Source organism: Paenibacillus sp. EKM301P (genome assembly GCF_011800295.1).
In the GTDB taxonomy this organism is placed as follows: Bacteria; Bacillota; Bacilli; order Paenibacillales; family Paenibacillaceae; genus Paenibacillus; species Paenibacillus polymyxa.
On record NZ_JAALFM010000020.1, the window covers coordinates 1 to 54007 of the forward strand.

Sequence of the window (54007 nt, forward strand, 5' to 3'; positions counted from 1 at the left end):
GATCCTCCAGCAAAATACGCCAAGACACGCCGTCGACCACCAAATGGTGGATCGCTACCAACAAATGGTCTCCATCGGTGCAACGGAACAGACCCAGCTTCACCAGCGGTCCTTCATGTAGATGGATGCTACTTTGAATTTCGCTAGCTTTGCTCTCCAGCAAATGGGCAAAGTCAGACTCCTGGGTATAATCCACCACTTCGAGGTTATACAGCTCTCCTTCTTGCACGCCACGGTTCCATGCTTCATAACCACCCTCTGCATTTTGGCGGAATACGATGCGCAAAGCATCATGATGCTCGACAATGCGTTGCAAGGTTTGATGAAGCGCCGTTTCGTCCAAACGATCCTCACGGTGCAGCATCAGAGCCTGGTTATAGTGCTCAGGATTAGATGGCTGCTGTTCAATAAACCAGTGCTGAATCGGTGTCAAGGCCACGTTTCCTCTGACTTCTCCTTGATCGGACACGCGGGTCACCCGCTGCACCCGTCCATTCAGCTCAGCAATCGTTGGATACTGGAACAGTTCTCTCATTTCCAGCTTGTAACCATTTTGCAGCAATCTCGAAGACACCTGGATGGCCTTAATCGAGTCGCCTCCCAAATGGAAGAAGTTATCCAGTACACCAATTTGTTCGATACCCAGTACAGATTGCCATACCGATACCAATATCCGCTCTACCTCATTACGGGCGGCTACATAATCCTCGCCGGAATCCACGCTTCCCTCCGGCTGTGGCAACGCCCGCCGATCCACCTTGCCATTCGGTGTCAACGGCAATTGCTCCATCTGTACAAAATACGACGGCACCATGTAACCTGGCAATTCCTGGCTCAAGGCGCTTCGTAGCTCACTTGCCGTAATATCCGCAAGGGTGACCACATATGCGCAAAGCTGTTTTTGTCCCTGCTCATCCTCACGTGCAATGACGACGGCTTCTTGCACCGCCTCCAGCTTCAACAGCTGCGCTTCCACCTCGCCCAATTCAATCCGGTAGCCACGGATTTTCACTTGCGCGTCGATCCGTCCTTTGTATTCCAACGTCCCGTCCTCATTCCAGCGAACCAAATCGCCTGTACGGTAGCAACGCTCTCCACTGCGGAACGGACTATCTATGAACTTTTCAGCTGTTAAATCAGGACGATTCCGGTAGCCACGTGCCACCCCGTCGCCGCCGACGATCAGTTCACCCCATGCCCCCACAGGCTGAAGTTGCATGGAACGGTCTACGACATACGCTGTGGAGTTGTGGATCGGACGCCCGATCGGCACTGCTTCCGATTGCACGCCAGCAATCGCATGAGTTGTAGAAAAAGTTGTATTTTCCGTCGGGCCATAGCCATTGATAATCCGTAGGGACGGATGAGCCTCAAGCACCCGGTTAATGTGCGGTACGGACAGCACATCACCGCCGACCAACAGTTCTTGTACCCCCTCAAACAACTCCAGATCCTGCTGGGATAGCTGGTTAAAGAGTGGCGCAGTCAGCCACATTGTTGTAATACCATGGCTGCGGACAGCTTCCTTGAGCTTCGGAGCGTCCAAAATAACATCCTGACTTACCAGTACAAGCTGTCCTCCATTCAGCAACGAACCCCAAATTTCGAAGGTGGACGCGTCAAAGACAACGGCGCCGGTTTGCAAAATGCAAGTGTCAGCACCCAATTGCGCATAGTTTGTATTTTTCACCAAGCGCACAACATTGCGGTGTTCTACCATAACCCCTTTAGGCTGTCCGGTCGTACCCGAAGTGTACATAAGATAGGCAAGTCGATTACCAAATGGATGTGCTCCAGTAGTACTGTCTACGACAGACGAAGAAGATTCCTTTAAAAGGTCATTTTTCAGATTTGAATAATAGGTAAAATCTGCATGACTAGCTTCGTTTTGTTCCCCATGTATGTTATTTGCATCTTGATTATTCTCTGCCCCGTACACAGCGGCATCGCTCAGATCCAGCACAATTCCGGTGTAATCCTCCGGTTGCTGTTTCGCATGCTGCACCAGCAGCAACTCCGCTCCCGAATCTTCCAATAGGTAGCGCACACGTTCAGCCGGATAATCAGGGTCAATCGGCACATATGCGCCGCCCGCTTTGAGAATCGCCAGCATGCCGACGATCATATCTACGGAACGCTCAGCAACGATACCTACAGTTCGCTCAACGGTAACACCGTTCCCGCGCAGCGTGTGAGCCAGCCGATTGGCTTTTACATTCAATTCGCCATAAGTTAAATGAGCGTTCCCAGACACAACTGCTGTCTGATTCGGTGTACGTGCCGCCTGTTCCTCAAACAGCTCATGAATGCCTGCTTCGTATGGGTATTCCACTGCTGTAGCATTGAATACGTCGACGATTTCCGCACGTTCTTCCTCACTGATCAGCGACAATTCCTGTATCCGCTTGTGTGGACCCTGTACCATATGCTCCGCCACACTCAAAAATTGTTGAATAATTCGAGCAATTTCCTGCTCACTAAACAGCTCGATACGATAATCCAGGTATAATACGAGTCTATCGTCATCCAGCATTTCAACCATGTGAATATCGAAGTCATTCACTGTATCTCCGCAGAAATCGTTATCCACCTGCTGAATCGCTTCATCAAAACGGGAGAAACTCAAGGTACGGTACTGAATAGATGCCCCAAATAGACGCTGGATGTCCAGACTGCTTTGCTGTTCGCGTAAATCTTGAATAATTTTGTTGTACGGGTAACGCTGATGCCGCAAAATGGACGCCTGCTCCTTCCCTACACCCTGCAAGAAGGCCAGCAGTTCGGATTCCGGTTCGACCAACAGACGAGTAGCCACGGTGCTGACGAACATGCCGATGGTATCCTTTTCTTTCTTAGACGTACGGTTGGCATAGAGAGTCCCTACGGTTAAGTCCTGCTCACCCGTCACTTTATGCAAATAAATATACAGAGCCGCCAGGAAGAACGTGAAAATACTGATTTTATGTTCCTCGCAAAAAGCCGTAACACCACGATACAATTCATGCTTCATTATAAAACTCTCCCGGCGTGCAGCTGTGCTCAGTGTCAGCGGGTTATATGATTTTAAGCCTGTGGTCTCTGGCAAATCAGCAAACTTTTCCGTCCAATACGTCTTGTCCTTTTGATAGCGATCAGATTGCTCATAGCTTTGCTCTACCTGAATAAACTCTAGATAAGGATTGCCTTTGGTCGGTGCATCCTGACCTGTACCATGCACAATATCCATATAATGTCCAGTGATTTCATTAATGGCCTGATTCATGGACACGCCGTCCGAAATAATATGATGCATTTTAAAATTGAACCAGGTTTCTTCTGCCCCTAGCTGTAAAATAACAAATCGGTACAGCTGCGAATCCAACAATGAGAACGGTTGTGGATTATGGCGCTTTAACCATTCATTCGCTTCTTCCGGGGTTACTTGAAGCGTTTCAATATTTTCCGCTGTAAACGGCTCTACATATTGATATGGGATTCCATCCTGAGCAGTGATTTTGATACGGAAAGAATCGTTTTGGGCAATCACTCGGTTCATTGCTTGCTGCAATGCATCTATACGAACAGTTCCTCTGATTTTTACAGTACCGATAATGGTTGAAGTGTTCCGATGAGGATACAAAAGCTCCGTATACCAAATACGTTGCTGTGGCTGGCTTAAGGAAAACAATTGAACATCTTGCTGTGTCATCCGTCTCTCTCCTCGCAAAATAGATATTTGGTAAAAAGAAAATTCGCATATTTATGCGGTTTGTTCCTCTGGATGCTTTCGAAACTGAAGCTCATACAGCTCCGCATAATGACCACCCTCAGCAAGGAGCTGGTCATGAGTTCCCTGTTCTTTGAGCTCGCCATCGGCAAGAACACAGATCGTATCCGCCCTCTCAATCGTAGACAATCGATGGGCAATAACTAATGTCGTACGATCCTTCATCAGCTCATCTAAGCCCTGCTGAACTTCATATTCCGACTCTGCATCCAGGGCCGAGGTGGCTTCATCCAGCAGCAAAATCGGCGCATTTTTGAGCAGAGCACGGGCAATCGCGATTCGCTGTCTTTGACCCCCGGACAAATTGGCTCCGCGTTCACCGACAATCGTGTCATAACCCTCCGGAAGCTCAGCTATGAAGCCGCTGGCATAGGCTGTTTTGGCCGCAACCTCTACTTCCTCATCCGTGGCATCCGGTGAGCCGAAGCGGATATTGTCTGCTACTGTACCGTGGAACAGTGTAGCCTCCTGTGGTACATAGGCCATTAAATCCCTGACCTCATCCAACCGAAATTCTTCTGCCAAGCGGCCGCGAACCCGCAGCACACCTTCATCCGGTGGGTAAAATCCCAGCAACAACTTCATCACAGTGCTTTTCCCACCACCACTCGGACCGACAATCGCGGTTACCTGCCCTTCTGGCACGACCAAGTTCAATCTTCGCAGCGTTGGACAGTCTGGCTGATAGCCAAAGGTGATATTGTGTAGCTCCAGCGCAGCAGCAGTCTGTTCAATAGAGAGGTCTGAATCCACAGTCTCGACACCGTCATAGGATTCCTTAGGTTCACGGGCTGATGAAGCTGACACCTCTGGATCGATAAGCCCGGTTACTGATCCCTTCTGTTTCGCCGCGGGGAACTGTTCCTCTTCCTTCGACTCATTCAAGATTTCGCGGATACGCGCCAAGCCTGCCAAAGAGTTTTGTAACAGGGATACAGCTGCCCCCAGCTCCAAAAATACCGTTGAAATACCCGTTTGCAGCTGCACAATCTGTCCCAAAACTCCGAGCTCCATTTGCTTCTGCGAAACCAAGATCAATCCAGCAACAAGCACACCGCCCAGCGTAATAAATTCAATAACAAAATTACACATATCCTGCAGTCCCATATGACGTCCCTGTCGGATACTGATGCGATTTATGTCCTCGCTTGCATCGTTGCAAAGTCCACCCACTTTTGTCCTTAACCCAAATAACTTCACCGTCTGTAAACCAGAAAGCAAATCACTCAATCGTTCCGTGAACCTGCTCATCCGTCCCTGTAATTCTTCACTCGTCTGTCGCATTTTCTTCGCAAAATGAGCATTTATCCAGGCTGAAGCTAGTCCTAGTAGAACCGCCATAATCCCAAATCGCCAATCCAGCACCATCAGAATGACTAATGAGCCTAAGAAAAGCGAAGTTTCCAGTATAATCGAGCGAATATGAACGGTGTAAGCCTGCTCCAGCGTTTGGACATCGTTTGTCATGCGGGAAACAAGATTACCCGAATGGTGTTTTTCAGCTTTTTCATACGATAGCTTGACAACATGACCGAATAGTTTCATTCGTACATCGGCAATTGCGAGCTTGACACATCGTTTATACATATAGCTGCACACTGGGGAAATAAGACTTAACGCCAAAAATGTGCCGCTGACCAAATAGACCGCTCGGTACAGCTCCTGTACATCGCCATTAACCGCAAAATTCAGCAAATAATGCACCACAAAAGAAAGCAAAATTGTGATGCTGGCATTGGTCAGACTGTTGCCAACCAACCCCGTAAAATACCATTTTCGATGCGGCTTCATCAGGGACATCAATTGCTTAGATTCATAAAACCCCTGCTTGAAGGTCACGACGCTCACTCCTTTCCTCAGGCAGTGAATACCCGTTTTCCTCCGTTTGCTGTCCTTCAAAATTTTGCAAATACAGCTTTCGGTACACACCATCACGGCCTAGTAATTCCTCATGTGTACCCGATTCCACAATGCTCCCCTGATCAAGTACGATAATGCGGTTCGCCTGGCGTACAGTTGACAGTCGATGAGCTATGACCAGTACCGTCCGGTTTTGCATTGCTGCATTCATTGCAATCTGTACCTGAGCCTCCGACTGGCTATCGAGTGCTGAAGTCGGCTCGTCCAGTAGAAGCAGCGGAGCATTTTTCAGCAATGCTCTTGCTATAGAAATACGCTGCTTTTGTCCTCCAGACAATCCGCCTCCCCGTTCGCTCAACAGAGTTTCATAGCCCTCGGGTAGCTGAACAATAAAGTCATGCGCATGTGCCGCTTTCGCCGCCTCGACAATTTCTTTCCGGGTCGCCTCCAGACGTCCATATCCGATATTTTCTGCAATAGTGGCCGGAAAAAGCGACGGTTCCTGAGATACCATCGAAATATGGCTACGCAGGCTTGTTAGGTTCCAATCTGTTAAATTCTTACCAAACAATTGAACGGTTCCGGCATGCTCTCCAGGTTCATTAAATCCGCAAAGCAGCTTGAAGATTGTGCTTTTACCGCCACCGCTGGCCCCAACAATCGCTACCGTTTCTCCTTGTCCTACCTGGAAGCTAATCTCCTTCAGCACCGTGTTCCCTTCGTTGTAGCCAAAGGTTAAATGCTCAAAGCTGACTACAGGAATGTCGTCCTTGCTTTCTGCATCGTCTTCCTTGAGATCTTGGCTTATTGAAGTGATTTTCCCGTCTTGCCGCTCATCTGGCCAATCCAGCACCTCAAACAAATGCTTCGCTGCTCCCCCCGCTTCCTTCATTTGCGAAATGATCGTCGGCAGCATGGCAACAGGCTGCAATATGAACGAAATAAGATATAAAAAAAGGACAATGCCACCAGCATTCAACTCACCTTGTTGAATCAAATATCCACCGTACACAATGACCAAAATAATCGGTGTTGCCAGCATCATCACACCTACTGGAGTTATGAACGCATAGCGTTTTTCTAGCCGCAATCCGCGCTTGATGACCTCCTCCGTAATCACCATATACTTCTTCAACAGCACAGCCTGCATATTAAATGCCTTGACGATAGGAATTCCTCCGATCGCATCCTGTCCCACCGCGTTCAAATGAGCAATTTTCTCCTGAAGCTCCTTGGAGTATTTCTCAATTGGCTTGCTCATCAGTGAGGTTATGATCATTCCTACAGGCATAAGCGCAAGACTTGCCAAAACCAGTTTCCAGCTTGTCAGTAAAAGCAACGTTAAGGATGCCGTAAACACAAGTGGCAAATAAAACAGATTAGCAAACTGCTGGATAAAAAAGTTCTGCAACAGCGCCGTATTGTTTGTTAGACGGGATACCAAATCTCCGGTGAACTTGCTCTCCACGCTGGAAACAGGTAAATCATAAAACTTATGTACGAGATCGCCTCTCAAGTCGCGCAGGGCACTAACACTAAAACGTGCCGAAGCGTACCTCATCACAAACTTACAAGGCATTCCAATTACCGTCATACCAACAACTAGATAGATCATGTTCTGGGTGGAGGAGAATGTTCCCTGTGCCATTTGCTCTATGGCCTTACCCAAAATAATGTCAATAGCTGCCAAACACAAGGAGGAAATCACGGCTATAAAAACCCAAAGATTATAAGGCTTTATATAACGTGTGAGTCTCCGAAAAGCAGAATTTGATCGAAACAAAGGCATCCCTCTTTTTCATTGCCACACTTTAGCAGTGCGAACTTTTTAGATTGGCGATGGACGTCATTGAAGTAAACTCTGTGTCTGAAATGATGAGGGCCTGTACAGAAAAATTGGATTTTAATCTACGCTGGAAAATGCATCATGGTGGGTGGTTTTATCGGTTATTGCTGAGATGGTGATAACGAAGTGTATCGTGATGTGTGGGACATTCAACTCTGCCTGAATCGTGGTTGTGGAGTGCTTGTGTTGTAAGTTGTATGAGCTGCCGCAGCGTGGGCCATCGGCGAGGATGCGGAGAGAATGTCCTCGACTGCGCTCATAACCTCTTGCTCTTGTTCATGGATGAAAAAGTGATTGCCTTCGAACATCCGGACATCCATAGGTGACATCGTATGCTGCTGCCAGGCACGAAGTGAATCTGTGCTAACCTCAAAATCCCTCGTTCCCCCTAAAACCGTCATCGGGCATGCCAGTGGATCTCCCGGCTGATAAACATAAGTTTCACATACCTTAAAATCTGCACGCAGACGAGGCATAATAATTTGCATCAATTCTGCATTTTGCAGCACCTCTTCGGGGGTGCCCTGCATCAAACGAAGCTCTTCGGTGAAAGAATCGTCTGCTAAATTATGGAGCCGTTTCTTGGAGTATGGAAGTTGAGGAGCGGATTTACCAGATACGATGATATGCACAGGTAGTTTTCCAGCTTTGCTGTATAACTGCCGCGCTGTTTCAAATGCGATCAGTGCCCCCATACTGTGCCCAAAAAAGGCAAATGGCTTATGTATGTATGGAGCCATAGCGGGAACCAACGATTGGACGATGTCTTGAAGGGTTTCCATTGGAGCTTCAGTGGAGCGGCTCTCACGTCCTGGGAGTTGTATTGGCAACACAGTAATATCAGGCGCGAGCCTGGACTTCCAAGAGTTAAATATGTAAGCACCACCACCGGCGTAGGGGAAGCAGAATAGTTGGAGCTTCGCAGTCGGTTGGGCCTCTGTTTTAGCGAACCAAGATTGTGATCGAGTCGTCATATGAATTCCTCCATCCTCTATGCAGTTCATAATTTTACAGTAAATCCTTATATCTCTTTTTTTCTTCCAACACTTTCTAGCTTTTTTAAATATACAAACTTTAAAACGGCTTGACACGGGACAAAAGGGCTAAATTACTAGACTTCATAAAAATAAAACAAAATCCATATTATGCTATTTGTTTCCAAACTACAAAAACAACAATTTGACTTTTTCGCTCATTATCTGCCCATCATGATCTGTAAATCTAGCCTAAAACATAATTTCACATTTTCACGAACATTGTAAAACTAAAATCATTATGATTTACAATTACGCCCAAACCCCTTATCCTATAACAATTTTATCTTTACATGCCATTAACATAAATGTAACAAATTCAACCTGATATCATCCGACAAATTCCGCCTTTTTCCGCGCCCACCTTCAACCTCCTATATAATGGAACTAATTTAAAAAAAACACACACAAACCAAAATTAATAACTCTTTAAATTTTTAATAAACCGGGTTTTTAAGTAGTTCTAAAGAACTATATTATGCATAATTTTTTTTGACTCTTCGTCTAAAAAAAATTAGTTCGAATTGATTTTTTCGCTTCCAAAGCTATGTTTTTTTCTTTTCAAGCCTAATAGAAACTTTTCAATTTTACTTCATAAGTACCTGTTTTTTAGAAATTTATATCCTTGATTTTACTCTTTCATCCCCCAAAAACAGTAACAGCAAACAGCAAGTCTCCCTTTAGTCAGAGACTTGCTGTTTTATAAGTTTATTATGATTGAATTCACCAGCGAGGGAAGTCTTGACTTCAAATTTCAAGAGGATGCCGCTGCCGCGAGCGTACCGGAAGAATCAGCAGTATGATGAATACTTCGCACGAAACGAATCGTTTTTGTATCTGAATGCATTACAACTGAATGGGTTTCAGCTCTGTGACCAGGCAGAGAACGAACCCCCTGCAACCACTCACCAGGCGTCACGCCTGTAGCGACAAACATCACGCCTTGGCGTCCGACCATGTCCTCCATCGACAGCAACGCCCCTGGATCAGTAATACCCATGCGTTTGCAACGTGCAATCTCTTCTTCTCCATGAGGCAGCAAGCGGCCCTGTATTTCTCCGCCCATGCATTTCAGCGCGGCCGCTGCCAATACACCCTCAGGAGCGCCGCCAGAGCCGATATGCAAATCTACACCGCTGTCCAGGCAGGTTTCAATTGCACCCATCACATCCCCATGACCAAGCAGCTTGATCCGAACGCCGCTTTCCCGCAGAAGCTGAATGATCCCGGCATGCCGTGCACGATCCAGAATGGACACCGTAAGATCGGACAAGGATTTCCCCAGTATGCGCGCTGCTTTTGACAATGTAGTCGGGATCGTGTCCTCTAGTGACAGCTTTCCAGCCAATGCCGGACCAACAGCTAATTTTTGCATGTACATATCCGGAGCGTGTAGTAGACTACCACGAGGTGCAGCAGCAATGACCGACAGTGCGTTATTCAAACCGTTCGCCACCGTTTCCGTCCCTTCGAGAGGATCAACAGCTATGTCCATGGCTGGCCCTCTGCGATTGCCTACTCTCTCCCCGATATACAGCATGGGAGCCTCATCCATTTCGCCTTCGCCAATCACGACCGTGCCGTCCATGGATACCGCATTAAAATGAGTACGAATGGCTACTGTTGCCGCCTCGTCCGCGCTATTCTTATCTCCACGCCCTGTCCATTGTGCCGATTGCAGTGCCGCTGCCTCTGTTACCCGAACGAATTCCAATGCCATTTGACTCTCCATACCTATCCCTCCACCTCTCCTAAAAATGATATTACCTACTGGCAAATAAATATTTTCAGGGCAGCTTTGCTGCCATTTTATTTATATTTTTATATAATCTCCTATATCCTACGGCCGATCCTTATCTTTAGAGCAGCTTTGCTGCCTTTTATATTTACACTCCTGTATCCCGTAATTATATTTTCTTTATAAGCGCTGCTTCTAAGTTGTTTCGCTTCTATAACATTCTGATAATCAAGCCTGCTGTCTCTTCAATGGCTTTATCTGTAACATCAATGACCGGACAATTCAGCTCTTTAAACAAAGACTGCGCATACGCGATTTCCTCTTCCACCCTTGTCGCTGTGGCATATTGCACATTATTAGGAAGCCCCATAACCTTTAGTCGTTCACTGCGTATTTTCAACAGCAGCTCCGGCTGGATCGTCAATCCGAATACTCGGCCATGCTGAACATCCTTCAACTGAACAGGCGGTGTAAGCTCCGGTACAACCGGAATGTTGACTGTTTTATAACCTTTATGTGCGAGAAACATGGATAAAGGAGTTTTGGAAATACGTGATACTCCAAGCAATACTATATCTGCTTTGAGAATGGCGCTCACATCTTTGCCATCATCGTATTGAACTGCAAAATCCAGTGCCTCTACACGCCGAAAATAGTTGTCGTCCAGTCGGTGCAGTAGACCAGGCTTCTCTTTGGGATCGTTATGAAACGTATCGGCAAACGCCTGCATCATCGGTCCCATAATATCGACAGCCCGCACATTCAGCCGGACAGCCTCTTCTTTCATCGCCTCTCTCAATTCCGGCTGTACCAGCGTATAAGCTACAAAGCCTTTACGCTCGGCAACTTCCTCCATTACCCGACTCAGCTCGTCTTCATCCCTCACGTTCATAAATCTTTTGATCTCTGTGTCTGGTAACTCAAATTGGCGCATGGTCGCCTGTACGACAGCTTCTGCCGTCTCGCCAATCGAGTCTGAACAGATCGCTATAAAATGACTGCTCGCCTGAACCATTCGATTCCTCCCATTAATCCTCTGCTACCATATCGAGCAACATTTTAATAATATTTGTTTTTGTAATACGTCCCACGACTTTCCAGTGCTCTCCTGGTTTGTCAGAATCCGAAGGGACGACGACAGGCAGGCTGTCGATTTGACGAGCAATAATTTTGCGTGCTGCCTCTAGTACGGTATCCTCTGGGGAAACAGTGACCACATTCGCCTGCCGGGTCATCACAAGACTGACAGGAATGGTTGCTGCATTGGGATTGCCTAACGTTACCTTGAGTAAATCCTTGCGGGAAGCCACCCCTGCCAAATCTCCGTCTTCATCGGTGACGATCAAATTGCTCACATTTTCCAAAAATAGAGCTACGACAGCTTCCTGAATTGTGGTTGTTTCACGTACGATGACTGGAACCCCGTGAAGATCACCGACTTTCATTTGCAAAAGCCGGAATTTTTCCTCCCGGTTCGGCGTGCCCCGCTTTCCAACAAAATAACCGACCTTGGGCTTAGCATCTATGTAATTCAGAATGCCCAATTTGGATAGGTCGGTCCGAATGGTCGCCTTACTGAGATTAAGCATTTCCGCAATCTGGTCACCCGTTATCGGGGCATGCTTTTGTACGATGTTTAAAATTTCTACTTGTCTTGCCGTAAGGTCGATGATGAACGCCCCTCCTTTTTTTGCTTGCGATCTGATATTGAATATAATACGTCATATATAATAATAAATCAACCTAAAAAAAGCATATAAAACATCACATATATAAAATTAAAGTGGTTATTCATGTTTTTTTATCATTTAAAACACTTATTCCATACAAAAAACGGGTGCTTTATCCCCCCTCTTTCGAGTAAGGCAAAGCACCCGCTTTCCTATTCGTATCTTAAAGCATCAATCGGACGCAGCTTCGAAGCCTTGCGCGCCGGATATACTCCAAACAGTACGCCGACTCCCATGCAGCACAGAAAAGAGTACAACACTGGCTCTATCGAATACACAATCGGCATTTGGACGAATTTCTCAAGCAGCTTTGCACCCCCAAGACCCACCATTACACCGACTAGTCCACCCATTAGACTAAGAAAAACAGCCTCAGCCACAAACTGCAGCATAATATCACTGCGCTGCGCACCAATCGCTTTGCGAATTCCGATCTCCCTTGTACGCTCCGTGACGGACACCAGCATAATATTCATAATACCAACACCGCCAACACCGAGCGCAATTGCAGCTACACCGATCAGCAGCATATTCATAACCCGGTCAACCCCAGACACTGTTTTTAAGATTTCCGTCTGGGTCATGATTTGAAAATCATCGCCCTCTGATGGCTTTAGCTCATGTCTGGCACGCAGCACCTGACGGATTTCAGCACTTGCCTGATCAATCCTGTCCTCCGTTGTTGCAGAGGCATTCACCTGCTGAATGCTCATATTGCCCAGCCGTTCCATTCCAGTTGTAATCGGTACATATACCTGCTGCCCGCTGTTGCTCATATTGGAATTGGAATTGGTCAGCACACCAACCACCTTAAAAGGCAACTGCTTGATCATGATGGTCTCACCGACTGCCCTGGAGGCATCCGGGCCAAAAATATTACGGGCTGCATCACTCCCCAGCACAGCCACATTCATCCGTTTATCCACTTCATAGTGAGTAAACGACCTGCCCTGAGCTAGCGACAGCTTTCTCACATGGACAAATGCCAGCGAAGTCCCCTCAATTTGCCCGCTGACCTTATTGCGACTCCACGTAATATCTGCACTGGTCATCGCACTTGGTGCTACCTCTGCGACTGCTTTTTGCTGCTCTAGCGCCTCGATATCCTCCAGAGATATTCCTTTCGTCTGATTAAACGACATGGAGCTGGACCCATCATATGGAGCATAAGGATAGATCATCAGCAGATTATTTCCCATACTATTGATCTGCGATGTAATTGTAGCGGTTGATCCTTTACCGATGGCTACAATCGCAATCACGGCGGCCACTCCGATAATAATGCCCACCATGGTCAGCAAGGATCGCAGCATATTGGTTCGCAAACTATTGAGTGATACACGAATAATTTCCTGAAATTTCATGCCTTCACTTCCTCTGCCGCCATTCTTCGTTTCTCAACAGGCTGATCCTTTTCAATCCGCCCATCTCGAAAATGAATCAGACGCTTGGCGTATTCCGCAACCTCCTGATCATGAGTAACCAGTACAACCGTTTTCCCCTGATCGTTCAGACGCTGAAAAATCCCCATGATTTCCACACTTGTTTTGGAGTCCAAAGCTCCTGTCGGTTCATCCGCCAAGAGAATAACCGGATTGTTCACAAGTGCCCGTGCAATGGATACCCGTTGCTGCTGACCGCCTGACAATTCGTTTGGCCTGTTGTTCATCCGGTCGCCTAGACCTACGCTAGTGAGGGCATCCATGGCTCGCAAACGACGCTCCTTGGCAGAAACCCCCGCATAGATCATAGGCAGTTCCACATTCTCCAAAGCTGTTGATCGCGGAAGCAAATGGAATTTTTGAAATACAAATCCGATTTTCTGATTACGTATAATAGCCAGTTCATCCTCGCGGGCATCTAAGATCGAATATCCATCCAAATAAAATTGTCCTGACGTAGGTAAATCCAGACAGCCGATAACATTCATCATCGTGGACTTGCCTGAACCAGACGGTCCCATAATCGCAACAAAATCACCGTCAGCAATATCAAGTTGAACCTCACGCAGAGCATGAATTTCCTGATCTCCGACATGGTACACTTTTTTCAAACCCTCAATCTGAATAACATATCTCATGCCCGTTTAAAAGCCCCCCTGCATGCCGCCCATTGCGGAAGGATCTGGCGGAGGTTCAGGAGCAGGCACAACAATCGTGTCCCCCTCCTTTACACCGGATTTAAGCTCTACTCGGTCTGGCGTGTAAAATCCGAGTTCTACGGGCTTAAATGTGCGTGCCCCGGGATTCGCAGCGTTAGCAGAAACATACACGCCATCCTGGCCTCCTTCGGATCTCAGTGCAGTCGCAGGAACGAACAGTACATTTTTGTGTACTCCCAAAATAACGGCCACATTCATAATCATGCCTGTTTTTAGCTTACCTTTCGGGTCATGTACAGACATCTCCATCAAATACGTCGTCATCCCTTCATCCGTAGAGGCTTCCGGTGAGACAAATTGCACCTTGCCTGGAAACGATTCACCCGGATATGCATTGGTCGTCAACACAGCCGTAAGCCCCTTTTTGACCTTGACAATGTCGGTCTGACTTACCTTCACAACTACCTTAAGGTCGTTGGAATCCGAGTTATTCATTACAATAAATGGAGCCGTCGGACTGGTCCCTACATCCCCGTTCACCTTTAAAATCACTCCGTCCCACGGCGCCGTGACCTGAAGCTTGTTTAACTCATTTTTTTTCTGCTCCAACTCAGTTGCCAGTCTTCGAACCTCTATCCGTGAGGATTGAATACTCGATGCATCAGCCGGAACCTGAGTCTTGTGAAGCTCAGCCATTGCAGCACGGTAGCCAATTTCAGCCTCTGAAATGGTGCGACGTTTTTGCGACATAATTTTGCGGAACTGTAAATCTAGATTATCATAGTCCGTTTGTGCTTTATCCAATGCTTGCTCAGCCTGCTCCAATTCACTATTGGATACTGCCCCGGCATCGTGTAAAAACTTTTGGTCTTCATATGCCTTCCGTGCCTGCTCCAACTGCTTTTTGGAAGCTTTCTTCTGACTTTCGGCTTCTTCCAGCTCAAATGATTCTTGCGCTGTATCGACAGCCATTTTGGCCCGAAGTACATTTGTTTTCTGAATTTCAATATCCTCCGCCTTCGGACCCTTCTCCAATTCAGCCAGTTTGGATTTGGATATTTCCAAAGAATCAGACGCACTTTGTATTTGCATTTTAATTTCTGAACTGTCCAGAAGCGCCAGCACTTGCCCTTTTTTGACCTTGTCCCCGGCTTTCACGTTCACCGCAGCCAGCTTGTTATCGCCTGCACTCGTAAAGTTCAGCTTCACTTCCTTGGATGCTTGCACGGTGCCGGACGTGTCCAGCTTCTCGCTCACATCGCCGCGCTCTACTTTAAACGTCTCGTCCTGAACTACAGGTGCTGCCTGCTCTTTGGGCATATTCAGATATACTGCTGCTCCGCCTCCGCCTACAACCAGCAAAAAAATCGCAGTCCAGATCCACTTTTTTCTCCGTTTTCTCCGTAGCTTGATTAAAGCATCATTTAAAACCGTTTCTGCCAACGCCTTTTCCTCCCTATGTGCTCCATGGCTTGTTCAACGTATACTCATTTTGATCCAACTCGATCGCCAGCTCTTCCATTTGCCGTTCAATCTGGTTTACTTTCAACTGGTTGTTTTTCAATTCCATCTCAATAATTAGACCTCTGGCCCACTTTTTGTGTGATAACTCCAAGGCTTCTTTTGCTGTACGCAAGCTTTCTTCCAGTTGTACGTATTTCTTTTGGTTTTCCTTAACCGTGGCATACAAATTGCGGAGTGATTCAGCAAAATCCTTTTGACCTTTGGCGAGCTCCTCCTTAGCTGTATCAACATCCATTTTAGCTAGATCGTAAGCACCTGCACCGTTATTAAAATCAAAATATCTCACATTGAGTTCCGAAGTTTTGATACTATCCTCCAGCTTCCATAAATTCGGATTCATGTCTGTCAGCTGTTGTATATGTAATTCAATATCCAGCTTCTTCGGTTCCTTGTACACGGGTCGATCCACCATTTCATAGGCTGTTCCGTTAGGCTGTCCCATGAGGAAGTTCAGAGCATCCCTGGATTTTTGCAACGCAATTTTTCCCTGCTCGACTGCTTGCTCCGCCTGGACTCTGGCCTGTATACTCTCGTTTTTCGCATATTCAGACAACTTGCCTCGCGCAAATTTGGCAAGTGCAATCTTTTCCTCCGCTTGGGCGATTTCAAGCGCCTCCAGATCATTTTTCACCTGATTCTCTGCTACAAACACACTTTGGTAGCTTTTCATTACATTAAAATAAATCTGGTCTTTGGCATATTGCGCCTGCTTTTTGCTGGCTAGATAGGATAGTGTCGAGGAACTGTAATTCCTCCAGGACGTTTCATTATCAACATACTCATTGTCTATATAATCGATAGGTGAATTACCCAGCTCCTTTTCGGCATTTTTCAGTTCAAGTCTACGGCGCTCTACATCCCGCTCGGCGGTACGCGTATTGTAGCTGTTCGTCTGTGCCCATTCCACTGCCTGCTTAAGCGTTAATGGAGGTAGAGCCTGTCCCGTTACGGATGATGTCTTTGACGTAGCCGTAGCAGATGAATTAACTGACATATTTGCTGACATGCTTCCTGATGGACTGTCAGCCTGTACAGTGGTGACCAAGCCTGTAGAAAAGGACAATACAAGCAGCACGGCAGCCGCTTTTTGCTTCATAAATGAATTTCTCCCCTTTCGGTGCATCTTCGAATCTTTTCCATTCTTTTCGACATAAATTTCCACGAATTCTTCGCAATCTAATTGTACTTTTAGGTTTATGTTGGTACAAGGTGTCAAAACAATACATTTTTGTAACCTTTGCTGCCAGATTACTCGTTGTAAACTACTTTACACCCCACCAGACATAGATTTAATCTGTTTTTACCTGAACTTTACCTAAATTTCAGCTAATTTTAAGGAAACTAACAGCATCTATTAAGGTTTGGAACATATACTAGAGAAAGAATAACAGCCGCTCACTAGGAGGGTTAATAGATGATAAAAGAATCTCGCATGACAACTACTAACGAACCGTCTGATTTATGGATGACTCGCTTTCTACGCGAATCAGATCAAAAAAAGAAACAACTCATTCGGGAAGCCCGAAAAAATAATGATATACCGCTAATGAACAGTATTTCTTTTCACCTTGCCCAGCGTGACCAGCAGCATCTGATTGGATAAGCTTAACTGGGAAATCTAGTGCTATATATGAATACCCCCCTTCGTTAATCTACATGATACGCCAGTTTAAAAAGAGACGGGACAAATCAAAACTATGATTTGTCCCGTCTCTTTTTGGCGAGGATTCAGACTAGTGTTGTATTGTGTCTCAAAAACAATGCCACCTTTGCTCGTTCCTCGCCTATTCTTCCATCTCCGTCTGCGGATGATATAGATATTGATCCAGCGGGATACGTCCGTTTGCATTAAACTGTATGCCCTCCTCTTCCAAGTACAGGCGCTGCAGGGATGCGGACTCATCCTCCTGCAAAGCAATCTCTCCCAAGCGGTTGACTACTCTATGCCATGGAAGTCGATGTTTTTGGCTCAGTGTATGCAAAATTCGCACCACCTGTCTAGCACCTCTTGGGCTTCCGGCCTCTGCCGCAATTTGACCATAAGTCATTACTTTTCCCTCAGGGATCAGCAATATAATCTGAAGCACTCGGGCAGTGAAAGGCTGCATGTTCTAATTCCTCCGCATTACTATTGCTTTTTTCCATTATTATAGCACCCTGAACAGAGGCCAAAAACCCCTGCTCCTACAATTGTAAGAAGCAGGGGTAAAACCATCATTGAAATTTAGAATCCACTCAGACCCTGCTTCTTCAAATCCTGTGCTACTAATCGCGCCAGTTCCCTTGCACCCGCAAAGTTTGGATGTAGTGTATCACCGTTCATATACAAAGCCAGCGTAGCATCTTTGCCAATAGAGGTGAAATAAGCTGAACTAAGAACATTCAGATCGACTAAAGGCGTTTGTTCCTCTTGAGCCAGTGCCAAAATAGCGCTTCTATACCATCTGTTTTCAGCGTTGTGTACATTGTTAGCATTAAAGTCAGTGGCTCGGCCTTGCGGTGTTGACAGAATTACCGTCGCCCCCTTAGCCTTCACCTGCCGAATCATATCCCGCATCCAATCCTTAAACTCCGCTTCGCTTTCGTTATGCTTTGGATTGGTGTCATTAATGCCTAATTGGAGAATAAAATAATCCCCTGGCTTGATATATTGAACGATCGCCTCTAACTGACCATCGTGATGGAAGCCTCTAGCAATCTGGCCCCCTGACGCCATATTGCGAATTTGAAAAGTATTCGTGTTTACAAACTCTGGCAGCAGTTGACCCCATCCTGCCTGCACACTGCTATCTAGCGGATAATAGTTACATACCGTAGAATCCCCGCCGATATAAATCGTGCGATTCGTTACTGGATTGCTAGACAATTGCCTGATTTCCAGTGCACTGAGTGTGAAGACTGCGCCCTCTTTGCCTTCAGTAACTAGCAGATTTAATTGTCCGTCTGTCACTGGAATTTGAAAACGATCCTTGGCCCCATTTCCCGTCATATTTATGACCTGATACACCCCTTCGGCCGCAACACTCGAACGAGAAGTATTTCCTAAAGTAACCGACACCTCATACAAACCTGGAGGAAGATCGACGTCGAAAGTATTCTCGCTTTTCGTACCTGTAGCCAAGAATTGTACCGCATCACTTGCCACTCCAGTTCCCGATGCACTGACATTACGCATATTCTCAGGGGTACGAAAGCCATAGCCACGTGCAGAGTCATAGGACAGCGAAGCGCTCACTCCGGTATACCCCGTTTCGACCGTACCCCCGCCAAAATCAAACTTGTACTCGCCAGTTGATGCATGTGCCGGGGTAGCTATACCCAGCCCCGGCGCACCACATAAAAAGGCTGCTAAAAGCATACCAGTCAATCCTTTTTTCCACTTCATTCTTCATTCCTCCTCCAGATTTTTAATTGCATGAAGCAAAGATTTTTTTGTAAGCGCATACATAAAATTCTACCCATGGTTGCAGGGTTGTACCTATGTCATTCTTATGCAATTGAAAAATAGCTTATTCGTTAAGCTGAACTTGTACTTGTCAGCCTGCATAGTGAGTATGATCCAGTATATTATATGCCTGTACACAAAAAAGCTTCGCAGATCCAACTGCGAAGCTCCCTGAAGCAAAATTCTGTTAGTTCAAAACTACTGCATTAATCCGAAACCAAAATCCCGTCGAAGCTCTCTGGACCTACTCGTATTGTACCCAGCAGGTTAGCTGATACAAAGGCTGTATACACCAATTGTGGCGTAATCGGTGGGTTAAAATCATCTGCTGAGAACGCAATAACCTGTGGAGCTAATAAACTTAAATTAAAAGTTGACGTAGCCGAATAAACAACAGGGTCTGTTATCTGCGTACCTCTCACAATAGTAATTGTAATCCCTACTAAAGCAAGTGGAATTTGGAGAGATATAGTTCCTTTAAGCAGAACCCGTGGTGTACCTGTAGCTCCTTGGGTGTTTAATCCGATCTGTCCGAACAATTGCGGCGTATTTAAAAGAGTGATTGGGATGGCAATAGAGTTGGCTGTCGAAGCATTTTGGGATGTTCTTCCATCAATAAATGTTCCCATAGTTTCTCCTCCTCTCTCTATCAGATACTCATAGTCTATGAAAAAATCAGTTTTGTGCTTGGACTGAATAACTTGTAAAACACACAACTTCTGATGAATAGGCGAATGTACAGCCCCTTCTCTGATCCTGTGAATACACTAAACCAACACTGGGAAAGGAGGGACGTAATGTCCAATAAGTTTAGAGCCACGTTGAGGGGGGCTAATGAAGTGCCTCCTGTCAGAACGAATGCGACAGGAACTGCGGAATTTCGTTACCGTCCAGCGAGCCAGCAATTAAGCTTTGAGCTGACGGTTCGCAATATTTCACGGGTAACTGAAGCGCACATTCATCTGGGACGAAGAGGAGAAAATGGTCCTGTTGTTGCTACACTGTTTGGCCCTTCGAAGTTTGGGATTACCGTAAGAAGAGGTGTCGTTACCGGCGTGCTGCGTGCAATTGATCTTACCGGTCCACTCAGAGGCAGAACCATTAATGATTTGGTATGCCAAATTAGAGAGGGCAATGCCTACGTCAACGTCCACACGATCCGTCATCCGAACGGTGCCATTCGTGGGCAAATCAGACGCGCACCTATCAAACGTTGCAAATAACGAATGAACATGAGTACTAAAAAGAACTTCCATGCTGCTCATTTTGAGCCTATGGAAGTTCTTTTTTTTAATTCTTAACAAAAGTTAAGAAGTTCATAAGCGATTCTTAAGCCGCTCCCTTTCAGGTTGTTAAGAACTTTATCTTTTAATAGAAAGAGTTCAACAAGATACAGTTCACTACTGAAAGGAAATGAAGCTTATGAAGCCTACGACCAAAGAAAAAATTCCTGAATTACAGTTGGTCAGAGCCATGGCGATTTTAGCCGTCTTAATGGTACATGCCACTTCCTATGCAACGGTCCAACTTACAAATTCCAGCCTTTATGTTGTATATAATGCGCTCAATGTGTTGATGAAGTACGGTACCCCTGTATTTATCGCGCTTAGCAGTATGGTGCTGTTCTATAACTATAAGGATCGTCCGCTGGGACGACAGCTCTTGAGGCGCTTTTATAAGCAGAGATTGCTATACATCCTCTTACCTTATGTCATGTTTTCTCTGTTTTATTTCATCCTGTCCCTTATGGCTGGCAGTACCGAACCATGGAGTATAACTACACTTGCGGAAAACTTTGCTCTGAAACTGGTTACGGGCAAAGCGTACACCCATTTATATTATATTTTTATCATGATGCAATTTTATCTTGCATTTCCATGCATACTGTGGCTATTCCAGCGTTATCAGCAATTTCCGCAATGGTCTATTGTCATTGGGCTGCTGCTACAGTGGTCATTTATAATTAGCAACAAATTTCTCTTTCAGGTTCAAAATAAAGGCAGCTGGGCGCTGTCCTATGTGGCCTGCTACATGCTGGGCGCAGCTCTCGGCTATTACTATCCCCAGCTTCGAACTTGGTTTCTGATACGTAAGGAGGAACGAAGTTTTACAAGCGTACTGACATGGATCGCAATTTGGGCTTTATGGCTGATTTCAGCCACCATTCATGTCTATATGTGGTACGAAAATAGATTGTACGGAACCTCGTACAATTCGCTAGTTTTTGAACTTATGTATAACATGTACAGCCTGTCTAGTCCGCTGGTATTACTACAGATTTCCTTCTTAATGTATAGAAGACAACATTCCTTTGTCATTCGCAAGCTGGAACGTCTGGGCACACTGTCCTTTGGTGTGTATCTCATACATCCATTTTTCCTACTCTTGTATCGGCAGTTTTCACCACACATTGGCTCACCGCAGCTTATTCATGTGTGGTACGCTGGAGGTTTTTTCTGTGCACTTCTTTGTTCTTGGCTCGTCGTGTCGGTCATCGCCCGCTTCCTGCCATGTGCTTGGATTTTGTTCGGTCAGCTACCGGGTACAGGAAAAAGGAACTTCAAGCAAGAAGAGCGCATGTCTTCGCCCGAAACGCTACTATTCAAAGGCCGATGATACCCAACAAACGACCTGAGAAGAGTGTCCATAGCCTCCATCGCCAAAAAGGTATATAATACGCCCATATTGTATACTGCTGGAAAGAACAGAAAGGGTGCACAACCATGCATAACATGCATAACGGAACCATTTTATTAGTAGACGATGAACCTGAAATTATTAAGCTCATGCAAATATATTTAGAAAATGAAGGATATCGCTTGCTCATGGCACGGGACGGACTGGAAGCGCTGGAGCAGGTTAATCGGGAACAGATAGATGTAATGGTGCTGGATGTGATGATGCCCAACATGGACGGGATTGAAGCCTGCATGAAAATCAGGGAAACCGAGCATTTTCCGATCATTATGTTGTCTGCGAAGGGACAAGATATGGACAAAATTACAGGGCTTAGCGTTGGGGCCGATGATTATGTCACCAAGCCGTTCAGCCCGCTGGAGCTAGTGGCACGCATCAAATCCCAGCTACGTAGAGTACGGAAATATACCCACTCCTCTCCTATATTGGAGCATGAAATGGTACTGGATGAACTCTCCATTAACACTGTTACACATGAGGTCACTCTCGCTGGAGAATCCGTTAAGCTGACTCCGCGTGAATTCGCTATTGTTGAGCTTTTGGCTCGACACCGGGGTCAAGTGCTGAGCATGGAGCAGATTTATGAGAAGGTCTGGAAGGAACAATATCTGGAATCCAACAACACGCTAATGGTTCATGTGCGTAAAATTCGCGAGAAAATTGAGACTGATCCAAGAAAGCCCAAATACCTGAAAACGGTGTGGGGCATCGGCTATAAAATGGAAAAATTCGATTAATGGAGGACTTGCGTCTTGAAGGCAAAACGATACGATACGCTGGGATGGAAGCTGGCAGCCCTTAGCCTTGCCGCCTTCACTTTAACTGGACTAATTTTAATGGTGTTTTATTATGGAGCGTCTTTGCTGTTATGGCTGAATCCCTCGCGTTCTTTTTTTGGCACTCGGCTGATCCGCTGGACCGTCAATCACATTGGTTCCTCACTGATCTTGCTGGTGTGTGGGCTGCCTTTATATATTTATTTCTTTTTCCTTTTTACCAAAAATACGATTGGCTATCTACGCGAGATTACGACAGGGATGCAGAATTTCGCGGACGGAAATTTATCCTATTCGATCCCGGTATCTTCCGCAGATGAACTGGCAACCTTGGCAAAAAATATGAACACCATGGCAGACAAGCTCCGTCTTTCAATAGAAGAAGAACGGGCTTCCGCCAAAGCGAAAAACGACCTGATCACTGGTGTATCCCACGATCTTCGCACCCCGCTAACATCGGTGATTGGCTTTTTGGAGTATATTGAAACCGACCGTTACCGGGATGAAATTGAGCTACGCTATTATGTAAACATTGCTTATGAAAAATCGCTGACGCTTAAAAAGCTGATCGACGAGTTATTTGAATACACGCGTGTGAGTGGTGGTAGCCTGCCACTGGAGCTGGAGCCTGTAGACCTCGGCAAATTGCTCACTCAACTTGCTGAGGAATTTGTACCCTCACTGGAACAGGCGGACATGTCCTATCGTGTCCGAATCGTTGAGCCTGTTCGGATTTTGGCCGACACGGACGAGCTGGTGCGCCTGTATGAAAATTTATTTTCCAATGCGATTCGATACGGAAAGGATGGTAAGCGTCTCGATATCACGATAGGACGTGAAAGCGATGAAGCGATAGTGATCTGCACCAACTACGGCACCCCGATTCCACCGGAAGATGTCCCACATCTCTTTGAACGGTTTTACAGAGTGGACAAATCACGCTCCAAGGAAACCGGAGGTACCGGGCTGGGCCTTGCTATTACCAAGAGCATTACCGAGCTACACAATGGCCGCATTTCGGTTAGGAGTAATCGCAAACAAACAGATTTTGAAACCCGTTTTCCGATCTATCGCGCCCGTTAGACGGGCAGTATAACGCTAACCAATCAACAATGTATAAACGATACCTGGTCCGTGTACACCGATCGTCAAATCATTTTCGATATCCGACGAGCGGCTCGGTCCAGTAATAAAATGAATGCCTGCGGGCAATTGCTCGCGCCTTGCTACGTCAAAACCGCTTAAAATCTCGCCCAGTCGTGTTCGCAGACGTTCCACGGGCAGGAGAATGATCAGCACGGTCGGCAGCAGACTGACCGAGCGCCCCTTCTCCGGCGAGGATAGCACTGCTACCGAGCCGGTGTAGGCGGCGGCCTCATCGGCCATGACGATGCCGATATCGGCCTCCGCGGCGCGTGCCTTCCAGTCTTCGGCTGGATCGGTGTTCCACACCGACAGTCGGACTTCCGGCAGCGCTGCTTCCAACTGGAGCGCATCCAGGTCCGGCTCATTCTGCCGGACGATATAGGCTGCTCCCAGCTCGCGCGCCTTGTGCGCGATCCAGTCTGCCGCCTTCTTCAGATCCGGCAGACGCACCACATGTCCGCCAACACTTGTAAAGTTGGCGGTGAACTCCTCAATGCGCTGCTGCGCACTCCATTCGAATTTGTGCCAAAACGCAGGTGCGCCGCGAAACGGCTGCATCGGTGGCTCCGTCTGTCGCGGACGCTTGAGCCGCGCCGCAATGCCTTCCATAAAGCGCGCCTGCTTGACACGGGATTCTGCTTGCATTTGATGAAGCCATGCTTCATGCTCCGCTTTTGCTTGCGCAGAAGGATTACGCTGTTCACTCATGCTGCATCCCACCTTTTCTTCTACCCGCCAAGATCGTCTCCATTCGGCTGAGAATGTCCGGATGCATGACCTTGCGTTCCTGCTCCAGCTCACGCGCTAGTGTGTTCCAGTGCTGACGGAAGGATTTATTCGCCAGACTAGGAGCCACACGGTACGTATTCCAGCCTTTTAAGGGGCCAAGCTTAAGGGTAATTTCTCCCTTACGAACCACCGCTTTCTGTGCGATCTGCCCGAGACTGATCGCCGCAGCGAATCGCTTCGAGCTGGAAACTACCGCCGCAAAACCTTTCATCCCGATCGTCTCCAGCTTATCCCCTTGTCCTGCCTCCACCTTGCGTCTACGCAAATAAACCAGCATATCATGCAGTGGTATTTTGACCGGACAGGCTTCATAACACGCTCCACACAGACTGGACGCACTCGCAATATCGTTCCACTCTTCAATGTTGCCATGAAGGGCAGGCGTAAGCACTGCACCGATAGGACCGCTATATGTCCCGCCATACGCGTGCCCCCCAATGTGTCGGTACACCGGACAAGCGTTCAGGCAAGCGCCGCAGCGGATGCAATTTAACAGCTCTTGAAACTCAGGATTGCCTAGCTGAAGCGAACGCCCGTTATCTACGATGATAATGTGCATTTCCTCCGGTCCATCGGCATCCTGGCTGCGCCGGGGTCCTGAAATACCGGACATATACATCGTCAGCTTTTGTCCGGTAGCGGAGCGTGGCAGCAATGTAGCCATCACCTCCAAATCTGTCCAGGATGGAATAATTCGCTCCATACCCATCAGTGTGATTTGCGTTTTGGGCAGAGTAGAAACCATGCGAGCGTTGCCTTCATTTTCAAACAAAACCATGGAACCCGTCTCGGCAATGGCAAAATTGCAGCCTGTCATGCCAATATCCGCATCTAAAAACTTTTCACGCAGCTTTTTGCGGACAAAGCCCGCCAATATCGTCGTATCTGCGGACAGCTCCTCTCCCGCTTCTTTGGATAGCAGCTCGGCAATCTGATAACGATTTTTGTGAATCGCAGGGATCACGATATGAGATGGTGCCTCTCCCGCCAGTTGAATAATATACTCACCGAGGTCACTTTCAATCGTCTCGATATCCGCACCTTCCAGCGCCTGATTCAAATGCAGTTCCTCCGACACCATCGACTTGGATTTGACGACAAAACGGGCTTGATTATGCGCGGCAATGTCCAGTGTAATGCGCACGGCATCCACTGCGGTGTCGGCAAAATGGATATGCACCCCGTTGGCACGGGCATTTTCTACAAACAGATTTAGGTAATAGTCCAGATGGGCAATGGTATGAAGCCGAATTTTACGCCCCCGCTCACGCCATTCCTCCCAATTTCCATGCTGCTCTGAAGCTGTCCGCTTGCCGTTGCGCAGTCGCTCGGTAGTGAAACGAACTGCATTCCGCAAAAAATCATCATTCAGAGCCAGCTCTGCACGTTTTTTGACCTTTTGATTCATAGAGTGCGTATGTACAGCGGTCATGCGTGCTTCACCCCTTCGTATAACAGCTCTGCCAGATGCATCACCCGAACTGGCTCTTTCCGATATCTGAGATTACCGGCGATATTCATCAAACAGGCCATGTCCAGTCCGACCAGTACCTCGGCTTCCGTCTCCCTGATATGGTCCACTTTTTCAGTCACCATCGCACCCGAAATATCGGGCATTTTCACCGCAAAAGTACCACCAAACCCACAGCAGTCCTCCGCAAAAGGAAGCGGCACTAATTGCAAACCCTTTACGCTGCCAAGCAGCTTCATCGGTTCCTCCTTTACGCCGAGCAAACGTGTTCCATGACAAGACGGATGATAGGTTACCGTATGCGGAAAAGACGCACCCACATCGGTCACGCCAAGCACCTGCACCATAAATTGTGTAAACTCATACGTCTTTTGCTCCAGCCTCCGTGCCGACTCCAGCCACTCAGGCTCATCCTTGAACAACTCCGGGTAATGATGAATCATATATGTGCAGGAACCGGAAGGAGCTACGACAAAATCACTGTTATTAAACGCTTTCAAAATCGTTTTTGCCGCTGCCCTTGTTTCATCCCAATAGCCGCTGTTATAGGACGGCTGCCCGCAGCATGTCTGCACCTTGGGAAATTCTAGCTCGACACCATATCTGGCAAGCAAGCGGACCATCGCTTCCCCTACCTTGGGATACATCGCATCACTTAGACAGGTAATAAATAAAGATACCTTCAAACGGCACACCCCTTCCGTCCATTTTCCAAAGGAAAACTTTCATCATAAGCATAAGCTTGCAGTGGGATTCTCACCTATGTTGATCTTACTCATCAGAGAATCCCGCTGCAACAGCGATCGTAAATCAAATGAACCGCAGAGCGACCTCACGCCGGAAACTACCTGCTTACACAATCGTAACCGGAATGGACAACTCTGCGAGCTGACTGCGAATCGGGTCCGACAGCCGCGAATCTGTAATAATTTCGGACACTTGCGTCAAGTTCACGACATGGGTAAACGCCTGCTGCCCGAATTTGCTCGCATCTGCCAGTAAAATTACCCGATCCGCAATGCTGACCATTTTCTGCTTCAAACGAGCTTGCAGCTCATTTGATTCACTAATGCCGCGATCCAGATGAACTCCCTGACTGGAAAAAAACAGCTTATCCACATAATAGGTTTCTAATGAACGCTCTGCAAGCGGGCCCACGAATGACAGTGAACGTTGAAGCAGCTGTCCTCCCGTCGAAATGACCTCGATTTTTTCCTTACCTGCCAGCTCTGTAGCTACCCGAATCGAATTCGTTAGTATCGTTAAAGGAATATCCGGCAGACTGGACGCCATATACCAGGCAGTCGTACTGGCATCCAGCAAAATGCGATCGTGCGGCTGAATCTGCTTGACCGCTTCCTCAGCAATCCGACGCTTTTCCTCCGCGTTCATAATTTCCCGTACCGCATAGGGCGTTTCAGGCTGCTCGTTTTTGACACTAACCGCTCCCCCATGAGAACGGCGCAGTCGTCCCGCCTGCTCCAGACGATCGAGATCGCGGCGAATCGTTTCTTCCGTTACTTTACACAGCTCACTCAATTCGGACACCCGTATGCTTCCTCTTTCATTTACGAGCTGCACTATCATCTCATATCTTTCTGCGACCAGCATGGCAATCTCACTCCACATCTTTAATGTACAAAAAGTCCTGTCACCCGCCGGAACCGCCCGTAGGCATCCTCCCACGCTTCTGACTCGGCAGGTTCATATTCCTCTACGGTAATAGAATCCGCAATGACCCGGCGTGCTTCCCATATATCGGCGAACTTTCCCTGTGTCATCCATTGTACCGCAAGATTGCCGATTGCGCTCGCTTCTGCGGGTCCTGCCCATACGGGTTTTTGAATCGAATTGGCCGTCCATTGGCACAGAAAGCGATTTTGAATCCCTCCGCCGACCATATGCAAACCATTAAAACGCTGTCCTGACACCCGTTCTGTAAGCTCCAAAATGTAGCGATACTTTAACGCCAGACTTTCCAGAATGCAGCGCGTAATCTCTCCCGGCGTCTCCGGCATTAGCTGCCCGGTATTGCGGCAGTATTGGCGTATGCGTGTTCTCATATCCCCGGCATGCAGAAACAGTTCATCATCCGGGTCAATCAAACAAGTGAACGCTGGAGCCTGTTCCGCCATATGAACCAATTCAGGAAAAGAATAGGAGTTTCCCTGCCGTTCCCACTCTCTGCGCGCCTCCTGTAGAATCCACAGTCCCATGATATTTTTTAGCAGCCTGTAGGTTCGGCCTACGCCGCCTTCATTTGTAAAATTAAATCGAAGCGTATCATCATTAATTACTGGCTGTGCGGTCTCCGTTCCCATCAGGGACCATGTTCCGCAGCTCAAGTACGCAAAGGACCGCTCCAGCGCTGGTACGGCAGCCACTGCTGATCCTGTGTCATGCTCTGCTACTGCAATCACAGGAATCGCTCCAATACCCAGATCCGTCATGACCGATGAACGGATTGTACCTGCAACACTTCCCGGCTCCAGTACCTCTCCAAACCAAGAGCGGGGAATGTTGATTCCAGACAAAAGCTCATCATCCCATTTTTGCTGTAACGGATGATATAACTGCGTGCTGGTTGCATTAGAAAACTCATGATACATTTCACCTGTCAGAAAATACCGCAGCAAATCAGGGATCATCAGGAAATGTTCTGCCTGCTCCAGCAAGGGTGATCTTGCATTTTGCATAGCGGCTAGCTGATAAATCGTATTAAACGTCAAAAACTGAATGCCTGTGCGCTGAAAAATAAAATCTTTTCCCAGCCGTTCCTGTACTTCTTCCATTACTCCATGGGTGTGCCAATCCCGATAATGATAAGGGTTGCCCAGCAATTCGCCGGTTTCTCCAATCAGTCCAAAATCGACCGCCCAGGAGTCAATCGCCAGGCTGGATGGGTTCACTCTCATATGCTTGGCTTTGAGCAATCCTTGCTGAACCTCGTGATAGAGACGCAATATATCCCAGTGCAGGCGCTCCCCAACCTTGACCGGATCATTGGAAAAGCGATGGATTTCCTCCACCACGATACGTGAATCGGTTAATTTTCCGAGTAGAACCCTGCCGCTGCTTGCCCCCAAATCATAAGCGAGGATGCTCACCAGCTCGCACCACCCTTGCCTCTTTTCAAAATCTGCGTACCATACTCAGACGCCAAATAGGCTTTCATTGGATCTGCAGGTAATCCTTGCTCTTCACGGATTGCTTTGAGCAACGGGGCCACATCAAACTCAAATGCTTGGCGTACGGCATCCTCCGCACCCAGCACATCCTGACGGCTCACCGCTTCCTCTACCTCTGCATGATTGATCAAAAGTGCCTTCGCATATTGAGTCTGCACATTTAGGACCGAGCGAATCATGGCCGGAATTTTGGGTTCGATATTGTGCGACTGATCGATTAAATAAGCAATTTTATCGACAGTATGACGGATATCTGCATCGACATCCTGAGCTGCGTTCAAAATCTGATAAAAGATTAAAAACAGCTCATACGGATTGGAGGAACCCACGATCAGATCATCATCCGCATATTTATAACTGTTAAAATGAAAGCCACCCAGTCGCTTCTCATCCATTAAAAACGCAACAATGTGCTCCACGTTGGCTCCCGGCAGATGATGCCCTGTATCCACCAGCACCTGTGCCTGCGGCCCCAACTTGGTCGCGTAATGGTACGCCATGCCCCAATCGGCAATATCCGTATGGTAAAAAGCCGGCTCAAACGCCTTGTATTCAATCAGCATGCGCATATCCGGCGTAAGCGCCTTATACATTTCATGGAGCGCCTCCAGCATCCAATTTTTGCGTTTGCGAATGTCCCCCTGACCGGGATAATTCGTTCCGTCCGCAAACCATAGGCTAAAGTCGTTGGAGCCTGTTTCCTTTGCAATATCCACGCATTCCAGCAAATGGTTGATAGCCTTGCGACGGATTGCCGGGTCTACATTAGTTACGCTACCGAGCATGTAGTCCTCGTCTTGAAAGAGATTGGGATTTACCGCCCCAATTTGCAGGCCAAGACTTTCGGCATGACTGCGAAGCTTGCCGTAATTGTCAACTTTATCCCACGGGATGTGAATGGCAACGGACGGACATAAGCCTGTCAAGGCATGAACCTGTGCTGCATCCTCCAGCTTTTCGAACGGATCACGCGGCACACCCGTTTTCTGAAAGACTTTAAAACGTGTACCTGAGTCGTCATATCCCCAGGAAGGTGTTTCTATGCTAAGCGCTCTCAGTTTGGTCTTTACTTGCTCTAGGTCAATGTCTCGTTGTTGCTGCTGATCCTCGAATAAGGCGTACGCTTTGTCACTCATCGTGGTTCCTCCTTGGAAAATGAAGTGAGTTATGGGAGGCCGCTTCGCTGCTGACCACCCATAAAGTCACTTCTATTTTAAAGTGTTGATGTATATATAAAAGGATGAAAACACGCAAATAAGTGTTGTTGCTTATTTACGTGTTTCCCAGAGTATTTTTACATCCCTTCGGAACTATGGGCTTGTGCCCTCGATTAATGAAATGGATTAGTGAAATAGAAATGAGTCTATCGCTTACAGAGGTTCATTTGAATTAGGCTAGCGTGTAAAGGCTGCTGGGACGCCGCCGTCGATGGTCAGCATACAGCCTGTCGTTTTCTCTGCCTTGGATGAGGCGAAAAAGGCAATACCTTCTGCGATATCCTGCGGGTAAATGTTGACCAGCAGTGTCGTTCGCTTGCGGTAATGCTCCTCCAACTGGTCTGGCTCGATGCCGTAGGCAGCGGCGCGTTCATTGCGCCAATTGGAGTTCCAGATTGCCGAGCCTTGCAAAATCGCATCCGGCAAAATAGTGTTTACGCGGATACCGTATTCCCCGCCTTCTGCGGCAATACAGCGAGCCAGATGCGCTTCCAGCGCCTTGACCGAGCTGTAGGCCGTTACATTTTTGCCTGCGTAGATCGAGTTTTTGGAACCGACGAACACCATACTGCCGCCAAGTGTCTGTTCCTTCATCAGCTTGAACGCTTCACGCGCGACTAAAAAATAGCCTGTTCCCAGCACGTTTACATTTAAATTCCATTCCTTTAATGATGTCTCATCGAACGGACTGGATGTAGCAAGCCCTGCGTTGTTAACGATGACATCTACACCACCATAGATCAGCGCCGTCTCGGCATAGGCCGTCTGGATTTGCTCCTCCTGCGTCACATCCATTTTCACGGCAATTGCACGGTTTTCACCGTAACTGCTATTGATGTCTGCAGCTACCTTTTGCGCACCTTCCAGATTGAGATCTGCCAATACAACATGCGCACCTTCATCTACTAAACGCCGTGCGGTTGCACTGCCGATTCCGCCTGCACCACCCGTAATGAATGCAATTTTGCGTGAAAATTCTGCTTCTGCCGGCGCAAGTGACAGCTTATAAAGCTCCAGCGGCCAGTATTCCACGTTGTAAGATTCATTTTCACTAAGCGAAACAAATTCTCCTAACGCCGTTGCTCCTCGCATGACAGCAATGGCACGATGATATAAGGCGCCGCTCACCTGCGCATTGCTCCAGCTTTTGCCTGTGTTGATCATACCGATACCCGGAATTAAGATGACACGCGGTGCTGCTTCAAATCTCACGTCTCCTTCATGTCGATTGCGCTCAAAATAAGCTTGGTACTGCTCCTTATAGGTTGCTATACCCTCGGCAAGCTTAACTTTCAACCCCTCTACATCCTCCATATCCGGTGTCCAATCTACATAGAGCGGCTTCATTTTGGTATGAACCAGATGATCCGGGCACGCTGCCCCAATCTGAGATAAAGCAGCAGAATCCTGGCCGTTCACAAACTCCAGCACATCCTCCGCGTCATCAAAAGTGAGGATCATCCTTTTCTCATCACTGACTGCACCTCGAACGGATGGCATGATCTGGGACACCATGCTGCGCCGCTCCTCTAAAGTAAGCGCTTTATATTTTACGCCTCCAAATCCCTGCTTTTCTTCTTGGCGGGCTTTAATATAGCTTTCTGCTTCTTGGATGATTTCAATCGTTTTGGCATAAGCTGCTTCGGAAGTGTCTCCCCACGTAACCAAGCCATGCTTTTCCATCAGTACCAACTCAGCTTGTGGGTGCTCGAGCACCCCTTGGGCAATCATTTTCGACAGCTTAAAGCCAGGACGGATATAAGGTACCCATACAAAACGTTCACCGAAAATTTCCTTAGCGATTTCCTTGCCGTTATGCGCACAGCACAAGCTGATGATCGCATCCGGATGTGTATGATCGACATGCTTAAATGGCAAAAATGCGTGTAGCAATGTCTCAATTGAAGCCCGCGGATGCTTGGCATCTATCATACAGTTCGCCAAATATGCGGTCATATCCTCGTCAGACATCTCTTCCCGTTCAAACAGTGGACGAATATCCTCCATACGAAGCCCTGTGAAGTTATGCGCTTTCATTGTTGCGAGATCGGAACCGCTACCCTTAACATACATCACCTCTACTTCACGCCCGCGAAAATCTTGTATCGTCGTTTTGGCCGAAGTGTTGCCGCCTCCCCAGTTGCACACGCTCCGATCTGTGCCAATCAGGTTAGAACGATATACGAGCTGTTCCAGCGTGCTTTTCTGCTCAGATGCTTGCGAAGAATTCCATAGACTTTGTACCATAGGAAAAAGACCTCCAAGTTCTGTTTTGGTTTTGAATGGCTTTATTAAGGTGGATATTTTTATTTACGGAGACTATAACATTTTTGTTTAAATTTGAAAATATAAAATACAAAAATAATCAAAAATAATTTTTAATTTTATCCATATGTAAACACGAATATATTCATCTGTAAAACAATCATGACCACACAGACACACACAGACAATAAAGGCCGTGCCAGGAATGGTTATAAGAACCTCTCTGGCACAGCCTCGTTTGTTTAACTCATTTATTTACTCATCTATGCGCATCACTTGGGCTAGTAGCTCGTACGAACGCAAACGTGCCTGGTGATCATATACCTGAGCGGTGGTAATCAACTCATCGGCTCTCGTCTGGTTGATTATAAAATCCAGCCTTTGCTTGACTGTGTCAGGACTACCGATTGCTGAATACCCCAGCATATTACCACGAACCATCTCCTTCTCCTGCTCACTCCAAAGCTTATCCATGTCATCGACTGGTGGTTTTAGTCCTCCGCTATGTCCGCGCAGCACATTTAAAAATTGTTGTTCTTGTGAAGTAAAAAGCCGTTGTGCTTCTTCATCAGAATCTGCAGCAACCACATTCACACCAACCATCACATACGGTTGATCCAGTGCCTTGGACGGCCGGAAATTACGGTGATACAATTCCAGCGCCTGTAGCAAATGAGCCGGGGCAAAGTGGCTAGCGAACGCAAACGGCAGCCCAAGCTGACCTGCCAGCTGAGCACTGAATCCGCTTGAGCCCAACAACCAGATAGGTATATCCATCCCTTCTCCTGGAATCGCTCTCACCCCCGGCACGGCTCCGTTTAACGCTGGATTCAGGTAAGAGCGCAGCTCATTCAGTTGCTCGGGGAAATCTTCCCCCGTGGTGTGCAGCCCTCGCCGCAATGCTCTCATTGCAGGTTGATCCGTGCCGGGAGCCCGACCAAGTCCCAGATCAATTCGCCCCGGATAAAGCGACTCTAAGGTTCCAAACTGCTCCGCAATTATGAGTGGAGCATGGTTAGCCAGCATAATACCACCTGAACCGACCCGAATCTTGTGGGTATGTGCAGCCACATGTCCGATGATCACAGAAGTAGCAGCGCTGGCAACCGCCTGCATATTATGATGCTCCGTTAGCCAATAGCGTCGGTACCCCCATTGCTCAGCATGCTGGGCAAGATCCACCGTATCACGAAAAGAATCGGCAGGAGTACCGCCTTCAATGACAGGTGCAAGATCTAATATAGACAGTGCAACATTCCGCGTGGTCATTTTATATAAACCTCCTGTCAAACTATTATTTTACGTATTTCTTTCAACGCCTTAATTCTTTGACCTATCAATTGATGCATCAACTATAATAATGCGTCCCTTTATGAATTGCAAATAATTTTAATTTTTAGTATTTATCAAAAAATAGTTTACTTTTACGATCAGCTCGTCTATCATGCTCATATGTGGATAATAATTATCCATGTTAGCCTGGTTATAACATATTGAGGTGATTGCTAGTGCATATGAAAACAGGTGTCGAACAATCTGTCTACGCTCTCCTTCTGCTCACGATGCTACCGGACAAAGCCGTTTTACCTGGAGAGGCCATTAGCCAGCAGTTAGGCGCTTCACCTACTTATTTTCATAAGCTGTTACGAAAATTGGTTAGCTCTGATTTGATTACTTCTGTACCTGGTGTCAAGGGCGGATTCAAATTAAAGAAAAAACCTGAGGATATACGAGTATTTGATATTTATCTGGCGATTGAGGGACAGCAAACCCTCTATTCTTCCAGCGGTATATACAACGATATGCTTGAATTAAAGAAAGACGATCAGTGCTGTTTACTGGCAAATTTGATGGAAGAAGCGGAAGCCTCCTGGAAAGCCGTTCTGAAAAGAGAAACCATCGCGTCACTCTCTGCTGACTTTTTTAAAGAAGGATATGATGCGAAAATTACTTCTTTGAAGAACTGGATTCAAGAAAAAATGGTCTTGTAAAGAACTTCAAAAACAGAAAGGGATATGAACATGAATGATTATTTAGTAAAAGCTCTTGCCTACAATAACCAGGTGCGGGCTTATGCTGTGAGAACAACGGAAACGGTAAGTGAAGCCCAGCAGCGTCATTATACCTGGCCAACAGCATCGGCTGCATTGGGACGTTCCATGACGGTGGGCGTGATGCTGGGAGCTATGCTTAAACATGAGGATAAACTGACGATTCGGATTAACGGTGGAGGGCCCATCGGCACTATTCTTGTCGATACCAACGCCAAAGGAGAAGTTAGAGGTTATGTAAAAAATCCGCAAACCCATTTTGAGCTTAATCAGATCGGGAAATTAGATGTCGCCAGAGCCGTAGGAACAGATGGAGCGCTGATTGTATCCAAAGATATCGGCCTAAAACAACCATTTGTTGGACAAGTCCCTCTCATATCGGGTGAACTGGGCGAGGACTTCACCTCTTATCTCGTTCAATCCGAACAAATTCCTTCTTCTGTGGGAGCAGGGGTTATTGTTAACCCGGATAACTCCATTCAGGCGGCTGGAGGTTTTATTATTCAGCTGATGCCGGGTACACCGGAAGAGGTTATCAGTTTTATCGAGAGACGGATTGAGAGCATTCCGAGCATCTCCGCAATGGTCATGGAAGGTCTTACGCCAGAGCAGATTCTGGTCCAGATTTTGGGAGAAGGCAACATGAACATACTGGAAACCATGCCTGTACAATTTCATTGTCCCTGCTCAGAAGAACGAGTTACCAATGCCATTATCAGCTTAGGGAATCAGGAAATAGAAGACATGATTCGTACCGATGGACAAGCTGAAGCCCATTGCCATTTTTGTAACGCACATTACCACCTTACCAAAGAAGATCTCGAAAACATGCTGGAAACAAACATCATTTAAATACGGGCTGTTCCCAAAAGTAGTTTTAGCTACTGGGGAACAGCTCTTTTCTTTCTCTCAATGCTTTCGATGGATGGTTTCCTTGACCAAAAACGGTAGACTTGTTTATGACGCAAGTGTTAATGTTATATTATTCCAATTACATGAGGTGAGATCCACTATGCTCGAAAAAGATACGCATGAAATTCTGGCTTATTATGATGGCGGTGCAGAAATAGGCAGATTAGAGCGAGGTATCGGAAAAATAGAGCTGGAAAGATCAAAAGAAATCATTTCCCGTTATCTCAGCAAGTCCACTCATGTTATTTATGATATCGGCGGCGGTGTAGGGGTCTACTCTTCGTGGCTGGCAGAACTGGGATATGAAGTTCATCTATTCGATCTCTCTTCGCAAGCCATTGAATTCGCTCGTCAGCAGCAACTGAATAAACCCATCATCAGCAAGCTGGAAATCGCAGATGCCAGAAATCTTGATCGTAAAGATGAAAGCGCGGACATCGTGCTTTTGATGGGACCTTTATATCATTTAACAGAACAGAAGGAAAGAGTAAAAGCACTGCAAGAAGCAGCGCGTGTCTTAAAGAAGGGGGGAACGCTGATTACTTCGGCTATTTCCAGGTTTGGCTCGCTACTGTGGGGGCTATCGGTGTACGGCGAGTGCAATACCATTGTGGAGGAAGATGCGTTCATGGATATGGTCAGACAGGAGTTAACAGATGGTCAGCATGTACGACCGGCGGCTTATCCCTCTTTTATCACACGCTCCTACTTTCATACACCAGATGCCTTGCGTGCAGACTGGCAGGCGGCTGGTTTGCAGGAGCCTCGTGTACTGGGTGTCGAAGGCCCCGTCTGGATTGCACCCGGATTTGAAGAGAAATGGGCCATTCCTTCTCATCGCAGACGTTTGCTGGATATAGCACAGCAGGTTGAAGAGCAGGATTCTGTCATCGGCATGAGCCCGCATATGCTTGCGGTAGGTATCAAGCAAAAAGACGAGCCAAACAGGCTCGCCTCTGTATCATTCTAGATTACTGCTCCAAACTTTCCAATACGGTTTTAATTTCGCTGTTCAAACTAAGTGCATTATAAATCGCAGTCAAGGCTTCAGCACGTGACGCATGATACTTAGGTCCAAACTGACTCGTACTTATACCCGAAAGCACACCGGCTTGTGCTAATTGTTTAATCGTATCAGCCGCAAAAGAAGCGGACAAGTCGGTGAAGCTTTTTTCATTCAAGGTGTCCTTTTTCAATCGGTCTAAATCCAAGATTCGCGCCAAAATGACAGCCATTTCTTGACGGACAATTGTTTGATCCGGTTTAAAAGTACCATCCTCATAACCGTTTAATACTCCAGCTGCGGTCAATTTTGTTATGGCATCCTGCGCCCAGTGATCCCCAATATCGTTCAAAGCCACAGGCTGATTTCCACCACTAATATCGAAGATTCTAGAAATGATAGCAGAAAACTCCGCACGGGTAATTTCACCATCAGGTCTGAAACTGCCATCCTTATATCCGTTTACGATACCCAGCTTAGAAAACGTGTCGACCGTCTTTTCTGCCCAATGTCCTTGTAGGTCTGACGGTTTAACACTAGTAGAAGAATTTAAAGCAGATTCTGCTTTGGACTTTATATTCTGCAGTACTTTGTTGTCTGCAACCACTACGTTACTGTTGAATATGTCTTGCACAGGAGCAGTTGGCTCAGTCACCAATTCTTCAGATACAGGTACAGTTACTGGTTCTTTAGATACAGTCACCGATGGAGATGATACAGCTGATGTTGCCGTATTGCTGCTGGAATCATCGCTAGAACGGTCCCTGTTTCGATGCCCAGACCCGCCGCCACTGGAACTACTGGAATCACTGCCAGCATTATTGGGTGCGGGAGCAGCAACAGCTGTTACGGTAACTGGAACATTAAAGCTATATCCGCTGTATGTGGCGGAAATTACCGTGTTCCCTTCTGAAAGCGCTCTAATCTCTCCCTGAGTAACCGTAGCGACATTCGCATTGCTGGAAGTCCAAGTTGCTTCTTCACTGACATCAATCTCTGAAGAGTCCGATTTTACAACTTTTGCTATAGCCCGTTCTGTACCCCCTACCAGCATTTGACCATTATTGATAGAAACACGCAATTCCGTGTGACTATCATCTGTTGGTATCGGATCTGGTGTTGGCACCGGATCTGGTGTTGGTACCGGATCCGGCGTTGGTACTGGATCCGGCGTTGGTACCGGATCTGGCGCTGGTACCGGATCTGGCGTTGGCACCGGATCTGGTGTTGGTACTGGATCTGGCGTTGGTACTGGATCTGGCGTTGGTACCGGATCTGGTGTTGGTACTGGATCTGGTGTTGGTATCGGATCTGGTGTTGGTACCGGATCTGGTGTCGGTGCTGGGTTGATAGTGAATGCAACGGTAGCTGTTGAACTCTTCGCATCTAATGCTCCGTTCGTTGTACCGTCATCAATCACAGTATAATCAAAACTTGCCGGGCCCTGGTAGCCTGAATTCGGAGTGAATAGTACAACCGCTCCGTCTAGAACTACCGTCCCACCTTGTGCATTTTCTACCGATGCGATGCTCAGATGTTGTAAGTTCTCGTTGACAGGGCCTGCCGTGTCGTTTGCTAAGAGTTCATCAATAGCGATAGATTGTGCCCCTGCACTTGCCGATAACGATGGTAGTGTATCATTCACAGCTATCGGACTGTTGTTTACCTCACTCACAGTGATTTTGGCTTGGTTCGGCTCGCTGATCCCTGTTCCACTCATATCTAGTGATGATTGTACGTCGAAACTGAAATGATCACCTGACGGAGAGTTAGCATAAAGATTTGGCGTAAATTTAAGCCCTGCTTCGCCATCCGCTACAGAAATAAATTGACCATCTCGGATTTCCATTACCCCATCATTTTTATAGAGGGTTCCACCAATAATGTTTGAGATTCTAAAGTACGACACGTCAGATCCATCCACTTGATTACGAGTAATGATCAAACCGTCAAAGCTTTGTTTGTCTTCCTCTGTCAAAGCATCAGTCACGTTAGGGACATCAGCGACGGAATTTACTGTAAAAGAGGCTTGCTTGACCACCGACTGCGGGACTGAGACGCCGTTCGATGTTCCATCATCGGTGACGGTAAAAGAGAAGCTAGCGGTTCCATTAAAATTCGGCTGAGGTGTAAAAATTACATTTGTTCCATCTAAACGTACAGCCCCTCCTGCGATGCTGCTGACTGAGGATATCGTTAGGTGTTGACCATTCTCATTCGGACCGGCAGACGCATGCGCAAGCAGTTCTGCAAAAGGAATTGTCCGCTCTCCTGAGTCTTCTGTAATGGAGGATAGCGTTTCGTCTTGCGCTGCCGGGGGATCGTTTACTTCCGTAACATGGACAACAGCCTTAGTGGCATCGCTCAGTCCATTACTCGTTGCACTCTGAGCCGCCTGCACATCAAAAGAGAAGGTATCTCCCGCTGCGTTGTTGGCGTTTGCCATAGGCACAAACCTCACGCCATCCCTAGCTTCTGCTGCTGTGATAAACGTTCCGTTGGAAATCTCGGTGATACCATCGCTATGATACAGCCTGCCTCCGATAATGTTCGTAATTTGATAATGTGTCACTACCGTTGAATCTTGCGGGTTTGGTGTAATGGTTATATTAGATGTTGGGATATCTTCCTCAGTAGTCACAGCGGCTACCTCAGGCATTTTAGACGAAACAGCCGAGGCTGATGTTTCCAATATCAACTGGGGAATATCTACGCCGTTGTCGTCGGCTGAATATGTAATTTCCGAATAGTCTCCAGGGTTCCCTGCTTCGTTGGCAAGCAATGCAAATGAGACCATACCATCCGTCTGTTGTTGTACAAAATGGGTAACATCAAAATCAACCCATCCTACTTGAAGGTCTGAGCCTGTTTTCGTATCCGAAGGCTGATCCAGCGGGTTTAGCGGAAAAGCTCCGCTGCTCCAAACATCAGCAGTCGATCCATACACGATCAAAAAAGGATTCTGGTTAGAGCTGTAGCTGATAGAAGAGATATGAATACGCAAGGTTGCCTTCGTTACAACCTTCCCAGTCAGCTCGGGCATTTTAAACTGAATCGCTGATCTGTAATATCCTAACACTGCATCCGAAGATCTGCCAACATAGTTTTCTGGTGCATCCATCCAAACGTCGGCAGACTTGCTCCATGTTCCATCTTGGATTAATTTGGGCTGTTCGGTTGGTGCCGCACCAGCATCCGCCACTAAAATTGCCGATGAAAAGATTAGTGATACTGCTGTTAATGCACATGTGAATCGTTTAGTAGACTTGCAAAAATGCATACCTTTCCTCCTGTTGAAATAAATCTATGATTGCTGCTTGATATTATACAATTTCGTCACTGAACAAATTCTGAACAATTGCATTTTATCCTTCTATTCAACCAGCTCAGCAAGAATACGAGCAATTTGCCCGCTGTTTATTCAGTTGAATGGCTTCCGTGGATGAGCTATTGTAAGGATAGGATACTTTTGCCAGATAAAACAACTTACAGGAGGTCGTTTTTCTTGATGATCCTTGAACTGGTGGGCTTTATTTCTACTGCTGTCTTATCTACGTTTTTTTCCTTTCGATACCGCTTGTGGAGACAACTATAGTGAGAAGTGAACAAGAGATGCTGCATACCATTCTCCAATTTGCTCAAGAAGATGAACGGGTACGTGCCGTGATTATGAATGGTTCACGCGCCAATCCACATGCTCCACGAGATATTTTTCAGGATTATGACATCGTCTTTCTCGTATCTTCCATGGACAGCTTTATTCAGGAACGTCACTGGATTCGCCGCTTTGGAGAATTGATCATTATGCAGACACCCGATGAGCATGTGGAGCCTACTGTGACGTTCCGTGATCGCTTTGCTTTTCTCATGTTATTTACGGATGGCAATCGCATTGATCTTACCCTCTGCCCTGTGACTAACATCGCCAATTGGCCTCGAGACAGCTTAAGTGTACTGCTGCTGGATAAAGACGGCCTGGTGGAGCCTTTCCCACCGCCAAGTCTTCAGGATTATAAGACGGTCCCTCCAACCGCCCAAACCTATGCGGATTCCTGCAACGAATTCTGGTGGGTCAGTACTTATGTGGCTAAAGGATTATGGCGACATGAGCTTCCCTATGCCAAATTCATGTTGGATCGACCTGTAAGAGATGCGCTTCACTTCATGCTGGAATGGCATATGGGTATACAAACTAACTTCACGGCAGATCCAGGTAAGCAGGGAAAATATTTCGAGAAGCACCTTGAGCCTGAACATTGGACGGCCTACATCCAAACGTTTGCGGATGCAGATTATGAACATATGTGGCAGTCTCTTTTTATCATGGGTAATTTATTTAGAGAAGTTGCCCAGAAGGTGGCGAACCATTATGGTTATAGATACCCGATTGAGGACGATCAACGTGTAACAAACTATCTCTATCACGTAAAAGCTCTCCCTGCAGATGCAACGGGCATCTATTAAAGAAAAAAACCAGTCGGGCACTTGATTTACATGTGCTAGCCTGGTTTTTTTATACTCTAACATTATTTGACCTATATACGTTTGGAATCTGCTGTCTCCTAATATTAGTTTTCGGTCAGCACCCGGTCGCCTCTGCTCGCAGGCTGAGAGATAACCAAAAATTCAACATCCTCACTCGTTTCATTAAACATTTGATGAGGCACCATAGGAGGAACCTCACACCCTTCCTGAGATCCTAATTGGATGCGTTCACCATCCACTTCAAGTACCGCTGCACCTGATAAAATAAAGAAAAATTGGCGCGCATGATGATGATAATGTCTGACTTCATGTGTATTTCCCGGCATGCGCTCATGAATAATACTCAAATCATCATTTTTCACCAAGCGCCAACCATCACATTGTTCTCCCCATATATAATGTTCAGAATTATGTTTACTTATTTTCAAATTGACTCCCCCTTTGTAGTTACAGTTTTATTGTAAATCTGGATTCACTGAGCTACAATCTTAATTATAAAAAACGATAGAACCCATGTAAAAAAACTCTGAGTCCGACCATTTTTAGATATCCGCCTCGATAATTTCCTCCAACTTAATCCAGCTAAAATCCTCTTCCCCACGAGATAGCTTCACTTCTCGCCGACTTGTGTTAATCACTGTAACCAGTCCGCGCAGCTCCTCATCATCAAACGGATTAAACACTCTTAGTGTAATAGGCTTCCGTTCGTTATAGGATACGATAATGGCCTGTTCAATCTGCTGTATCTCCTGATCGTCCAGTGTCGGCTTGCCGCGTCTTCCCTGCTCCTTCATCAGTCTTACATATGCCTCCCGATGCTCAGGCAAAATCATACGCGAGCTTTCCCATATGCCATTTCCTTCAAGCTTTTTTCCCATCGTAAGCCCCTCCTATGCTGTTCTGGTTACCGGATGCCATGCCAATACATGATCTAATCGAAAAACACGTGGCTGACCAGTTTGCAAACAGGTGGCCCGGATTAAACCATTCTGCACACGATGCACCTCTATCTGCCGATGAGACAGTTTGCCCTTTCGGTCCATATACACGATTTCCACGATCTGTCCCACATATTTCTCCAGCATCATCCTTCACTCCTCATCAGAACGTTTGTTTGTATTATATGCGAACATGCGTTTGATTATCAATGTAAAAAAATCCCCTGAGGGAGTTGCCTCTCTCAAGGGATTTAAAACTCATAGGTGGACAGCTTAATATCCTCTTTATTCAAATCTTTCAGCGGATACACAGGGCCATTCCAATAAGTCAAAATATTAAGTGGCTCATTAGTACCATGCTCCTTTAAAGTGTGAGATAATTCGAGCAATACATGTGGAAGTTGATAAGAGCTTGTTAAAAATTGATATTCTTCTGGACTTTCGCAGTCTTCTGCTCGATAAAATACAAAGTAACCCTCGGTATAATCCCCAATGAGTACAATATAACGAGCAAGAAACATAATTTCACCATTGGCAAACGGAATGGAAAATGTCGAAGCAGAGATTAAATCTGTCTCTAATGCCTCTATACGAACGGTGAGTTCATTGTTTAGAGCATCCATTTTTCCCCTTTGTTCACTGATGAGGTGTTCATAATTTACAGGAACAAGCCCCCCACTCTTGATCGTAGCGATCAGTTCATCTATAAATACTTTTTGAGACAATACTCGATTGCTCATCCTATTCATCTCCATATTCGTGAAAAATAAGCATGAAACTCCCGCTTCAATATGTTCAATATTATGTATTAAAAGCTTGATTCATTAATTATCCAGCATTTTTGTGACGGCATTCACGACCCTTTCCATCTCAAATGGCTTCACAATAAAATCTTTTGCCCCTGCCTTAAATGCTTGTATAATTGCTTCCTGCTGACCCAAAGCGGAACACATTAAGATGTTGGCTTTAGGATCAAGCTCTACAATCTTTTTAACAGCCTCAAGCCCATCCATTTTAGGCATATTAATATCCATGGTAATTAAATCTGGTCGAAAGTGTGCATATTTCAAAACTGCATCATATCCATTTTCCGCTTCTGCAATAACAGAGTGACCTAAATCCAACAGAATATCCTTAAGCACAGAACGCATAAATAAAGAATCATCCACTATTATAACTGTTGCCAAGTTAACCTCTCCAATCCGTTGTCATATGATATGCACGCCCAAACTTCAATATCGGTGAAAAAACTAGTTATATTAATAGAAAGAATCTGTAAAAAGAAAAACGCTACCATTGAATTATAAAAGAAATTTGAAACTAGCTACTACAGCATTAATTTCAATAAAAACGTTTCGCAATGACGTAAATCATTCCTGTAGTATGAAGATTACAAAGTACTAGGTATTCAATGAACCCTTAGCACTATGCAGGAGAATTTAAAGTGAGAAGAATCATTGGGTCAACTCCTTAAACAGACATAAAAAAAGACATCGGTATCATACCGACATCTTTTTTTAAACTATTCGTTTAAAGTTTGCTTATTCATTCAGAGCTTTTTTCAAAGCCTCCAGATTGTTTTTCATCACACCAAGGTAATCCAGGTTTTTCTGCTTGTCTTCATCCGTCAGTCCTTCAAGCGGATTCAGCACATCCGTTTTCGAACCAATTTCTGTAGCTACGGTCTCAGCGACCTTCGGATCAACCAATGTTTCAAAGAAAATCGTCTTCACATTATTTTCTTTAGCAAACTTGATAATACCTGCCAACTTGTCCGGCGTAGGCTCCTGCTCTGGAGATAATCCGGCAATTGGCACTTGGGTCAGACCATATTGCTTAGCCAAATAGCTAAAAGCAGCATGCTGCGTAATAAAGTCTTTACGTTTTACATTTTTCAGACCCGTTTTGAATTCAGTATCCAGCTCTTTCAGCTTAGCAATATAAGCATCAGCGTTTTTCTCATAGTCCGCTTTGTTTGTAGGATCGGCTTTTACAAGCCCTGCTTCTATAGCTTCTACTTCTTTCTGAGCTAAGACTGGATCAAGCCATACATGAGGGTCCAGCACATGATCGTGATCATGGCCTTCCTCTGCGTGTGCTTCTTCTCCTTCTTCCTCCTCGGCAGATCCTTCCATCAGGTTCAACCCTTTGCTTGCTTCAACTACTACACGCTTATCATTCGATGCGCTGCTCAAAGCCTGTTCTGCCCAACCTTCGACGATCCCGTTATATACAAATACGTCAGCATCCTTAACCTGTGCCATATCCTTGGCGCTTGGCTCCCAATCATGCGGCTCAGCACCGGCAGGAATCAACGCGGTTACGTTAGCATGGTCTCCGGCAACTTGCTTGGTGAATTCATACATCGGATAAAAAGTGGTGACTACATTCAGCTTTTTACCACTGTCCGCTGTTTGTGCCGGATTAGGTTCAGTTTGAGATGCATTCGTGGCTGCATGATCAGATTTAGCTCCGCAACCGGCCAAAATAAGTGCTAGCCCCGCGGATAATACAAATGATTTTTTGAACCATGTATTCATATTCATAACTCCTTATGTGTTATTTTTCAAAAAACGCTTACTGACCTGCCGCATTCTTACGTCGGGAAGCCTGTTGCTTGCCAAGCTTACGGACCAGCTTTTGAATACTAGCTCCTACGATCAGGAATAATAAGAGCACCATAGCAATCGTCCCACCTGGGGGTGTACTGAGTTCATATGATGCGGTTAATCCCATAAATACGCCGATCAATGCGGTGATCATGGATATCCAGATAGCTGCCGCGAAGCTCGGTGCAATTCGAATCGCCAGCGCAGCAGGCAACACGATTAGTGAGGAGACAAGCAGTACACCGACAATCGGCATGGCTGCGGCTACAATCATCCCAGTCAAAATACTAAACGCAAACGAGATAGACTTGACAGGAAGACCATTGGTCTTTGCCGTTTCTTCATCAAAGGTAATCTGGTACAAAGGCCGTCGGAACACGAAAAAGAAAATACCTCCGATGACAGCCACAACGATCATCAACATCAGCTCGGTCTGATTGACGGCTACTACCGAACCAAACAAATAAGCGGAAAAGCCTTTGTTAATGCTCTGATTCAGATTCATTAAAATAACAGCCGTTGAGAGGCCACCTACCATAATAATAGCCACAGAAATCTCACTATACGTTTTATAAGATCTGCGGACGTATTCAACAATAATCGCACCGATCACCGCAACAATAAATCCAGTTATCGTCGGGTTAATCCCTAAATAGGCACCTGCTGCCACCCCTGCCAGCGATACATGCGATAGCATGTCCGCCATGAGAGCCTGACGCCGTAGCATCAGGTATACTCCAAGCACCGAGGCCAGCAGTGCAATTACCCCACCGGCACAAAATGCCCGCTGCATGAAGTCGTAGTGCAGCATTTCCATCCGCCATCTTCCTTCCTTTCAAGCTCAATAATACGATCCAGATAATGTTGTACTTCCGATAGTCCATGGGTAACCATGACTACAGTTCTTCCATATTCCTTAACCTGCTGATTCATCAGATCGTAGAAGTGATGTCGGCTTTCCTGATCCATTCCGGTCGTGGGCTCATCCAAAATGAGCAAATCCGATTCCTGAGCAAGTGCCCTTGCCACACAAATACGCTGCTTCTGTCCACCAGACAATTCGCCGATTTTGCGGTGCCGTAAATCCCACATCCCTACTTGACGAAGCGCCTGCTCTGTCAGATCATGATCCTCAGCCCGCATCCGGCGCAGCCAAGAGCCATGAGTATATCTACCCGAACGGACAAATTCCAGGATGGTACTTGGAAATCCTCCATTGAAGGCAGCAATTTGTTGTGATACAAATCCGACAACGAGCTTTTTACCTTCACCTGTACGGTCGGACATAAACACTTTGCCCTTCCAAGGCTGAAGTAAACCGAGCAGCAACTTGAGCATCGTCGATTTGGAAGCACCGTTGGGTCCAGTGATCGCCACAAATTCTCCGGAAAAAATTTCAACATTGGCATCCACCAAGTTAGGAACATCTCCGTAGCCAAATGTGACCTGTTCCAATGAGGCCAATAACATGACGCAAATCTCCTTTTCCTTTAAAAAGCCTGGAGCCATCTGAGCGGTCATCATAGCGCAGATTCTCCAGGTCGTTTATGATCATTAAACCATCTACCGTAATTATTACGATTTGGTAATAAAAAAATAAGCGCTTGATAAACGTAACCTTTACGCATTAGCAAGTTTAACAGTTTAGGCAAGGTTCGTCAATGTTTTGGCAACTCTTTTGTTTGTTTATTTCACTTTGTCCGGGTACAAGCCTGCTGCCAAGGTTTTCAGTGCAATCGGTGCTCGCACACCTTCAGCCGCTGCGGATAGAGGCAGCACCACAAATCGTTTGTTTTTGATCGCTTCAACACCAGCCAGCGCGGGCTTGCTCAACAGAAGCTTTTCTTTATCCGCCAGTGAAGTATCTCCGTAGTCGAGAATAATAATAACATCAGGGTTGCGGTTCACGACCTCTTCCCAGCTTACTTCCGTAAAACTTTTATCGATATCATCAAAAATATTTTTCGCCTTCACACTTTTAATCAAAGACGTCAGATAATTGTTGGCAGCCGTAAATGGCTTGTCTTCGCCGCTGTCATAAACAAAAACCTTGGGTGCCCGTTCAACCGTGCCAATTTGAGTCTGAATGGACTGCACTTGTGCACGAATGTCATTTACCAGTTTTTCTGCACGCTCCTCAACCCGGAAAATACGTCCAATATTTAGTATATCCCGATATACATCTTCTAATATAGGACCCGGCTTATTGGAGGATTCCTGTACATAGGTTTGCACGCCCTGTTGGGCAAGCTCCTCACGGGAACCCAGATTTTTATCATTAAAGGCACTCTTCCAGCCCGCATAGGCAAAATCTGGTGCAGCTGCCATAAACACCTCTTTGGACGGATATTGTTTGGCTAGAACCGGGATTTTATCATATTGAGTCTTATATTTCGGTAAAATCTGATCATCCAAATAGGCGGTTCCTACCATGGAAGATTCCAGTCCAAGGGCCAGCATAACTTCTGTCGCATGCTGGTTCAATGTAACCGCACGTTTGGGCGCTTCGGGAAATACCATTTTTACACCCATGTTCTCAATCTCTACTGCCTTCTCTTGGATTGTTGATTGCGATGCATCAGATTGCTGCCCGTTTGCAGATGAATTTGTGGTTTGAGCCGTGTTTCCTGCTGCGCAGGCCGATAATAACAGCATCGCCAAAACTAGCATAACCAGCGGTAATGCGGGTTTGCTACATTTATTCATATGTAACGTCTCCTCTTTCATTCACAGTTTTATCTTACCTTATCGAATCACCATTCTGCCTGTTAATGTCATAGATGGTCTCCACCTCTAAGAGAATCCGGTAAAAAGGTAATACTCGGTTTCCCGGTTTTCGGATGAATACGAATTTCTGTTTCCACCCCGAATACACTGCGTAGCAGGTCAGGCTGAAGCACATTCTCTGTTATGCCGGAGGCTACCACCTTGCCTTCTTTTAATACATACAATCGGTCACAATAACATGCCGCCAAATTTAAATCATGCAGTGCAGCTAAAGCAGTGATCTGAAGTGTTTTGACCAAATCGAGAATTTGCAGCTGATACCGGATATCGAGATGATTCGTCGGCTCGTCCAAAATGAGAAATTTCGCTTGTCCGGCCAAAGCCCTGGCGATTAATACCCGTTGCTTTTCACCGCCCGACAGGGTAGCAAACCCCTGATCCGCTTGAGCATTCATGCCTACCCGCTCCAGCGCCTGCTCAACCAGTTCATGATCGAAGACAGTATCTGCTTCCAGCAGTTTCTTATGAGGATGGCGGCCCATCAGGACGATGTCCCGTACTGAAAAATCAAACGTTTGGGGCGCATCCTGACTTACCACTGCCATTTGTCGTGCTGTCTCTTTGTACTTCATCCGTAGTAAATCCCGGCCATCCAGCGTCACCAAACCACTATCAGGTCTTAGCACACGATACATATTCTTAAGCAACGTCGATTTGCCACTGCCATTTGGACCGATCAGCCCGACCAGCTCTCCCGTTTTTACCTGGAGACTGATACCGTCGATCAATCGTTTATCGTGAATACTGAAGGTCACGCCTTCGACTTCTATATTCATTTTTCGCCTCCAAACGAGTAGGAACTGCGCCGCAGCAACCACACAAAAAAGGGTCCGCCGCACACAGCCGTTACAATACCAATCGGCAGCTCCTGTGGAGCCAGCACGAGCCGGGCACATACGTCTGCCCACACGACGAAGATAGCTCCCGAAAGCAGGCTGACAGGCAGGACACGCCGATGATCCGATCCCACTATTAGCCTAACGATGTGTGGAATCATAAGCCCGACAAAACCAATCGAGCCACTCACTGATACGACTGCCCCGGTTAAAAGGGAAGCGACAACAACCAATAATACACGGAACGCCTGCACGTTCACACCGAGCGTTACGGCGGCTTCTTCTCCTGTCAGCAAAGCATTCAATGAGCGGCATCGGGTCAAAAGGACAGCCGTTCCCACCGCTATAATAAGGCTTGGAATGAAAAGCGTATCCCATTGAGCGCCTGCCAGACTTCCCATCATCCAATACATCGCGTCACGGATGCCTTTTTCATTCGGGGCCATCGTAACGATAAAGCTAGTCACAGCCGACAGCATCATAGATACCGCCACCCCTGCCAACAGCAAGCGGGTCGTCGATATCCGTCCGGCCACACGAGCCAACGCAAACACCATAAGCATCGCAGCTAGAGAGCCTGTAAAAGCAGATATGGGCAGTGTAAGTCGTCCCAAAAATCCAAAAGCTCCAAACACAATAACTAACGTCGCTGTCACTGAAGCACCCGATGAGACTCCTAGAATATAGGGGTCCGCTAACGAATTGCGAATTAATGCCTGTATAGCCGCTCCGGTAACAGCAAGTCCTGCTCCCACGACAACACCTAGCAGCACACGCGGAAAGCGAATTTCCCAGACGATATATTGCTCCGGTTTGGTCCATGTCACGGGTATCCACTGATCCAGCCAGGGCAGATGGGACAGCGCAATTCGCCATACTGTCCCTGGAGCGACAGCCACAGGACCCAGCATGACCGCAAGTGTAACTGACAGCACCAGTCCCGCAGTTAATAGCAGCAGAATTGTTGTAAATCTCCATGGAGGCTTCCCTGCTAGATCAGCTCGAGAATGAGGCTTGGATGAATAAACGCTATTTGTTCTCGAAATCATGAACTAGCCAGTGGCTTTGCAGCCGCTTCAAGCTTTTTCAATCGTTCCCCGATCTCAGAAGCAGAGAAATTCTCGCCCATGATCACCACTACATCGTTCACTGGCTTTTGCGGTCGGATCGGGATGATTTCCAGCTCACGATAGGCAAATTGAAACATCATTTGACCCTCCGATTCCAAAAATCGCACGATTCCTTTGGCCCGGTAAATTTCAGCAGGCAAACTGCGGAACAACTGTTCAAACTCGGAGCGTGACACAGGTTGTCCAAAAAAATGCGTATGAACAACTACATGGTCGTAGGAATGATAATGCTCTCCGTGTTCATGTTTATGGTCGTGATGCTCGGGCTCATGATAGTCATGAGGATGATGGCCTGTATGATCATCATGACCATACGTGTGAAAATGAGCTTCCGCATGCTGATGATCATTCGCGATATCGACTGTGGACTCCTTTTGCCGTGAAACATCCATCCGTTTCTCTCCTTGAATGGAGAAAAAGGCACCCAAATCTACGTCACTACGCTCCGTGCTTACAGTCAAAGCATAAGGATTTAATTCTTTTACAAGGGCCTGTACTTTTTGCAATTCTCCCGCAGCCAATAAATCAGTCTTGTTAATAATCAGTTTGGAAGCACATCGCAGCTGATCCTGCATCAAACGAAACGACTTGCTTCTCTCACTACCCAAGGAGAAATCCAGAAATTGACGCGCATCCACGACCGTGATAACAGATTGTAAAACCATAGAAGAATATATGGAGGCATCTGTCACTGCATCTACAATCTCCATTGGATTAGCCACTCCGGTACATTCTACAATAATCACATCTGGCTTATATTCCTCGGCAAGATTCATGAGCTCGACGCCCAAATCTCCGCGAATGGTACAGCATATACAGCCACTGAGCATTTCCTTCATGGGGGCTTGGTCGTTCACCAAACTGCCGTCCAGATTAACATCACCCAACTCATTCATCAGAATAGCTGGCTTGAGCCCCTGCTCCTTGTAGTAAGCCAGCGCATGCTGAAGAAGAGTTGTTTTCCCGCTGCCCAAAAATCCGGATAAAACAACAATCGGTATCATATAATCCTCCTTGTCTTTACAGCACTAATATGGATCGTACCGTAAAAGTTTTCTTCTTGCAATCATTTATCGAATTTTAATCGTAATAATTACTATTAACAAACATAAATATATATGACCACGCTTTGAATTGTCAATATAGGAGGTGATTCAAGCATAATCCTGCGGCATGATTGTCCCAACACAGGCATAGGATGTAGATAAGAACCCTTATTCCCAAGGAGATGTGGAATGAAAAACCGTACGCTGTTGAAGATGCTGCCTTTTATGATTCCGTTTGCCTTTCTCATCCCTGTGCTTATTACGCTATCTCCTCAGTGGCTTCGTTTGTTAGATATAGGGCAGCTGCAGTCATTAAAGACGGTATTTATGGGTATTTTTCTGGAGGCTGTTCCGTTTCTCCTGATCGGTGTGCTTGTTTCATCCCTTTTACAGTGGCTTGTACCGGAGACATGGATTCGTAAAATAGCGCCTGCCCATCCTGTGTCGGGTGTCCTGCTCGCCTCCTTGCTAGGTATGCTGTTTCCCATCTGTGAGTGCGGCATGATCCCTGTCGTTCGCCAATTAATGCTCAAGGGAATGCCTGCCTATATGGGTATCACTTTTATCTTAAGCGGACCTATTATCAATCCCGTAGTACTGGCTGCGACGATGATGGCTTTCCCTTCCCATCCTGAGGTCACTGCCGTTCGAATGGGTTTGGCCTTTGTCGTTTCCGCGACCATCGGATTGATCATATATGCCTTTGTGCGTGTGCATCCGCTCAAACGGTCTTTGCTCTCTTTTAACCAACAAAAGCAGAACAATCAGACTCATCGGCATAACCGCACATGGCGGGGATTTTTTGTACATGCTGGCGACGAGTTTTTAGACATGAGTAAATATCTCATTATCGGTGCATTATTGACAGCTTGTATCCAAACCTTTATCCCACGTGACGAAATGCTTTCGTTAAGCAATGGAACGGCTGGCTCGTACGCCTTTATGATGGGCTTTGCCTACGTGCTATCGCTATGTTCCACCTCTGATGCCTTTGTAGCTACTGCTTTTTCGCATACCTTTACACTGGGTCCGCTGGCAGCCTTTCTTGTACTCGGCCCGATGCTTGATTTCAAAGGCACACTCATGCTGCTCAGCACCTTTCGCACCAAATTTGTCGTGATCTTGGGCTTACTCATTATTTTACTCGTCCTGATGGGATCTATAGCTGCTGAATGGTTATTGGGGAGGTAAATACAAACGTGAATTCAACCTTTAGCATCCGCTGTCAATATGGCATGCGCTCCTTGCTCATGATCGGATTAGCTGTATACATCATCACATTACATCGCACAAGTGCACTTCATTACTACTTGGCTCCGCACATGCAAAAGCTGCTTTTACTCTGTCCTGTGCCACTCATATTCATCGCTTTGGCGATGGCATGGCACGTAATCGTGGGAAGCCGGGATGGTGAAGATGTATGCGATTGCGAACATCCTTTACCGCAAAGCTGGTTCAAAAAAACTCTCGTATATGGAATGCTGCTCATTCCGTTGCTGTTCGGATCACTGCTGCCCAATCAGGCGCTTGGCAGTGATATGGCAGCCAAAAAAGGTATGTCCTTCACCTATCCCAACCCGGATATCCGACGAAAAACAGACATACAAACCACGAACACACCCGCAGCCTCCCTTTTATCCACTCCATCTTTCACACCAACTTCGCTCCCTCTAAAGGGAAAATGGAGTCAGGAAGCGCTGGATAAGCTGTTCGTTCCACCCGATGAGTACAATGTAGAATTCGCCGAGCTGGCGAAACGTCTGTATCAGCAACCCATTATACAGATCCATCCGGAGATTTTTTCCGAAACTATAGGAGCGATCGAACTGTATAAGCACGCTTTTCAAGGAAAAAAAGTACAGGTGACTGGCTTTGTCTATAAAGACGACAACCTACCGGGTAAAGGTCTATTTGCAGTAGGAAGGTTCCTCGTTATGTGCTGTACTGCCGATGCCATGCCATTCGGGGTTATCGTCCAATCCCAGAACCCTCCGTCCTTTGACAAGGATACCTGGGTGACTATTGAAGGAACACTGCATGCAACGCAAAAGGATAATGCACCCGTACTTGAAATTCGATCCGATAAAATAACGACTGTCAAGCAGCCAGAATCCCCTTATGTCTATACCCAAGCAGACTCGGTAGCAACCTATGATCGCTTGAATACGGCACACTAAACCCGCCAAGGAGGAAAAATGATGAACAAAGTTCCTGTTATATTAATCAGTGGTTTTCTTGGAAGCGGCAAAACGACACTACTTTTGCGGCTGTTAGCCTATACTCGTCAGATTCCTCTTCGTGCTGCTGTTTTAATGAACGAAATGGGCGAATATGATGTAGACAGCGCTATTATTTCAGAGGAAATGCCTGACGTAACAGTGGAAGGACTGCTAGAGGGGTGCATTTGTTGCAGCAAAAGAAATGAGCTGGCTGGCGCACTGCACACCCTGCTCAGCCAAGAGCCAGATGTGATCTTCATGGAGACCACCGGAGTAGCCAACCCCGAGCAGGTGTTGGAGGAACTTCGCTCTCCACTGCTGGCAGATCGGCTGTATCTGGTTCACGGCATCAGTGTGGTGGATGCTGAGCTGTTCCATGAATACAACAGCCGCTTCACTGCAGACAAAGAGCTGGTTCGGACTCTGCACGGACAGCTTCGCTCCGCCGACTTTATTGTTGTGAACAAAACGGATGTCGCAAATAGCCGTGAAGTGGCTAAGGTCGTCAAGAACATCCGCAAGCTCAACGATACGGCCAAGTTGCAAACTACTGAGTATAGCCGCATTGACCTTGAACCACTGCTGGAACCTGTCCTGAACTCCGTATGGGTTGACCCGAAACCTGTACAAGTATTTCAACATACATCGGCACAGATGCAGCCCAACGATGCAGAAGCATCGCCTATCCCAATTCCCGCTAAAGATAACGAAAGACCTAGCAATGCCTCCAGAAGTACCGCATTCAAAGTAATTTCTGCACACCGTCAAAACCACAGTCACGATCACGACCTCCCCCATTCCTTTTCTCGTCTGGAGAGCTTAACACTGCATCAATATTCTCCTCAGCCATTGGAAAAGCAACGATTAGAAGACTTCCTGACTGGGCTAGGTTCCTCGCTGCTTCGTGCGAAAGGTTATTGTGTGCTTCCGCATGAGGGTACAATGCTTTTGCAATTCTCAGGAAGTCACTTGGAATGGCAGCCCACCGCACTTCCGGTGAGCCAGGGATATGTCACACTCATTGGAGAGCAGCTTGACAAAGCGTCCATTACCGAGCAATGGGAACAGTGCTTCGTTTCGCTGTAGTCGACAGATTCGGCTCGAAATGAAATTCCCCTCCAAAATGTCTACGAAATTAAATTATAAAAGGCTGTTCCTTTGACCTTTAAAAGTCATGGAACAGCCTTTTTTTGTAACTATCATAAATTTGCATATACGCAGTATATACCTTATAGGATGTTATGTTGAATGATGGGAAAATAAAAAAAGCCGTCGAGGCATTCTCGACGACCTGAGTACGACTTGCAGAGTCATACTATTATTTGCTTGGCAACGTCCTACTCTCCCAGGACCCTGCGGTCCAAGTACCATCGGCGCTGGAGGGCTTAACGGTCGTGT

General features: G+C 46.6%; 47 protein-coding genes and 1 rRNA gene. 12 read left to right on the forward strand and 36 right to left on the reverse strand.

What is annotated here, in order from left to right; genetic code table 11:
• The 11 genes from HFD99_RS23810 to HFD99_RS23860 all read right to left on the reverse strand — a co-directional run.
• Nucleotides 1-3688, reverse strand: a 3688-nt coding sequence (locus HFD99_RS23810; RefSeq protein WP_167441020.1) for a non-ribosomal peptide synthetase, incomplete at its 3' end; no start/stop codon positions are given.
• 51 nt (nucleotides 3689-3739) lie between these two features.
• Nucleotides 3740-5605: an ABC transporter ATP-binding protein gene (locus HFD99_RS23815; protein WP_123797158.1), complete on the reverse strand. Its 1866-nt coding sequence runs from the start codon at nucleotides 5603-5605 to the stop codon at nucleotides 3740-3742.
• Complete coding sequence (locus HFD99_RS23820; RefSeq protein WP_090891557.1) at nucleotides 5580-7409, reverse strand: ABC transporter ATP-binding protein; 1830 nt, start codon at nucleotides 7407-7409, stop codon at nucleotides 5580-5582. Before HFD99_RS23820 ends, HFD99_RS23815 begins: the two co-directional genes overlap by 26 nt.
• Before the next feature lie 212 nt (nucleotides 7410-7621).
• Nucleotides 7622-8446, reverse strand: coding sequence for a thioesterase II family protein (locus HFD99_RS23825; RefSeq protein ID WP_019687139.1), 825 nt, complete (start codon nucleotides 8444-8446; stop codon nucleotides 7622-7624).
• A gap of 814 nt (nucleotides 8447-9260) precedes the next feature.
• A complete protein-coding gene (gene glpX, locus HFD99_RS23830) occupies nucleotides 9261-10238 on the reverse strand; it encodes a class II fructose-bisphosphatase (RefSeq protein ID WP_016818476.1) in 978 nt (325 codons plus the stop codon).
• A gap of 217 nt (nucleotides 10239-10455) precedes the next feature.
• Nucleotides 10456-11259: a pyruvate, water dikinase regulatory protein gene (locus tag HFD99_RS23835; RefSeq protein ID WP_016818475.1), complete on the reverse strand. Its 804-nt coding sequence runs from the start codon at nucleotides 11257-11259 to the stop codon at nucleotides 10456-10458.
• A 13-nt stretch (nucleotides 11260-11272) separates the two neighbouring features.
• Nucleotides 11273-11887: a helix-turn-helix transcriptional regulator gene (locus tag HFD99_RS23840; RefSeq protein WP_223822107.1), complete on the reverse strand. Its 615-nt coding sequence runs from the start codon at nucleotides 11885-11887 to the stop codon at nucleotides 11273-11275.
• Nucleotides 11888-12126: 239 nt separating this feature from the next.
• Nucleotides 12127-13338 carry an ABC transporter permease gene (locus HFD99_RS23845; RefSeq protein ID WP_017428484.1) on the reverse strand — a complete coding sequence of 404 codons (1212 nt, stop codon included), beginning with the start codon at nucleotides 13336-13338 and terminating at the stop codon, nucleotides 12127-12129.
• Nucleotides 13335-14054: an ABC transporter ATP-binding protein gene (locus tag HFD99_RS23850; protein ID WP_016818473.1), complete on the reverse strand. Its 720-nt coding sequence runs from the start codon at nucleotides 14052-14054 to the stop codon at nucleotides 13335-13337. The genes HFD99_RS23845 and HFD99_RS23850 overlap by 4 nt, the downstream gene beginning before the upstream one ends.
• A gap of 6 nt (nucleotides 14055-14060) precedes the next feature.
• The gene (locus tag HFD99_RS23855) at nucleotides 14061-15518 is read right to left on the reverse strand and encodes an efflux RND transporter periplasmic adaptor subunit (RefSeq protein ID WP_025364768.1); all 1458 of its coding nucleotides are present in this window, start codon (nucleotides 15516-15518) and stop codon (nucleotides 14061-14063) included.
• Between the two features lie 13 nt (nucleotides 15519-15531).
• Nucleotides 15532-16695: a TolC family protein gene (locus tag HFD99_RS23860; RefSeq protein WP_123797157.1), complete on the reverse strand. Its 1164-nt coding sequence runs from the start codon at nucleotides 16693-16695 to the stop codon at nucleotides 15532-15534.
• Nucleotides 16696-17013: 318 nt separating this feature from the next.
• Here HFD99_RS23860 and HFD99_RS23865 point away from each other — a divergent pair, with 318 nt between their 5' ends.
• On the forward strand, nucleotides 17014-17202 hold the full coding sequence (locus HFD99_RS23865) for a hypothetical protein (protein WP_019687137.1): 189 nt from the start codon (nucleotides 17014-17016) through the stop codon (nucleotides 17200-17202).
• 181 nt (nucleotides 17203-17383) lie between these two features.
• Here the strand turns inward: HFD99_RS23865 and HFD99_RS23870 are convergent, their stop codons facing one another.
• From HFD99_RS23870 to HFD99_RS23880, 3 genes are all read right to left on the reverse strand, one after another.
• Nucleotides 17384-17707 (reverse strand): MGMT family protein, encoded by a 324-nt coding sequence (locus HFD99_RS23870; protein WP_016818470.1) that lies wholly within the window; start codon nucleotides 17705-17707, stop codon nucleotides 17384-17386.
• Between the two features lie 116 nt (nucleotides 17708-17823).
• A complete protein-coding gene (locus tag HFD99_RS23875) occupies nucleotides 17824-18984 on the reverse strand; it encodes a rhamnogalacturonan acetylesterase (RefSeq protein ID WP_102997335.1) in 1161 nt (386 codons plus the stop codon).
• Between the two features lie 266 nt (nucleotides 18985-19250).
• Nucleotides 19251-19673, reverse strand: a complete 423-nt coding sequence (locus tag HFD99_RS23880) for a hypothetical protein (RefSeq protein ID WP_016818468.1) — start codon at nucleotides 19671-19673, stop codon at nucleotides 19251-19253.
• A gap of 168 nt (nucleotides 19674-19841) precedes the next feature.
• Here HFD99_RS23880 and HFD99_RS23885 point away from each other — a divergent pair, with 168 nt between their 5' ends.
• The 4 genes from HFD99_RS23885 (at nucleotide 19842) to HFD99_RS23900 (ending at nucleotide 23600) form a co-directional block, all read left to right on the forward strand.
• Entirely contained in the window at nucleotides 19842-20267 is a 426-nt protein-coding gene (locus tag HFD99_RS23885) for a CHRD domain-containing protein (RefSeq protein ID WP_016818467.1), read from the forward strand.
• A 199-nt stretch (nucleotides 20268-20466) separates the two neighbouring features.
• The gene (locus HFD99_RS23890) at nucleotides 20467-21660 is read left to right on the forward strand and encodes an acyltransferase (protein WP_031463444.1); all 1194 of its coding nucleotides are present in this window, start codon (nucleotides 20467-20469) and stop codon (nucleotides 21658-21660) included.
• A 116-nt stretch (nucleotides 21661-21776) separates the two neighbouring features.
• Nucleotides 21777-22478 (forward strand): response regulator transcription factor, encoded by a 702-nt coding sequence (locus HFD99_RS23895; protein ID WP_026065508.1) that lies wholly within the window; start codon nucleotides 21777-21779, stop codon nucleotides 22476-22478.
• A gap of 15 nt (nucleotides 22479-22493) precedes the next feature.
• Nucleotides 22494-23600, forward strand: a complete 1107-nt coding sequence (locus HFD99_RS23900; protein ID WP_017428477.1) for a sensor histidine kinase — start codon at nucleotides 22494-22496, stop codon at nucleotides 23598-23600.
• Nucleotides 23601-23615: 15 nt separating this feature from the next.
• Here HFD99_RS23900 and HFD99_RS23905 read toward each other — a convergent pair whose 3' ends face one another.
• From HFD99_RS23905 to HFD99_RS23940, 8 genes are all read right to left on the reverse strand, one after another.
• Nucleotides 23616-24371 carry a LutC/YkgG family protein gene (locus HFD99_RS23905; protein ID WP_102997336.1) on the reverse strand — a complete coding sequence of 252 codons (756 nt, stop codon included), beginning with the start codon at nucleotides 24369-24371 and terminating at the stop codon, nucleotides 23616-23618.
• Nucleotides 24364-25884: a LutB/LldF family L-lactate oxidation iron-sulfur protein gene (locus tag HFD99_RS23910; RefSeq protein ID WP_123797156.1), complete on the reverse strand. Its 1521-nt coding sequence runs from the start codon at nucleotides 25882-25884 to the stop codon at nucleotides 24364-24366. The genes HFD99_RS23905 and HFD99_RS23910 overlap by 8 nt, the downstream gene beginning before the upstream one ends.
• Complete coding sequence (locus tag HFD99_RS23915; RefSeq protein WP_123797155.1) at nucleotides 25881-26609, reverse strand: (Fe-S)-binding protein; 729 nt, start codon at nucleotides 26607-26609, stop codon at nucleotides 25881-25883. The genes HFD99_RS23910 and HFD99_RS23915 overlap by 4 nt, the downstream gene beginning before the upstream one ends.
• A 166-nt stretch (nucleotides 26610-26775) precedes the next feature.
• Nucleotides 26776-27534, reverse strand: a complete 759-nt coding sequence (locus HFD99_RS23920; protein ID WP_016818460.1) for a DeoR/GlpR family DNA-binding transcription regulator — start codon at nucleotides 27532-27534, stop codon at nucleotides 26776-26778.
• Nucleotides 27535-27554: 20 nt separating this feature from the next.
• Nucleotides 27555-29030 carry a rhamnulokinase gene (locus tag HFD99_RS23925; protein WP_123797154.1) on the reverse strand — a complete coding sequence of 492 codons (1476 nt, stop codon included), beginning with the start codon at nucleotides 29028-29030 and terminating at the stop codon, nucleotides 27555-27557.
• Nucleotides 29027-30247 (reverse strand): L-rhamnose isomerase, encoded by a 1221-nt coding sequence (rhaI, locus tag HFD99_RS23930; RefSeq protein ID WP_167441021.1) that lies wholly within the window; start codon nucleotides 30245-30247, stop codon nucleotides 29027-29029. The genes HFD99_RS23925 and rhaI overlap by 4 nt, the downstream gene beginning before the upstream one ends.
• A gap of 258 nt (nucleotides 30248-30505) precedes the next feature.
• Nucleotides 30506-32575 (reverse strand): bifunctional aldolase/short-chain dehydrogenase, encoded by a 2070-nt coding sequence (locus tag HFD99_RS23935; protein ID WP_123797152.1) that lies wholly within the window; start codon nucleotides 32573-32575, stop codon nucleotides 30506-30508.
• Nucleotides 32576-32848: 273 nt separating this feature from the next.
• Nucleotides 32849-33862, reverse strand: a complete 1014-nt coding sequence (locus HFD99_RS23940) for an LLM class flavin-dependent oxidoreductase (protein WP_090891571.1) — start codon at nucleotides 33860-33862, stop codon at nucleotides 32849-32851.
• Between the two features lie 245 nt (nucleotides 33863-34107).
• Between HFD99_RS23940 and HFD99_RS23945 the strand changes: the two genes are divergently transcribed.
• From HFD99_RS23945 to HFD99_RS23955, 3 genes are all read left to right on the forward strand, one after another.
• The gene (locus HFD99_RS23945) at nucleotides 34108-34584 is read left to right on the forward strand and encodes an RrF2 family transcriptional regulator (protein WP_016818455.1); all 477 of its coding nucleotides are present in this window, start codon (nucleotides 34108-34110) and stop codon (nucleotides 34582-34584) included.
• A 30-nt stretch (nucleotides 34585-34614) separates the two neighbouring features.
• Nucleotides 34615-35496 (forward strand): Hsp33 family molecular chaperone HslO, encoded by an 882-nt coding sequence (hslO, locus tag HFD99_RS23950; RefSeq protein ID WP_025364754.1) that lies wholly within the window; start codon nucleotides 34615-34617, stop codon nucleotides 35494-35496.
• A gap of 160 nt (nucleotides 35497-35656) precedes the next feature.
• On the forward strand, nucleotides 35657-36526 hold the full coding sequence (locus HFD99_RS23955) for a class I SAM-dependent methyltransferase (protein WP_123797151.1): 870 nt from the start codon (nucleotides 35657-35659) through the stop codon (nucleotides 36524-36526).
• A 1-nt stretch (nucleotide 36527) separates the two neighbouring features.
• Here the strand turns inward: HFD99_RS23955 and HFD99_RS23960 are convergent, their stop codons facing one another.
• Nucleotides 36528-39839: an S-layer homology domain-containing protein gene (locus HFD99_RS23960; protein WP_123797150.1), complete on the reverse strand. Its 3312-nt coding sequence runs from the start codon at nucleotides 39837-39839 to the stop codon at nucleotides 36528-36530.
• 314 nt (nucleotides 39840-40153) lie between these two features.
• Here HFD99_RS23960 and HFD99_RS23965 point away from each other — a divergent pair, with 314 nt between their 5' ends.
• Nucleotides 40154-41023 carry an aminoglycoside 6-adenylyltransferase gene (locus HFD99_RS23965; protein WP_031463435.1) on the forward strand — a complete coding sequence of 290 codons (870 nt, stop codon included), beginning with the start codon at nucleotides 40154-40156 and terminating at the stop codon, nucleotides 41021-41023.
• A 104-nt stretch (nucleotides 41024-41127) separates the two neighbouring features.
• Here HFD99_RS23965 and HFD99_RS23970 read toward each other — a convergent pair whose 3' ends face one another.
• The 12 genes from HFD99_RS23970 to HFD99_RS24025 form a co-directional block, all read right to left on the reverse strand.
• Nucleotides 41128-41472, reverse strand: a complete 345-nt coding sequence (locus tag HFD99_RS23970; protein WP_031463434.1) for a cupin domain-containing protein — start codon at nucleotides 41470-41472, stop codon at nucleotides 41128-41130.
• A gap of 114 nt (nucleotides 41473-41586) precedes the next feature.
• Nucleotides 41587-41922, reverse strand: coding sequence for a YolD-like family protein (locus HFD99_RS23975; RefSeq protein ID WP_016818450.1), 336 nt, complete (start codon nucleotides 41920-41922; stop codon nucleotides 41587-41589).
• Nucleotides 41923-41934: 12 nt separating this feature from the next.
• Nucleotides 41935-42129, reverse strand: coding sequence for a hypothetical protein (locus HFD99_RS23980; RefSeq protein WP_017428465.1), 195 nt, complete (start codon nucleotides 42127-42129; stop codon nucleotides 41935-41937).
• Between the two features lie 104 nt (nucleotides 42130-42233).
• Complete coding sequence (locus HFD99_RS23985; protein WP_016818449.1) at nucleotides 42234-42722, reverse strand: hypothetical protein; 489 nt, start codon at nucleotides 42720-42722, stop codon at nucleotides 42234-42236.
• An 84-nt stretch (nucleotides 42723-42806) separates the two neighbouring features.
• A complete protein-coding gene (locus tag HFD99_RS23990; protein WP_014599711.1) occupies nucleotides 42807-43169 on the reverse strand; it encodes a response regulator in 363 nt (120 codons plus the stop codon).
• A gap of 354 nt (nucleotides 43170-43523) precedes the next feature.
• Entirely contained in the window at nucleotides 43524-44522 is a 999-nt protein-coding gene (locus HFD99_RS23995) for a metal ABC transporter substrate-binding protein (protein ID WP_016818448.1), read from the reverse strand.
• Nucleotides 44523-44559: 37 nt separating this feature from the next.
• Nucleotides 44560-45408 carry a metal ABC transporter permease gene (locus HFD99_RS24000; protein ID WP_016818447.1) on the reverse strand — a complete coding sequence of 283 codons (849 nt, stop codon included), beginning with the start codon at nucleotides 45406-45408 and terminating at the stop codon, nucleotides 44560-44562.
• Complete coding sequence (locus HFD99_RS24005) at nucleotides 45354-46061, reverse strand: metal ABC transporter ATP-binding protein (RefSeq protein ID WP_170973163.1); 708 nt, start codon at nucleotides 46059-46061, stop codon at nucleotides 45354-45356. The genes HFD99_RS24000 and HFD99_RS24005 overlap by 55 nt, the downstream gene beginning before the upstream one ends.
• 216 nt (nucleotides 46062-46277) lie before the next feature.
• On the reverse strand, nucleotides 46278-47297 hold the full coding sequence (locus tag HFD99_RS24010; protein WP_016818445.1) for an ABC transporter substrate-binding protein: 1020 nt from the start codon (nucleotides 47295-47297) through the stop codon (nucleotides 46278-46280).
• A gap of 68 nt (nucleotides 47298-47365) precedes the next feature.
• Nucleotides 47366-48154 carry an ABC transporter ATP-binding protein gene (locus tag HFD99_RS24015; RefSeq protein WP_016818444.1) on the reverse strand — a complete coding sequence of 263 codons (789 nt, stop codon included), beginning with the start codon at nucleotides 48152-48154 and terminating at the stop codon, nucleotides 47366-47368.
• Complete coding sequence (locus HFD99_RS24020; protein ID WP_017428463.1) at nucleotides 48151-49263, reverse strand: FecCD family ABC transporter permease; 1113 nt, start codon at nucleotides 49261-49263, stop codon at nucleotides 48151-48153. Before HFD99_RS24020 ends, HFD99_RS24015 begins: the two co-directional genes overlap by 4 nt.
• On the reverse strand, nucleotides 49260-50348 hold the full coding sequence (locus HFD99_RS24025; protein ID WP_017428462.1) for a CobW family GTP-binding protein: 1089 nt from the start codon (nucleotides 50346-50348) through the stop codon (nucleotides 49260-49262). The genes HFD99_RS24020 and HFD99_RS24025 overlap by 4 nt, the downstream gene beginning before the upstream one ends.
• Before the next feature lie 231 nt (nucleotides 50349-50579).
• Here HFD99_RS24025 and HFD99_RS24030 point away from each other — a divergent pair, with 231 nt between their 5' ends.
• Genes HFD99_RS24030 through HFD99_RS24040 form a run of 3 tightly spaced genes read left to right on the forward strand, consistent with a single transcriptional unit; the run spans nucleotide 50580 to nucleotide 53695 of the window.
• A complete protein-coding gene (locus HFD99_RS24030) occupies nucleotides 50580-51581 on the forward strand; it encodes a permease (RefSeq protein ID WP_123797149.1) in 1002 nt (333 codons plus the stop codon).
• Between the two features lie 8 nt (nucleotides 51582-51589).
• Nucleotides 51590-52567, forward strand: a complete 978-nt coding sequence (locus HFD99_RS24035; RefSeq protein WP_117289950.1) for a TIGR03943 family putative permease subunit — start codon at nucleotides 51590-51592, stop codon at nucleotides 52565-52567.
• An 18-nt stretch (nucleotides 52568-52585) separates the two neighbouring features.
• A complete protein-coding gene (locus HFD99_RS24040; protein ID WP_123797148.1) occupies nucleotides 52586-53695 on the forward strand; it encodes a CobW family GTP-binding protein in 1110 nt (369 codons plus the stop codon).
• A 238-nt stretch (nucleotides 53696-53933) separates the two neighbouring features.
• On the opposite strand, the gene rrf is transcribed toward HFD99_RS24040, so the two are convergent.
• Nucleotides 53934-54007, reverse strand: a 5S ribosomal RNA gene (gene rrf, locus HFD99_RS26145); the annotation flags it as partial.

Coding starts and splice junctions, on each gene's coding strand:
- HFD99_RS23985 (WP_016818449.1), bottom strand. CDS start 42,722: ATGAGCAATCGAGTATTGTCTCAAAAAGTATTTATAGATGAACTGATC.
- HFD99_RS24010 (WP_016818445.1), bottom strand. CDS start 47,297: ATGAATAAATGTAGCAAACCCGCATTACCGCTGGTTATGCTAGTTTTG.
- HFD99_RS23895 (WP_026065508.1), top strand. CDS start 21,777: ATGCATAACGGAACCATTTTATTAGTAGACGATGAACCTGAAATTATT.
- rhaI (WP_167441021.1), bottom strand. CDS start 30,247: ATGAGTGACAAAGCGTACGCCTTATTCGAGGATCAGCAGCAACAACGA.
- HFD99_RS23860 (WP_123797157.1), bottom strand. CDS start 16,695: ATGAAGCAAAAAGCGGCTGCCGTGCTGCTTGTATTGTCCTTTTCTACA.
- HFD99_RS23870 (WP_016818470.1), bottom strand. CDS start 17,707: ATGCAGCCTTTCACTGCCCGAGTGCTTCAGATTATATTGCTGATCCCT.
- HFD99_RS23865 (WP_019687137.1), top strand. CDS start 17,014: ATGATAAAAGAATCTCGCATGACAACTACTAACGAACCGTCTGATTTA.
- HFD99_RS23910 (WP_123797156.1), bottom strand. CDS start 25,884: ATGACCGCTGTACATACGCACTCTATGAATCAAAAGGTCAAAAAACGT.
- HFD99_RS23880 (WP_016818468.1), bottom strand. CDS start 19,673: ATGGGAACATTTATTGATGGAAGAACATCCCAAAATGCTTCGACAGCC.
- HFD99_RS23960 (WP_123797150.1), bottom strand. CDS start 39,839: ATGCATTTTTGCAAGTCTACTAAACGATTCACATGTGCATTAACAGCA.
- HFD99_RS24005 (WP_170973163.1), bottom strand. CDS start 46,061: ATGTTATTGGCCTCATTGGAACAGGTCACATTTGGCTACGGAGATGTT.
- HFD99_RS23975 (WP_016818450.1), bottom strand. CDS start 41,922: ATGGGAAAAAAGCTTGAAGGAAATGGCATATGGGAAAGCTCGCGTATG.
- HFD99_RS23995 (WP_016818448.1), bottom strand. CDS start 44,522: ATGAATACATGGTTCAAAAAATCATTTGTATTATCCGCGGGGCTAGCA.
- HFD99_RS23955 (WP_123797151.1), top strand. CDS start 35,657: ATGCTCGAAAAAGATACGCATGAAATTCTGGCTTATTATGATGGCGGT.
- HFD99_RS23885 (WP_016818467.1), top strand. CDS start 19,842: ATGTCCAATAAGTTTAGAGCCACGTTGAGGGGGGCTAATGAAGTGCCT.
- HFD99_RS23825 (WP_019687139.1), bottom strand. CDS start 8,446: ATGACGACTCGATCACAATCTTGGTTCGCTAAAACAGAGGCCCAACCG.
- glpX (WP_016818476.1), bottom strand. CDS start 10,238: ATGGAGAGTCAAATGGCATTGGAATTCGTTCGGGTAACAGAGGCAGCG.
- HFD99_RS23845 (WP_017428484.1), bottom strand. CDS start 13,338: ATGAAATTTCAGGAAATTATTCGTGTATCACTCAATAGTTTGCGAACC.
- HFD99_RS23980 (WP_017428465.1), bottom strand. CDS start 42,129: ATGCTGGAGAAATATGTGGGACAGATCGTGGAAATCGTGTATATGGAC.
- hslO (WP_025364754.1), top strand. CDS start 34,615: ATGAATGATTATTTAGTAAAAGCTCTTGCCTACAATAACCAGGTGCGG.
- HFD99_RS24030 (WP_123797149.1), top strand. CDS start 50,580: ATGAAAAACCGTACGCTGTTGAAGATGCTGCCTTTTATGATTCCGTTT.
- HFD99_RS23945 (WP_016818455.1), top strand. CDS start 34,108: ATGAAAACAGGTGTCGAACAATCTGTCTACGCTCTCCTTCTGCTCACG.
- HFD99_RS23940 (WP_090891571.1), bottom strand. CDS start 33,862: ATGACCACGCGGAATGTTGCACTGTCTATATTAGATCTTGCACCTGTC.
- HFD99_RS23875 (WP_102997335.1), bottom strand. CDS start 18,984: ATGAAGTGGAAAAAAGGATTGACTGGTATGCTTTTAGCAGCCTTTTTA.
- HFD99_RS23850 (WP_016818473.1), bottom strand. CDS start 14,054: ATGAGATATGTTATTCAGATTGAGGGTTTGAAAAAAGTGTACCATGTC.
- HFD99_RS24020 (WP_017428463.1), bottom strand. CDS start 49,263: ATGATTTCGAGAACAAATAGCGTTTATTCATCCAAGCCTCATTCTCGA.
- HFD99_RS24000 (WP_016818447.1), bottom strand. CDS start 45,408: ATGGAAATGCTGCACTACGACTTCATGCAGCGGGCATTTTGTGCCGGT.
- HFD99_RS24015 (WP_016818444.1), bottom strand. CDS start 48,154: ATGAATATAGAAGTCGAAGGCGTGACCTTCAGTATTCACGATAAACGA.
- HFD99_RS24025 (WP_017428462.1), bottom strand. CDS start 50,348: ATGATACCGATTGTTGTTTTATCCGGATTTTTGGGCAGCGGGAAAACA.
- HFD99_RS23890 (WP_031463444.1), top strand. CDS start 20,467: ATGAAGCCTACGACCAAAGAAAAAATTCCTGAATTACAGTTGGTCAGA.
- HFD99_RS23935 (WP_123797152.1), bottom strand. CDS start 32,575: ATGGTACAAAGTCTATGGAATTCTTCGCAAGCATCTGAGCAGAAAAGC.
- HFD99_RS23835 (WP_016818475.1), bottom strand. CDS start 11,259: ATGGTTCAGGCGAGCAGTCATTTTATAGCGATCTGTTCAGACTCGATT.
- HFD99_RS23905 (WP_102997336.1), bottom strand. CDS start 24,371: ATGAGTGAACAGCGTAATCCTTCTGCGCAAGCAAAAGCGGAGCATGAA.
- HFD99_RS24040 (WP_123797148.1), top strand. CDS start 52,586: ATGATGAACAAAGTTCCTGTTATATTAATCAGTGGTTTTCTTGGAAGC.
- HFD99_RS23920 (WP_016818460.1), bottom strand. CDS start 27,534: ATGCTGGTCGCAGAAAGATATGAGATGATAGTGCAGCTCGTAAATGAA.